Source organism: Rheinheimera metallidurans, from assembly GCF_036983985.1.
GTDB lineage: Bacteria > Pseudomonadota > Gammaproteobacteria > Enterobacterales > Alteromonadaceae > Alishewanella > Alishewanella metallidurans.
This window is the reverse complement of the sequence record NZ_JALAHQ010000005.1, coordinates 115,343-157,143: the sequence shown is the minus strand read 5'-3', so window position 1 is coordinate 157,143 and position 41,801 is coordinate 115,343. Positions and strand designations below refer to the sequence as shown.

The 41,801-nt window shown below is 44.5% G+C and carries 46 protein-coding genes (1 of these 46 cut by a window edge); 21 read left to right on the top strand and 25 right to left on the bottom strand.

All coding sequences use genetic code 11. From position 1 onward, the window contains the following. The 3 genes from MN199_RS13445 to trmA all read left to right on the top strand — a co-directional run. Window positions 1-212: hypothetical protein (locus MN199_RS13445; RefSeq protein ID WP_335739774.1), on the top strand; the 212-nt coding region annotated here is incomplete at its 5' end. A gap of 105 nt (window positions 213-317) precedes the next feature. Beyond that, window positions 318-809, top strand: a complete 492-nt coding sequence (locus MN199_RS13440) for an RNA recognition motif domain-containing protein (RefSeq protein ID WP_132586059.1) — start codon at window positions 318-320, stop codon at window positions 807-809. Between the two features lie 131 nt (window positions 810-940). After that, entirely contained in the window at window positions 941-2,029 is a 1,089-nt protein-coding gene (gene trmA, locus MN199_RS13435) for a tRNA (uridine(54)-C5)-methyltransferase TrmA (protein ID WP_335739773.1), read from the top strand. Here the strand turns inward: trmA and fabR are convergent. Further along, a complete protein-coding gene (gene fabR / locus MN199_RS13430) occupies window positions 2,026-2,634 on the bottom strand; it encodes an HTH-type transcriptional repressor FabR (RefSeq protein WP_418338098.1) in 609 nt (202 codons plus the stop codon). The genes trmA and fabR overlap by 4 nt on opposite strands. Before the next feature lie 97 nt (window positions 2,635-2,731). Here fabR and MN199_RS13425 point away from each other — a divergent pair, with 97 nt between their 5' ends. The 3 genes from MN199_RS13425 to MN199_RS13415 all read left to right on the top strand — a co-directional run bounded on the left by MN199_RS13425 (window position 2,732) and on the right by MN199_RS13415 (window position 6,844). Continuing rightward, entirely contained in the window at window positions 2,732-3,850 is a 1,119-nt protein-coding gene (locus MN199_RS13425) for an acyl-CoA desaturase (RefSeq protein ID WP_335739772.1), read from the top strand. Window positions 3,851-3,935: 85 nt separating this feature from the next. Next, complete coding sequence (sthA, locus tag MN199_RS13420) at window positions 3,936-5,357, top strand: Si-specific NAD(P)(+) transhydrogenase (RefSeq protein WP_335739771.1); 1,422 nt, start codon at window positions 3,936-3,938, stop codon at window positions 5,355-5,357. Window positions 5,358-5,485: 128 nt separating this feature from the next. Beyond that, the gene (locus MN199_RS13415; RefSeq protein ID WP_335739770.1) at window positions 5,486-6,844 is read left to right on the top strand and encodes an energy transducer TonB; all 1,359 of its coding nucleotides are present in this window, start codon (window positions 5,486-5,488) and stop codon (window positions 6,842-6,844) included. Between the two features lie 53 nt (window positions 6,845-6,897). On the opposite strand, the gene hemE is transcribed toward MN199_RS13415, so the two are convergent. Further along, window positions 6,898-7,980 carry a uroporphyrinogen decarboxylase gene (gene hemE / locus MN199_RS13410; RefSeq protein ID WP_279432818.1) on the bottom strand — a complete coding sequence of 361 codons (1,083 nt, stop codon included), beginning with the start codon at window positions 7,978-7,980 and terminating at the stop codon, window positions 6,898-6,900. 204 nt (window positions 7,981-8,184) lie between these two features. Beyond that, window positions 8,185-8,991, bottom strand: a complete 807-nt coding sequence (gene nudC, locus MN199_RS13405) for an NAD(+) diphosphatase (protein WP_335739769.1) — start codon at window positions 8,989-8,991, stop codon at window positions 8,185-8,187. A 146-nt stretch (window positions 8,992-9,137) separates the two neighbouring features. On the opposite strand from nudC, the gene rsd reads away from it, so the two are divergent. Further along, window positions 9,138-9,623, top strand: coding sequence for a sigma D regulator (rsd, locus tag MN199_RS13400; protein WP_335739768.1), 486 nt, complete (start codon window positions 9,138-9,140; stop codon window positions 9,621-9,623). Between the two features lie 55 nt (window positions 9,624-9,678). Here rsd and fkpA read toward each other — a convergent pair whose 3' ends face one another. Continuing rightward, window positions 9,679-10,413 (bottom strand): FKBP-type peptidyl-prolyl cis-trans isomerase, encoded by a 735-nt coding sequence (gene fkpA, locus MN199_RS13395; protein WP_335739767.1) that lies wholly within the window; start codon window positions 10,411-10,413, stop codon window positions 9,679-9,681. A 105-nt stretch (window positions 10,414-10,518) separates the two neighbouring features. Here fkpA and MN199_RS13390 point away from each other — a divergent pair, with 105 nt between their 5' ends. Both MN199_RS13390 and MN199_RS13385 read left to right on the top strand, forming a co-directional pair. Continuing rightward, window positions 10,519-11,499, top strand: a complete 981-nt coding sequence (locus tag MN199_RS13390; RefSeq protein ID WP_335739766.1) for a WD40 repeat domain-containing protein — start codon at window positions 10,519-10,521, stop codon at window positions 11,497-11,499. Further along, window positions 11,486-11,713, top strand: a complete 228-nt coding sequence (locus tag MN199_RS13385; RefSeq protein ID WP_132586081.1) for a SlyX family protein — start codon at window positions 11,486-11,488, stop codon at window positions 11,711-11,713. Before MN199_RS13390 ends, MN199_RS13385 begins: the two co-directional genes overlap by 14 nt. Window positions 11,714-11,716: 3 nt before the next feature. Here MN199_RS13385 and MN199_RS13380 read toward each other — a convergent pair whose 3' ends face one another. Beyond that, the gene (locus tag MN199_RS13380; RefSeq protein ID WP_132586084.1) at window positions 11,717-11,923 is read right to left on the bottom strand and encodes a YheV family putative zinc ribbon protein; all 207 of its coding nucleotides are present in this window, start codon (window positions 11,921-11,923) and stop codon (window positions 11,717-11,719) included. A 102-nt stretch (window positions 11,924-12,025) separates the two neighbouring features. Here MN199_RS13380 and MN199_RS13375 point away from each other — a divergent pair, with 102 nt between their 5' ends. The 3 genes from MN199_RS13375 to MN199_RS13365 all read left to right on the top strand — a co-directional run bounded on the left by MN199_RS13375 (window position 12,026) and on the right by MN199_RS13365 (window position 14,631). Further along, on the top strand, window positions 12,026-13,933 hold the full coding sequence (locus MN199_RS13375; protein WP_335739765.1) for an ATP-binding cassette domain-containing protein: 1,908 nt from the start codon (window positions 12,026-12,028) through the stop codon (window positions 13,931-13,933). Next, window positions 13,926-14,402 carry a TIGR02444 family protein gene (locus MN199_RS13370; RefSeq protein ID WP_335739764.1) on the top strand — a complete coding sequence of 159 codons (477 nt, stop codon included), beginning with the start codon at window positions 13,926-13,928 and terminating at the stop codon, window positions 14,400-14,402. The genes MN199_RS13375 and MN199_RS13370 overlap by 8 nt, the downstream gene beginning before the upstream one ends. A gap of 88 nt (window positions 14,403-14,490) precedes the next feature. Next, the gene (locus MN199_RS13365; protein WP_132586093.1) at window positions 14,491-14,631 is read left to right on the top strand and encodes a DUF3149 domain-containing protein; all 141 of its coding nucleotides are present in this window, start codon (window positions 14,491-14,493) and stop codon (window positions 14,629-14,631) included. A 15-nt stretch (window positions 14,632-14,646) separates the two neighbouring features. Here the strand turns inward: MN199_RS13365 and fdxA are convergent, their stop codons facing one another. Continuing rightward, a complete protein-coding gene (gene fdxA, locus MN199_RS13360) occupies window positions 14,647-14,973 on the bottom strand; it encodes a ferredoxin FdxA (protein WP_132586853.1) in 327 nt (108 codons plus the stop codon). 175 nt (window positions 14,974-15,148) lie between these two features. Here fdxA and MN199_RS13355 point away from each other — a divergent pair, with 175 nt between their 5' ends. Beyond that, window positions 15,149-16,762 carry an NAD(P)/FAD-dependent oxidoreductase gene (locus tag MN199_RS13355; protein ID WP_335739763.1) on the top strand — a complete coding sequence of 538 codons (1,614 nt, stop codon included), beginning with the start codon at window positions 15,149-15,151 and terminating at the stop codon, window positions 16,760-16,762. Window positions 16,763-16,790: 28 nt separating this feature from the next. Here the strand turns inward: MN199_RS13355 and MN199_RS13350 are convergent, their stop codons facing one another. The 3 genes from MN199_RS13350 to MN199_RS13340 form a co-directional block, all read right to left on the bottom strand. Beyond that, window positions 16,791-18,167, bottom strand: coding sequence for a sensor domain-containing protein (locus MN199_RS13350; protein WP_335739762.1), 1,377 nt, complete (start codon window positions 18,165-18,167; stop codon window positions 16,791-16,793). Between the two features lie 151 nt (window positions 18,168-18,318). Continuing rightward, entirely contained in the window at window positions 18,319-19,869 is a 1,551-nt protein-coding gene (locus tag MN199_RS13345) for a GMC family oxidoreductase (RefSeq protein ID WP_335739761.1), read from the bottom strand. 12 nt (window positions 19,870-19,881) lie between these two features. After that, complete coding sequence (locus MN199_RS13340; RefSeq protein ID WP_335739760.1) at window positions 19,882-20,373, bottom strand: hypothetical protein; 492 nt, start codon at window positions 20,371-20,373, stop codon at window positions 19,882-19,884. A gap of 57 nt (window positions 20,374-20,430) precedes the next feature. On the opposite strand from MN199_RS13340, the gene MN199_RS13335 reads away from it, so the two are divergent. Beyond that, window positions 20,431-21,432 carry a hydrolase gene (locus MN199_RS13335; RefSeq protein ID WP_335739759.1) on the top strand — a complete coding sequence of 334 codons (1,002 nt, stop codon included), beginning with the start codon at window positions 20,431-20,433 and terminating at the stop codon, window positions 21,430-21,432. After that, window positions 21,429-21,671: a YheU family protein gene (locus MN199_RS13330; RefSeq protein WP_335739758.1), complete on the top strand. Its 243-nt coding sequence runs from the start codon at window positions 21,429-21,431 to the stop codon at window positions 21,669-21,671. The genes MN199_RS13335 and MN199_RS13330 overlap by 4 nt, the downstream gene beginning before the upstream one ends. A 64-nt stretch (window positions 21,672-21,735) precedes the next feature. On the opposite strand, the gene MN199_RS13325 is transcribed toward MN199_RS13330, so the two are convergent. The 4 genes from MN199_RS13325 to nudE all read right to left on the bottom strand — a co-directional run bounded on the left by MN199_RS13325 (window position 21,736) and on the right by nudE (window position 26,729). Next, window positions 21,736-23,355, bottom strand: a complete 1,620-nt coding sequence (locus MN199_RS13325) for a methyl-accepting chemotaxis protein (RefSeq protein ID WP_132586111.1) — start codon at window positions 23,353-23,355, stop codon at window positions 21,736-21,738. A gap of 176 nt (window positions 23,356-23,531) precedes the next feature. Continuing rightward, window positions 23,532-25,133: a phosphoenolpyruvate carboxykinase (ATP) gene (gene pckA / locus MN199_RS13320; RefSeq protein ID WP_335739757.1), complete on the bottom strand. Its 1,602-nt coding sequence runs from the start codon at window positions 25,131-25,133 to the stop codon at window positions 23,532-23,534. 188 nt (window positions 25,134-25,321) lie between these two features. Next, window positions 25,322-26,152 carry a 3'(2'),5'-bisphosphate nucleotidase CysQ gene (gene cysQ, locus MN199_RS13315; protein ID WP_335739756.1) on the bottom strand — a complete coding sequence of 277 codons (831 nt, stop codon included), beginning with the start codon at window positions 26,150-26,152 and terminating at the stop codon, window positions 25,322-25,324. Continuing rightward, the gene (gene nudE, locus MN199_RS13310; RefSeq protein ID WP_132586120.1) at window positions 26,130-26,729 is read right to left on the bottom strand and encodes an ADP compounds hydrolase NudE; all 600 of its coding nucleotides are present in this window, start codon (window positions 26,727-26,729) and stop codon (window positions 26,130-26,132) included. The genes cysQ and nudE overlap by 23 nt, the downstream gene beginning before the upstream one ends. Window positions 26,730-26,788: 59 nt before the next feature. Between nudE and yrfG the strand changes: the two genes are divergently transcribed. Next, on the top strand, window positions 26,789-27,469 hold the full coding sequence (gene yrfG / locus MN199_RS13305; RefSeq protein WP_335739755.1) for a GMP/IMP nucleotidase: 681 nt from the start codon (window positions 26,789-26,791) through the stop codon (window positions 27,467-27,469). A 26-nt stretch (window positions 27,470-27,495) separates the two neighbouring features. On the opposite strand, the gene MN199_RS13300 is transcribed toward yrfG, so the two are convergent. Genes MN199_RS13300 through gspC form a run of 12 tightly spaced genes read right to left on the bottom strand, consistent with a single transcriptional unit; the run spans window position 27,496 to window position 38,767 of the window. Beyond that, window positions 27,496-28,239 carry a type II secretion system protein N gene (locus tag MN199_RS13300; protein WP_132586126.1) on the bottom strand — a complete coding sequence of 248 codons (744 nt, stop codon included), beginning with the start codon at window positions 28,237-28,239 and terminating at the stop codon, window positions 27,496-27,498. A 9-nt stretch (window positions 28,240-28,248) separates the two neighbouring features. Then, entirely contained in the window at window positions 28,249-28,719 is a 471-nt protein-coding gene (gene gspM / locus MN199_RS13295; RefSeq protein WP_335739754.1) for a type II secretion system protein GspM, read from the bottom strand. Further along, a complete protein-coding gene (gspL, locus tag MN199_RS13290) occupies window positions 28,716-29,903 on the bottom strand; it encodes a type II secretion system protein GspL (protein ID WP_335739753.1) in 1,188 nt (395 codons plus the stop codon). Before gspL ends, gspM begins: the two co-directional genes overlap by 4 nt. Continuing rightward, window positions 29,900-30,889 carry a type II secretion system minor pseudopilin GspK gene (gene gspK, locus MN199_RS13285; RefSeq protein WP_335739752.1) on the bottom strand — a complete coding sequence of 330 codons (990 nt, stop codon included), beginning with the start codon at window positions 30,887-30,889 and terminating at the stop codon, window positions 29,900-29,902. The genes gspL and gspK overlap by 4 nt, the downstream gene beginning before the upstream one ends. Further along, complete coding sequence (gene gspJ / locus MN199_RS13280) at window positions 30,889-31,509, bottom strand: type II secretion system minor pseudopilin GspJ (RefSeq protein ID WP_335739751.1); 621 nt, start codon at window positions 31,507-31,509, stop codon at window positions 30,889-30,891. The genes gspK and gspJ overlap by 1 nt, the downstream gene beginning before the upstream one ends. After that, on the bottom strand, window positions 31,502-31,870 hold the full coding sequence (gspI, locus tag MN199_RS13275; protein WP_132586141.1) for a type II secretion system minor pseudopilin GspI: 369 nt from the start codon (window positions 31,868-31,870) through the stop codon (window positions 31,502-31,504). The genes gspJ and gspI overlap by 8 nt, the downstream gene beginning before the upstream one ends. Continuing rightward, window positions 31,867-32,463, bottom strand: coding sequence for a type II secretion system minor pseudopilin GspH (gene gspH / locus MN199_RS13270; RefSeq protein ID WP_335739750.1), 597 nt, complete (start codon window positions 32,461-32,463; stop codon window positions 31,867-31,869). The genes gspI and gspH overlap by 4 nt, the downstream gene beginning before the upstream one ends. Then, the gene (gene gspG, locus MN199_RS13265; RefSeq protein ID WP_132586147.1) at window positions 32,463-32,927 is read right to left on the bottom strand and encodes a type II secretion system major pseudopilin GspG; all 465 of its coding nucleotides are present in this window, start codon (window positions 32,925-32,927) and stop codon (window positions 32,463-32,465) included. Before gspG ends, gspH begins: the two co-directional genes overlap by 1 nt. A 1-nt stretch (window position 32,928) precedes the next feature. Further along, window positions 32,929-34,152 carry a type II secretion system inner membrane protein GspF gene (gspF, locus tag MN199_RS13260; protein ID WP_335739749.1) on the bottom strand — a complete coding sequence of 408 codons (1,224 nt, stop codon included), beginning with the start codon at window positions 34,150-34,152 and terminating at the stop codon, window positions 32,929-32,931. Then, window positions 34,152-35,660, bottom strand: a complete 1,509-nt coding sequence (gspE, locus tag MN199_RS13255; protein ID WP_335739748.1) for a type II secretion system ATPase GspE — start codon at window positions 35,658-35,660, stop codon at window positions 34,152-34,154. Before gspE ends, gspF begins: the two co-directional genes overlap by 1 nt. After that, on the bottom strand, window positions 35,660-37,789 hold the full coding sequence (gene gspD / locus MN199_RS13250) for a type II secretion system secretin GspD (protein WP_335739747.1): 2,130 nt from the start codon (window positions 37,787-37,789) through the stop codon (window positions 35,660-35,662). The genes gspE and gspD overlap by 1 nt, the downstream gene beginning before the upstream one ends. Window positions 37,790-37,816: 27 nt before the next feature. Then, a complete protein-coding gene (gspC, locus tag MN199_RS13245; RefSeq protein ID WP_335739746.1) occupies window positions 37,817-38,767 on the bottom strand; it encodes a type II secretion system protein GspC in 951 nt (316 codons plus the stop codon). Window positions 38,768-38,939: 172 nt separating this feature from the next. Between gspC and hslR the strand changes: the two genes are divergently transcribed. The 5 genes from hslR to sbcD all read left to right on the top strand — a co-directional run. Continuing rightward, a complete protein-coding gene (gene hslR / locus MN199_RS13240; RefSeq protein ID WP_132586161.1) occupies window positions 38,940-39,353 on the top strand; it encodes a ribosome-associated heat shock protein Hsp15 in 414 nt (137 codons plus the stop codon). Window positions 39,354-39,362: 9 nt separating this feature from the next. Further along, window positions 39,363-40,211: an Hsp33 family molecular chaperone HslO gene (hslO, locus tag MN199_RS13235; RefSeq protein ID WP_335739745.1), complete on the top strand. Its 849-nt coding sequence runs from the start codon at window positions 39,363-39,365 to the stop codon at window positions 40,209-40,211. Window positions 40,212-40,433: 222 nt separating this feature from the next. Further along, window positions 40,434-40,610, top strand: coding sequence for a DUF1328 family protein (locus tag MN199_RS13230; RefSeq protein WP_132586167.1), 177 nt, complete (start codon window positions 40,434-40,436; stop codon window positions 40,608-40,610). Window positions 40,611-40,903: 293 nt separating this feature from the next. After that, window positions 40,904-41,443 (top strand): BON domain-containing protein, encoded by a 540-nt coding sequence (locus MN199_RS13225; protein WP_335739744.1) that lies wholly within the window; start codon window positions 40,904-40,906, stop codon window positions 41,441-41,443. Window positions 41,444-41,552: 109 nt separating this feature from the next. After that, a protein-coding gene (gene sbcD / locus MN199_RS13220) for an exonuclease subunit SbcD (RefSeq protein ID WP_335739743.1) crosses the window boundary here: on the top strand, window positions 41,553-41,801 show its 5' end (the start). Its footprint extends 969 nt past the window's final position; only the first 249 of its 1,218 coding nucleotides appear in the window; it begins with the start codon at window positions 41,553-41,555; its stop codon lies off the right edge, out of view.

The window sequence follows — 41,801 nt, the reverse complement described above, 5'->3', positions numbered from 1 at the left end:
TAAGCCCTAGTGTCAAGCGTCTTTTTAAAAGATTTTTGACTCTATTTCTAAAACCCCTCGGAGAGTGCGCTAGCGCTGCACCCCGTGGCATGGCGCGCATTATAGGGGGTTTTAATTGTCGTGCAAGCGGTTATTTGACAAAAATAGACGTTTTAGTATCGTTTGCTTACTTAATCGGCTTTTTGCATATTTTACCAACAAATTTGGTATAAATGTGTTGCGGTTAATAGTTGCGGTTTATTATCCAACCGCTAATATAAGGCTGCTTTATATTGTTAAAGCATTCCGATAAATAGAATAAGTGTTTAGGATATTATATGTTGCCCACTTTACGTGTTTCTTTGCCATATACTTTGGCGTTAGCCGTGCTGGCTTATCTTGGCTTTGCGTTTGCTCTTCCATCCTTAGGGCTTGATCAGGAAATTCTTGTAGTAATTGGTGTGGTACTAGCGGGGATCCTAGTGCCAGTATTAGTAGATGTTAAAGCTAATCGCTCTGACTCAGTGCCAACCATTAAAGCACCAATAGACTATAAAGGTGAAACCACCACTTTATATGTTGGCAATTTGCCGTATCGGGCAAATGAAGATGTAGTAAAGGAACTGTTCCAACGTTTTGGCGTAGTCGTAAATGTACGTTTGATGAAAGATCGCCAGACGGGTCGCCGTAGAGGTTTTGGTTTTGTTGAAGTAGCGGAAAAAGACGGCGCTAAGATGATTCAAAAGTTAAACGACTTCAGCTTTCAAGAACGCACATTAAAAGTGCGCGAAGCTAAAGAGCGTCAAGAGAACGATGACTCTGATGAGTAGTAGTGATTTTCTATAGAAAAAAGGGAAGCTGCGGCTTCCTTTTTTATTTTTATTAATCACAGTTGGTATTCAAGGTTGGCGTAGCGAAGTCTGTGCCTTAACATAGTCGTTTTGATTTAGTAGAGTGGCACATGAGCGTAGGTCAGGTTTTTCCCGAGCAGTATTTAACTCAATTAACAGATAAGGTAACTCGTGTACAACAGTTGCTTGCCGACTTTAATGCGCCTAACGCTGAAGTGTTTGCATCTGAGCCTACACATTACCGGCTAAGAGCGGAATTTAGGATTTGGCATGATGGTGATGATATTTATCATGCTATGTTTGATGCAGAAAGCCGTGAGAAAGTACGAATTGATCATTTCCCTGTTGCCTGTCGAGCTATTGCTGATTTTATGCCGGTGTTACTGAAACAGATTCAATTTAATCATGAGCTACGTTACAAGCTATATCAGGTTGACTATTTGGCCACGCTGTCTGGTGAATTACTGGTGTCGCTAATTTATAAGCGGCCATTAACCAATAGCTGGCTTGAGCAGGCTACGGCATTAACCGAAGCACTAGCTAGCGAATACAACGTTAAGTTTATTGGCCGGTCACGCAAACAAAAGCTGATGGTTAGTGATGATTATGTCACTGAACAGTTTGAATTAGATAATACACAACTGAAATATCAACAGGTGGAAGGCAGCTTCACTCAGCCAAACGGCGAGGTTAATCGCCATATGCTCGGTTGGGCAAAAAACATTGCCAATAAACTATCCGGCGATTTACTTGAGCTGTATTGCGGCAATGGCAACTTCTCCATCGCACTAGCACCATGCTTCGACAATGTCGTCGCTACCGAAATTTCTCGCACCTCTATTAAATCAGCACAATACAACATAGCGCTAAACCAGGTTACTAATTTGCAAGTATTGCAGATGTCTGCGGAAGACGTGTCGGCCGCGTTACAGCAAGGTAATACATTAAAACAACTCGATTTAACGAACATGCAGCTTAATACTGTGTTAGTTGACCCGCCACGCGCGGGACTTGATGCAGGTACCGAACAGTTAGTTAGCCGCTTTAACGATATTATTTATATTTCGTGTAATCCCGATACCTTAGCGCAAAACTTACAAGCGTTAAGCAGCACACATGACATTATACAGTTAGCGGTATTCGACCAGTTTCCTTATACCCACCATATTGAAACCGGTGTTTGGCTTAGAAAGCGTTAATCTTTTATCTTGCGCCCATAACTGGCCGCGCCATGGGCTAACCAACGTAGTTGAGTAATAGTACGGCCCGTTAAGTACGGATATTGTTCAGCTGGTGCATCTAATGCATCAGCGCCGGTATGAAAAACTAGCGTAACCATGGCTTCTGCTTGCGCCCTCGCCAGTTCATCAGGGCAGGTTGTTTCTTTGCGTAAATACTCAGCCAATTCTGCAACAAAATGTTGAATTTCACGCGCCACTGCACTTCTAAATGCGGCAGAAGTTCCTGAGCGTTCACGTAACAACAAGCGAAACACGTTACTGTGGCCGGTGACAAATTCCATAAAGGTTTCTATTGATGTACTGATAACGCTACCGTTTTTTTCAATACGTTGCCGAGCTTGACGCATAAGTTGGCGTAACATTAAACCAGCCTCATCAACCAATGTAAGCCCTAACTCATCCATGTCAGCAAAGTGGCGATAAAATGACGTTGGCGCAATGCCCGCTTCGCGAGCTACTTCACGCAAACTTAAGCTAGCAAAGCTTTTATCAGCGCTTAACTGAGAGAAGGCGGCATTAATAATGGCGCGACGGGTGCGCTCTTTTTGCTCTGCTCTTGACACTTTTATCCCTTTATTCACTCAAAGCACTACTTTATACCTTGACCGAGTTATTTCGGCCAGTAGAATGAGCGTACAGTTGTAAGCTAAACGGCACTATATGAAACAACCACCTATTATTTGGACGAATGTCCTACTGTTTTCTATCACGACCTTAGTTGCGGCCATTGGCGTACCTTGGTATGCATTAACTATCGGCTTTGGCTGGTTTGAAATAATAGCTACTATTATAAGCTTAGGCTACTGCGGCATGTCTATAACTGCCGGCTATCATCGTTTATGGGCGCATAAAACGTATGAGGCGCAGCCTATTTTACAATATATTTATGCTATAGGCGGTGCTTTTGCGTTGCAAAATAGTGCGCTGCACTGGGCGGCGGATCATCGCGTGCATCATCGCCACGTCGATAATAATGATAAAGATCCCTACTCAGCAGGCCGAGGTTTTTGGTACAGCCACATTGGCTGGATGTTACGCGACTATGCTGGCGACAATAAGTGCGATTACAACAATGCTCGCGACTTGCAAAAAAACACTGTGGTCATGTGGCAGCACCGTAATTATTTATGGCTAGCTATAGCCACTAACTTTGGCATTCCGTTATTACTTGGCATTGTTAGCGGCAATATTCTTGGTATGCTGCTGTCTGCCGGCGTACTTCGCCTGGTGTTAAGCCACCATTTTACGTTTTTTATTAATTCTCTTGCCCATATTTGGGGGAAACAACCCTATACCGAGCAAAACTCAGCCCGCGATAACGGCCTATTAGCATTTTTAACTTATGGCGAGGGTTATCATAATTTCCACCATATTTTTGAATCGGATTATCGCAACGGTATTAAGTGGTACCAGTTTGATCCAACGAAGTGGTTTATTAAAGCTGCATCTTGGTTGGGTTTAACCCGTAATTTACGCATAGTACCAGAAGAGCTTATTGCACAAGCCAAGGCAAAAATGCAGCTGCAACGTGCGAAAGAGCGAGTGAAACAGCGCCCCAATGCGGAACAATTACTGCAACTGCTTGAGCAGGAATACGAGCTGCTATTAGCAAGAATGCAAGATTACTATCAGTTAAAGAAACAACTACTGTTAGAACGTAAAGAGTTATTAGTTGCCCAATACCACGCGGTAGATTTTAAAATTCGTTATCAAGAGTTTAAACACCACTTACAGCTGCAGCAACAGCATTGGCAAAGGCTTGTTACCGCCTTTAGCTAATAGAAAAAGAGACTTCGGTCTCTTTTTTTGTGCTCGATTCCTGATATGCTCAAACTAACACCATAAAAATAGTGAGATTGATCACGTGACTGAAAAAAAAGCCACCCCGAAAAAAGCCCGTTATGATTTTGATGCCATTGTTATAGGCACTGGCCCAGGTGGCGAAGGTGCAGCAATGTATCTAGCTAAAAGCGGTTTAAAAGTTGCCGCTATTGAACGTTATCAGTCTGTTGGCGGCGGCTGCACCCACTGGGGTACTATTCCGTCAAAAGCGTTGCGCCATTCTGTTAGCCGTTTAATTGAATTTAATGAGAACCCGCTATTTCAGCCAGATGAACAACACACCAAACTTACTTTTTCACAAATTTTAAAGCACGCGGCTGGGGTTATTCGCAAGCAAGTTAGGCTAAGAGGCGGTTTTTACGACCGTAATCAAGTTAAGCTCTATCAAGGTGAAGCCAAATTTATTGACAAGAATACACTCAGCATTACCGGCGAAGATGGTAGTTTTGAGTTAAGCGCAAAAACCATCATTATTGCTACAGGCTCTCGCCCCTATCGCCCTTCAGACGTCGACTTTGACCATAGCCGAATTTACGATTCCGATACCATATTGTCACTACAACATGATCCTAAACACATCATTATTTATGGCGCTGGGGTAATTGGTTGCGAGTATGCCTCTATTTTCCGTGGTTTAGGCGTAAGAGTTGACTTAGTTAATACCCGAGATCGCTTACTTTCATTTATGGATGCAGAGATATCAGACTCTCTTAGTTATCATTTTTGGAACTCGGGTATGACAATCCGCCACGGTGAAGAGTTTGATCGCATTGAAGGCAAAGCAGACGGCGTCGTTTTATATTTAAAATCGGGCAAGAAAATGAAGGCCGATTGCTTTCTATTTGCTAACGGTCGCACCGGCAACACCGAGATGCTAAACCTAGCATCTATTGGCTTAAACGCCGACAGTCGTGGCCTAGTTAGTGTTAATAAGCACTATCAAACCAGTGTCGATAACATTTTTGCTGTTGGTGATGTAATTGGTTATCCAAGCTTAGCAAGCGCTGCTTATGACCAAGGCCGCTTAGCGGGCGAAACTATAATAAAAGGTAACCTAGACGGCCACGTTATCGCTGACATTCCTGCGGGCATTTACACTATTCCGGAAATGAGTTCAGTAGGCAAAACAGAGCAGGAACTAACCGCCGCAAAAATTCCTTATGAAGTTGGTCGCGCCCAATTTAAACATTTGGCACGGGCACAAATCGCCAACACCAATGTCGGTAGTTTAAAACTACTGTTTCATCGCGATACCTTAGAAATACTTGGCATTCACTGCTTTGGTGAACGCGCAGCAGAAATTATCCATATCGGCCAAGCTATTATGATGCAAAAAAATGGTGGCAATACCTTAGAGTATTTTGTCCGTACCACCTTTAACTATCCGACAATGGCTGAAGCTTATCGGGTAGCGGCGCTGAATGGTTTAAACCGTTTATTTTAATTTAACTTATTGAATAACATCAATATAAATGACACTCAATGCGCATAATATTTAGTTTTGTTTTGCCTGATAATTCGTTGTAAACTCAGTTACATAATAATTAAATAAAATAGTTTTGTGGGGTTTTTATGGCACAGCTTAGATATGGGCTAACACTATTATTATGCTTACTATCGTGGCAAGTTTATGCCGACTTTCCAACAGCAAAAGCCTTATTTGAAAAGCAGGAGTATGAACTCGCTAAACCACAATTAGAAAGCCTTGCTGAGCTAGGACATTTGGAAGCGCAATTTTTATTATCGCGAATGTATGCCGAGGGATTAGGTGTCGAGCCAGATATGAATCTTGCTTACGCCTGGACCTTAATTGCCCGCGATAGAAAGCATCCGGAAGCAGATAAACAATATCGTACTTTACGCACCAAGCTAACGTCTCGGTTTGAGGGCAAAGAAGTATATAACAGTTTAAACAGTCAGTTTGGTAAGGCTGCGCTAGAAGGCAACCTATACCCAACAGAGAACCGTTTTACGTTAACCGACGCAAAAATAAAGCCTATTAGCCAGCCTGAGCCTGATTATCCAAGTTATATTGAACAAAGTGGTATTGCAGCGTGGGCATTAGTGCATTACGACATTACTGAGGATGGCAAAACAGATAATGTCAGTATAGCAGCGTCTTATCCGGTTGATGCGATTAGTAAATACGTATTAAACGCGGTCAATAGTTGGCGTTTTGAACCACCAAAAGATTTATACGGTGCACCAAAACGTATAGATATGCGCACCCATACCTTTAAGATAAAGTCGTTAGGCAATGCAAAATCACGTAAATTTGATAAAGATAACCAAGAATACCTTGATGCGATATTAGGAGCGGCTAAAGCTGAAGTCGCTAAGTATCAGTATTTATACGCACTATTAGCCGAAAATGGTGTTGTTAGCGGTGTAAAAGCTATGCCATGGTATTTGCAAGCGGCCATAAATGGCTATGTGCCAGCGCAGTATAGGCTGGCTCAATGTTTAGTTAGCGGCAACGGCTGTGATCGTGATCCAAGTAAAGCCGTAAATTGGCTGGCCACTTCAGCTGATAGCGGTGACGCCAAAGCCGCTTACTTATTAGCGCAAGAGTTACTCGATAGCAATAACGTAAATTATAATCCACGCAAGGCGGCAAGTTATTTAGAAATTGCCGCTTTACAAGATTATATGCCCGCAATAGCCGATTACGCGGCCTTGTTAGCCATGTCGGATGATCCGACATTACGCGACCCCAATAAAGCGATACGGCTGGCCGAACAAGGCCGAGCAATAGATGCCAACAACCCTAATTTACTGTCAACCTTGGGCGTTGCCTTTATCGACCTAGGGCAGCAAAGTCGCGGTGAATCTATGCTACGCCAAGCATTAGCCGAGGCGAAAAGCCGTAACTGGACAATTCAAAATTTTGAAGATTTATTAGCCGACTATCAAACCGCTGCCGCTGATTAATCTATAAAAAACCCGGCTTTTGCCGGGTTTTTTATTAATAACTATATAGCACGCTATTCAGCAATTTCAGTGCTCATATGATAAGTGCGGCTAAACGAATGCACTGCATCAATAAATACACTAACCCGTTCTGGATCAACGTCAGGCGTTATACCATGCCCAAGATTAAATACATGTCCAGGGCCTTGGCCAAAGCTATCTAAAATTAGCTGCACCTCTTGGCGAATACGCTCTGGTGAGCCCAATAAAATTGACGGATCCATATTACCTTGCAAGGCAACTTTATGGCCGACTCGCGCTTTAGCATCGCCAATATTAATGGTCCAATCTAGGCCTACTGCGTCACTACCAATATTAGCAATAGACTCTAACCATAAACCGCCGTTTTTCGTAAAAACCGTAACCGGCACTATACGGCCATCAGCTTCACGCGTTAAGTTACTGACGATCTTTTGCATATAACCTAAAGAAAACTCTTGATAGTCACGAGGGGTTAGTACGCCACCCCAAGTATCAAAAATCATCACAGATTGTGCACCAGCAGCAATTTGCGCATTTAAATATAAAATGACACTATCGGCTAATTTATTTAATAACAAATGTAAGCTTTCTGGCTCGCTAAACATCATCTTCTTTATGATGCCGAACGTTTTGCTGCTGCCGCCTTCAACCATATAGGTTGCCAGCGTCCACGGGCTACCAGAGAAACCAATTAACGGCACACTACCGTTAAGTTCGCGGCGAATAGTGCGCACGGCATTCATTACATAGCGTAATTCTTGTTCTGGATCGGGTATTGGCAGGTTAACAATGTCACGAAAGTCTCGCACTGGCCGCTGAAACTTTGGCCCTTCACCTTCACCAAAATATAAACCTAAACCCATGGCATCAGGAATAGTAAGAATATCGCTAAATAAAATTGCCGCATCTAATGCATAACGACGCAGTGGTTGTAACGTTACCTCACATGCCAGCTCTGCGTTTTTGCACAGCGACATAAAATCACCGGCTTGCGCTCTGGTTGCACGGTACTCAGGTAAGTAACGACCTGCCTGACGCATCATCCATACTGGGGTTCTATCCACAGGTTGTCTTAATAACGCTCTGAGGTATCGATCATTCTTTAATTGCATAATTTACCCACTATCCACAATATCATCGGCCATTTTAGCATTGTGGCGCCAGTAAGCCTACGCCTAAGCGGTAAATGCTACGTTCAGTTTTTTGTTTTAAATGCTTGTCATCGATAAATCGATCTGCTATAACATTGCTGCGCTAGTGAAGAATAACAAGCAAGAAGCCTGTTTTAACAGGACCACGTAAAATTTAGTTAAGCCACATTATGTGGCTTTTTTATTGCCTGAAATTTGCTTTAGCTGAGCAATAATTTGTCCAGATAAGGTTTGTTCTAGCGGTGTTTCGGGTAATTGGTCAAATGAAAACCAATAAGCCTCTTCAATTTCGTGCGGTTGGCACACTATGTCGCCGGCAACATAATCAGCAATAAAACCGGTCATTAATGAATGAGGAAACGGCCAAGGTTGGCTACCGACATAGCGTAGGTTTGCAATATCAATTCCTACCTCTTCTTTTACTTCGCGCACAGCGGCTTGTTCTAGTGTTTCCCCAGATTCAACAAAACCCGCTAAAATTGAAAAGAAGCCAGCTCGGTGTCGGTTTGACCGAGCAAGTAAAATCTGGTTATCTTTAACGATGCCAACCAGTACACAGGGTGCAATGCGGGGGTAGCAGCGGTGACCACATTTATTGCACAGGGCAGCTAGTTCCCAGCTAACTAGGCTCATCGCACTGCCGCATTGGCCACAAAACCGATGCGTTTGTAAAAAGAGTGCAACCTGCACTGCCCTAGCAGCAAGCTGGAAAGTTTCTTCACTTACCGTAAGCAACTCTCGAGGTGTTACCCATTCATCTTCGTTAGCAATGTGGTCATGGTTAACCAGTAAGTACGCATCTTGGTCACCAAGTTGACCAATTAAACAAAATTGTTCAGGCTCTGCCGATAGGATTAATTCATTATATGTACCCTGCGGTAGTTCGCGCTTAGCGCTCAACCAAATTCGGCCACGATTTACAATAAACCAAATACCTTTGCGGTTTGGTGTGACACGGATACTATGTTTGATCATAAGCTACTCTCTGAGGTACTCTGTTATCGTGCTCTATCATAATGCCGTTTACTGAGCAGACCAATAAGAAAACGGTTGATCTTTACTGCAAAACTTATTTAATTAGACACTATCGCAGCACCTTTGCTGCACTTAAGGAGAAGGCAATGTACACCCGTGTGCAGACAGCGCGAAACAAATGGGGTGGCTCACTTGGTGCCATCGATAGCTGGCTGGATGACAGACAGCAGCTTATTGTAAGTTACTGTAAACTGGCAGCACTGCCTCCTTTTGATAACAAACGTACCACTTTGCCAAGCCAAGCTAATGTACAAGAATTTTGTCAGTTAATGGTCGACTACTTATCTGCTGGGCATTTTGAAGTATACGAGCGTATAGTATCCGAATCAGCTACAAACGGCACGGATAGCCGTAAACTGGCTGATAGCCTATATCCGAAAATTGCCGTTTCTACTGATTTAGCGCTCAATTTTAATGACTTATATGCCGACCACTTAAGCACACGACATAGCGGGGCTTTTGACCGTGAGCTATCCGAACTTGGTCAAGCATTAGAGCAACGTTTTGAATACGAAGATCAATTAATTAATACGCTGTACGAAAAGCATAATGACTCAAGTGTTCAAGCGTAATTTATTCGCATAAAAAAGCGGCATAAGCCGCTTTTTTCTTTATTTCACCGCAAACTTATTCAGTTTCTGCTGAAACAATTTCCAATAGCTCAACTTCAAATACTAATACGCTATTAGGCTTGATAACGCCCATATCACGCTCGCCATAGGCAAGTTCTGACGGAATAGTAAATTTGAACTTAGAACCCACATTCATTAACTGAACGCCTTCAGTCCAACCTGGAATAACGCGGTTTAATGGAAACTGCGCCGGCTCGCCACGATCTAACGAACTATCAAACTTAGTGCCATCAACTAAAGTACCCGTGTAGTGCACTTTAACTGTATCGGTGGCGGCTGGTTTAGCACCATCAGCGGCTTGTAGAACTTCGTACTGTAAACCAGACTCTGTTACGGTAACGCCCTCTTTTTTCGCATTTTCAGCTAAATAAGCTTTGCCTGAAGCTATTGCTTGCTCTGCTTCGGCTTCTACCATCGCCGTTTGCTTTTCACGGAATTTTTCTTCCAACGTCGTCATCATTGCCTGAACTTCTTCATCAGACATGGTCGCTTTGTTAGACACCGCGTCTTGAACACCGCGTAAAATTAAAGCACGGTCTACTGTCAGGCCAAGCTTAGTATAATCTTCCAATGTGCTATCTAAGTAACGGCCAACAGAAACACCTAAGCTGTAAGACTGTTTAGCTTCGTCAGTATCCAATACTGCAGGTTTCTGCTCTGCTTCTTTTTGGCATGCAGCAAGTGTCATTACTGCTACTGCGACCAGAGTCATTTTTGTAACTAAGCGCATTTAGTTCTCCAAGATTTACGCAGCAAGGCTGCAAAAGTATGTTTTAATAGTGTGTAACGAACTGACCTATACTAACGGTTTGTGCTCTGGAGGTTAACACCCGACATGAAATATCCTGCGTTTTTTCTACTATTATTGCTCGGCGGTTGCGAAAAACTAAGTTCGCCGTTACCCGCACAGCAATTTACTCATGTTGCCAAAGGTAGTTATGCTGCAGCGCTGTCAGATGATGCGCGCTTTGCTGCGGTATCATCGGTTCAAGACGGCGTCGCATTATGGGATTTGCAAACTAACGCGCTAAAATACCAATGGCGACATCAAGATGCCGCGGATAACTTAGTATTTAGCTTAGCGATTAGCCATGATAACAGCCATGTGCTCACTGCAGATCAGCACACTTATGCGCTGTGGAATACTGAGAATGGTAAAAACATCGGTTACTGGCAGTTAGACGAGGCCACGGTGCGTGACATCGCCGTATCCGATAACGGTGCTCACTTACTCATTGGTAAAAGTAACGGTGGTGTGCAACACATTACTTTAGCTAGCGGCCGTCGGTTAGAGTTTTTAGGCCACACGGAGCGGATTAACAGTGTTGCTATGTCGCCGAATGGTCGCTATGCGCTTACGGGTGGTAACGATTACAAAGCCTATTTATGGGATACGCAAAGTGCGCAAATTATTTATAGCTTTAGCCATCCAAGCCGAGTAACAAAGGTAGCTTTAGACCCGCAAGGCCGCTATGCCTTTACGGCAGACAGCCAAGATTTAGCACAAATCTGGGATATTAAAACCGGCAATCTGATAAGCAAGCTGCAATTTAGCGCGCGCCAGCAAGTGTTTAGTGCTGTAACCTTTAGCCCTGATGGCAAAACCTTGGCTACAGGTGCACCAACCCGTAAGCTCGCGCTGTGGGATGTGCAAACTGGCACGGAGCTACAACGATGGCAGGTTTCAGTACGACCTGATAGCCGTCCGCCTAGCGCAGTAGTGCATGCGGTAGCCTTTTTAGGCGATAATCAACTTATTAGCGAAAGCTCCAGTGGCATAGCCGAAGTATGGGATATAAAACATGATGACAAGTGAGCAAGAGTTACAGCTGCATATTGTAGAGCTAGAAAGTAAGCTGGCATTTCAGGAAGACACGGTAAATAGCTTAAGTAATGAATTACTTGAGCATCACAAAAAAATAGACCGCTTGCAGCAACAAGTTATGTTGCTGGCAGAAAAGCTACGCAACCTACCCGACGACCAAGGCATACTGCGGCCAGAAGAAGAGCCCCTGCCGCCGCATTACTAAGCACTACTCTGGCTTAAATACGCCAATTACCTGCTCAGCAGCGCGGCTCGCTTTAGCGACTTGCGCTTCTGGCTGCACCATTTGGTGGCCGCACTGTACACATTCAACTTTTTCTACATTGTTTTCTAAAAACAACATCATCGTGTCCATTGCCTTGCACTTTGGGCAGCTAGCACCAGCAATAAAACGCTTCTTTTTCCGTGTTGTCATTTTTCGCCTCATTTTTTGTCCAGCAATTTTACGCGCTAAGCCTTGGTTTGTTGCACTTATACGGGTAAATTAGCAGCCCAATTCAGTTACACAGGAAACAACATGATCCAGCTGCAACAGGTTGAACTGCGCCGTGGTATTCAGTGTTTATTTCAAGGCGCCGATCTTACCGTATTTCCGGGGCAAAAGGTGGGAATTGTCGGTGCCAACGGTTGTGGAAAATCCAGCCTATTTGCGCTACTGCAAAACAAACTGCACGCAGATGCCGGGAATGTTAGCATTCCTGCTAGCTGGCATATTGCAACAGTAGCCCAAGAAACCCCAGCGCTTGATTGCAGCGCAATGGACTACGTATTACAAGGTGACGAACAACTATTTCCGCTGTTACTTAAAGTGCGCACGGGCTGCAGCGAATCAGACTTAGCCGCGGTGCATTTACAAATAGAAACACTCGACGGTTATCGCGCCGAAGCTAAAGCCGGCATTTTATTAGATGGCTTAGGCTTTAGCGGCGAAGCACAACAACACGCCGTGAAATCGTTCTCTGGTGGCTGGCGTATGCGCCTTAATTTGGCTCGCGCATTGATGCAGCGTGCTGAACTATTGTTACTAGATGAACCCACCAACCACCTAGATTTAGATGCTGTGTTGTGGCTGGAAAAATACCTGAGCAATTATCAAGGCACGTTACTACTGATCAGTCATGACCGCGATTTTCTGGATGCAGTAACCGACAATATTGTGCACATTGAACGGCAAACTTTAACCTTATACAAAGGTAACTATAGTCAATTTGAGCGCCAGCGCGCCGAGCAACTTTCGCAGCAACAATCAACGTTTGATAAACAGCAACGCCACGTGGCGCATTTACAAAAGTTTATCGACCGCTTTAAAGCCCAAGCCACTAAAGCCCGTCAGGCTCAAAGCCGCATTAAAGCATTAGAGCGTATGACACTAGTAGCGCCAGCACATGTTGACTCACCGTTTAGTTTTAGTTTTTTAGCGCCAAAAGCACTACCAAACCCATTATTAAAAATGGAGAATGTGCAGGCCGGTTACGCTGATAACATCATTTTAAGCCAAATTAAGTTTCAATTATTGCCTGGTAGCCGCATTGGTTTATTAGGCCGTAACGGTGCCGGTAAATCTACGCTAATTAAGCTATTATCCGGTAGCATGCCAGCCCAAAGTGGCGATATCTGGTATGCCAATGGTGTAAGTTTAGGTTACTTTGCCCAGCATCAATTAGAGACCTTACGCCCACAAGACTCGCCGCTACAACACTTAGTACGACTAGACCCACTAGTGCCAGAACAAAAGTTACGTGACTTTTTAGGTGGCTTTGGTTTTCATGGCGATAAAGCGTTAGAAGCCTGCGCGCCATTTTCTGGCGGTGAAAAAGCACGTTTAGTGCTAGCATTAATTGTGTATCAACGGCCAAATTTATTGCTACTTGACGAACCGACCAACCACCTTGATTTAGATATGCGCGAAGCTATTGTTATGGCGCTACAAGAATTTGAGGGTGCCATTGTTATTGTTTCGCACGACAGGCATTTATTAAGCAGCTGTACCGACGAATTTTACCTGGTAGCTAATGGTAAAGTGGCGCCCTTCGACGGCGATTTAGCCGACTATTACCAATGGCTGCAACAAGACGCCCGCAAAACGGCAAATGCCGCAGTAGCCGAAGCGACAATTAGCGTTAACGTGCAACGTAAAGATCAAAAACGCTTAGAAGCTGACTTGCGCAATCTGTTACGCCCGCTGCGACAAAAAGTAGAAAAGTTAGAACAGCAACAACAAAAGCTCACCACTGAACTCAGTGTTATCGAGCAGCAACTAGCCGATGTGGATATTTACTCCGCTGAGCGAAAAGCTGAACTTACTATGCTACTGGCACAACAAGCAGCGGCAAGCTCTAACTTAACTAGTATTGAAGAAGATTGGTTTATCGCGCAAGACGAACTTGAACAGCAAAGCGATAAGTTTTGGCAACAAAATGGCTAAGGCACCTAGCGCTAAGCAGCTGTGGCAATTTAGCTTAGCGCTATACCCAAAAGTTAAGCACACTGCGCTGCAATGGCAGGATGAGCTAGGCGCGAACATAAACTTATTACTACTGCTTTGCTATTTAGAGCATCGGCAGTGCAGCCTTAGCCCAGATGCGCTTGTGCTATTAGCTAACAAGCTGCATACCTTTAGTGTTCAATATACCCAGCCGCTGCGGGCAATAAGGCGCAATAATCATTGCCCGCTATTAAACCCAGCGCAACAAACCTCATTAAAACAGCTATTGCTACAAACCGAGCTCGTACTAGAACAGTTAGAGCAGCAGGTATTAGTCGAACAATGCCCCGTGCCGTTAGCAGCGGCTACACCAATGCTTGAGCAATATCTGGCTTATCTGGCCATTGAGCCAGCTAAACAACAGCAACAATTGCATAACCTACGCCAAGCTCTTACTCAGTTAAGCTAAAGGTCTGACCAATCTTTGATCTGTATCAGCTTAACGCCTAATAGCATCGTCTATACTGGCAGCAATTACACAGCGCGAGGGCTAGACGATGAACTTGTGGCACGAATTTACTAACGATCCAGTAATTTTTATTTCTTTTACAGGGTTAGCAATATTGATTGGTTTAGGTATTTTCTATGCTATTTACTTTATACATAAAGTAAATAATGAGCAGCCAGACGGTAAATAACCATTACACGTTATTCTAGTCTAACTCTAAATGCTGCAATTTATCAGGCACACCATTCCACGCATCGGCATCTGCCGGTGCTGGCTTAATTTCACGAATATTCGGCCATATCTCGGCCAACTCTGCATTTAGCTGCATAAACCCTTGTTGTTCAGCGGGTACTTTTTCTTCTTGCACTATGGCATTTGCTGGACACTCTGGCTCACACAAACCACAATCGATACAAATTGTCGGGCTAATAACTAAAAAATTAGGGCCTTCAAAAAAAGCATCTACTGGACACACAGTCACACAATCGGTGTATTTACATTTAATGCAGTTATCCAGTACGACAAAAGCCATAGTAATGCGGTTCCATCTAGTTGTAGGTTGCAGATCATACTGCAGCACGCTAGAAAAACAAGTTGCAGCATTTAAAACCTTACGGACAACCGTGCCAAGTTGGCGTAACATAGTACGTATCTTGTGAGCGCCTAGGCACCCGGCCTTGTCGCAATGACACCGATATGGAACTTCTATGCTGCGCCTAACCGAAATAAAATTACCGTTAAACCATGATGAAAATGCCATTTCAGCGGCTATTATCGAAAAATTAGCTATTATTCCCGAACAACTACATAACATCACGGTATTTAAACGCGGTTTCGATGCACGCAAGAAAGCAGATATTCAGCTGATTTATACCTTAGATATTGATGTCGATAACGAAGCGCAGCTGCTGCAACGTTTTGCCCACGATCAGCATGTAAAGCCAACTCCTGACACCAGCTATACCTATGTTGGCCAAGCGCCAGACAACTTAGCAGAGCGCCCTATTGTTATTGGTTTTGGCCCTTGTGGCTTATTTGCCGGCTTAATCTTGGCGCAAATGGGTTTTAATCCCATCATTTTAGAACGTGGCAAAGACGTACGCGAACGCACCAAAGACACCTTTGGCTTTTGGCGGGGTAAAGCATTAAATAGCGAGTCTAACGTACAATTTGGCGAAGGCGGTGCCGGTACGTTTTCTGATGGAAAATTATATAGCCAAGTAAAAGATCCCAAGCATTATGGCCGTAAAGTGATGAGCGAGTTTGTTGCTGCCGGCGCACCAGAAGAAATTATGTATGTAAGCAAACCGCACATAGGCACCTTTAAATTGGTTGCCATGATGGAGAAAATGCGCGCTAATATTATTGCCTTAGGTGGTGAGATCCGCTTTAACACTAGAGTTGAGGAGATTCATACTGAAGATGGGCAGCTAACCGGCTTAACCTTAGCGAGTGGCGAACGCTTGCCCAGCAAGCATGTGGTATTAGCCATAGGCCATAGCGCTCGTGACACCTTTCAAATGCTATATGATAAAGGCGTTTACATTGAAGCCAAGCCATTCTCTATTGGTTTTAGAATTGAGCACGAACAATCCATGATCGACGAGTGCCGCTTTGGTCGTAATGCCGGCAACCCTATTTTAGGCGCCGCTGACTATAAGCTGGTACACCATTGCAGTAATGGCCGCAGTGTATACAGTTTTTGTATGTGCCCAGGCGGCACGGTAGTTGCGTCGTCGTCCGAGCAAGGCGGTGTAGTCACCAATGGCATGAGCCAATATTCGCGCCACGAACGGAACGCCAATAGTGCGATTGTGGTAGGAATCGACCCCGAGCGTGACTACCCGGGGCACCCACTAGCGGGTATTGCGCTGCAGCGCCAGTTAGAACAAAAGGCCTTTAGACTCGGTGGTGAGAACTACCATGCGCCAGCCCAATTAATTGGCGATTTTCTTTTAGGTAAGGCCTCAACAGAGTTGGGTGAAGTAAAGCCATCGTACACTCCTGGCATTACACTAACCGACTTAGCACAAGTACTGCCTGAATTTGCTATCACCGCGATTCGCGAGGCAATACCCGCCTTTGACCGGAAAATTAAAGGCTTTGCTAAAGCAGACGGTATGTTAACGGGGGTTGAAACCCGCACCTCGTCACCTATTTGCATTAAACGTGGCGACGATATGCAAAGCATTAATTTAAAAGGCTTATACCCTGCTGGAGAAGGCGCAGGCTATGCGGGCGGTATTTTATCTGCTGGTATAGACGGGATTAAAGTAGCAGAAGCTTTAGCGCTGGCGATGCTTGCGCAGGTAAAAAGCTAATAATAAGCGTTGATTTTTCTACAAGAACTTAAACTTGTTCGTGCTGCGGTAGCTTAGTTGGCATAACTAGATTGCCGCCAGCTTTTTTGGCCAGATACATTGCATTATCCGCACACATTATCAGTGTCTTAGCCGCCTTAGCGTGCTGCGGATATAACGCCAAGCCAATACTTGGTAATACCGTAACGTGTTGGTTTGATAAACTAAACGGCTGACTTAACACATTACGAATTTTTTCTGCTTGCTGCAAGGCTACGGCTTCGTTGTCAGAATTCGGCAGTAAAATAACAAACTCGTCACCACCAAAGCGCGCCACAGTATCAGTTTGGCGCAAGCATTGCTGAATACGCTGCGCGGTTTGTTGTAATAACTCATCACCAACATGATGGCCAAAGCTGTCATTTACTTGCTTAAACTTGTCTAAATCTAAATACAGTAACGCAAAAGATTGCTGCTCTCGCTCTGCTTGCAACATAGTAAGGTGTAAACGGTCGTAAAACAGCTCTCGGTTAGGCAACTGGGTTAGCTGATCATACAAGGCGCTACGCTGCAGTCGCGCTATCATCTGCTTACGCTCAATCGCTACCGCTATCTGTACCGAGACAAACTCAAGCAGTTCTACCTCGCTATTAACATAATCATTAGCCGAAGCCGCATTTTGTACCATTAACACGCCAATAACCGCAGTATGCGATTTAAGTGGCACACCAAGCCAATTAACAAACTTGTCTTGTACTCGCTGCTGAAACGCAGTTGATAGCTCAGTTTTATTATCACCTGAAAGTATAATCGTTTCAGAGCGCCGGATAACTTCCTGGCACAGCGTTAACACATCAACGTTATCCGTTTCATCATGCTGCAATTGCAACGTCGCATTATAGGCAAAGCTTAATTGGCCAGAGTCGGCGTTTTTAAGCACTATGGCAAAACGCCTCATGGGTATTAACCGAGCCACAATTTGCTGAATACTCTGATATAGGCTAGGGAGGTCATCGGTAGCAAACGCTGCTTCAGAAATGGCATATACTGCGGCTTGGCGGGCTTCTATCTGCTTACTGCGGCTTATATCACGGGCTACTGCTACCCTGCGCTTATCACTTTGTGACCAACGCGCCGACCAAAGTAAATGAATAACTTGGCCATCTTTACGAAGATAGCGGTTTTCAAAATCAACTTTTACCGCACCGGCATTTATTTCATCTGCTACTTGTAAGGTGCGCGCACGATCATCTGGGTGTACCAAATCAATCATTGGCTTGCCAATGAGTTCGGCTGGCGTATAACCAAACATGCGCTCAGCACCGGCACTGACAAATTCAAACCGGCCGTGACGGTCTACTACGCAAATAGCATCTAGCAACAAGTCGATATAATTGCTCAGAGACTTATAACTCTCAGTGTTCATAATACGCTAAACACTCACCACCCAGTAATGCCTTAAACCTTAGCATGATTTACTCACTATACCAGTGTTGAATTAACAAAAGCGCCGCAGAAAAATAGCCGTTTAGCGGGTCTAATTAAACACCGTTCTAAAAGCACGCAAATACTTAACATTACATCAGTTCTTTTATCAACAGTTGGCAATTTCGCCATATCAACGCAAAAATAGTCAGTTGCGGATTAGCGCCTAAACTCGTGGGTAAAATAGAGCCATCGAACACCGATAAATTCTGTAATTGATGATGACGCCCATTTTGTTTTACCACACCATTATTGGCGTTAACGCTCATATTACAGCCACCCATGACATGTGCGGATACTACGGTTTGTCGCAGTTTCACCATTGGCAATTGTTCAATGGCTGCTTTTGCTTCGGGCCAGCTACTATAAAGTTTGGCATCATGGTGGATAGGTAACACTTGCTTAGCACCGGCAGAAAACTGTAACTCGGCCATCGACAATAGTGCTTGGCGCATGCCTTGCCACATGTAGTCCGTGATTGGGTAGTCTAGAACAGGTTGTTGCTGTGCATCTAACAGCACCGTGCCACCCTGACTTTCTGGATGAAACCCATCACGCTGTAAAGCAATACATACCTGCAGTTTATTAAACTGCGTCATTAAAGCCGCATGCGCCTCGCCGCTGCCAATCAGCTTAGTTGCCATTAATACTGGGTGAATTGGCGGCACCTCTAGCTTATAACCAGCAACATTATTATCGCGAGGCCAAACGAATTGATCTGAATAAATACTCTGCGGTGCACCACTATGGCCATTAATATCATCTGCAAACAACGCACCTGAAATAACAGTAGGATGCAAATAAGTGTGTTTACCCAAGCGACCCGATGGGTTTGGCACCGCTGAGCGCAGTAACAGCGCGGCCGAGCCAATTGCACCACCAGCAACAATATAGTGTGTAGCGGCAATAGTAACTTTAATATCGCTACGCGGCTGAAAATGCGCATCGACAGGTACTGCCTCTAACCCCGTAACTTGATGGTCTTGCCACAGTAACTTACGCACCGACAGCCGAGAAATAAGTCGCGCACCGTTACTTAGTGCGGTAGGAATGGTACTGACTAACATTGACTGCTTAGCATTAATCGGGCAGCCCATACCGCAATAGCCCAAATTAGCACAGCCATTCACATTGCGGTTGATCACCGTGTATTGCCAGCCTAAGGCTTCACAGCCTTGTTGCAGTTTAGCATTATTGGCATTGGGTGGCACGGGCCATGGCTGAATACTCAAGCGCTGTTCGGCATGCTGAAAAAAGGGTGCTAAATCGTTTTCACCAGTAAAGTTAAGGCCAAACTCGCTGTGCCAGTAATCGAGTGTTGACGGAGGTGTGCGAATAGACGTAGTCCAGTTAACTGTAGTTGAACCGCCAACCGTGCGACCTTGCAATATACCAATACTTTTATCCTGGGTTTTTCTGGCAGCGCCTTCTTGATATAAGTTTGGGTACGCCCAACGTTCTTCCATGACAAAATCATTACTGCGGTAATATGCCCCCTCTTCCAGTAAAAGCACGTTAAAACCGGCATTAGTCAGTTGCTCAGCGGCAATACCACCGCCAGCGCCAGAACCAATGATCACAATATCCGCAGTAAAGTGCTGATTAGCCGTAAACTGGCTCGCATCTAAGTGATTAGCTGTCATCGTATGGTCTCGTTAGCGAAATTTAGGCGCGGTATAAGCAATAGGCAACCAGTGTTCTGGTTGACCGTAATATGCGCCATATAGCAGCTCGCGCAAGCCATGGTAGGCCTGCTGCAATACTAGAAGATAACTATCACGCCAGCTGGCCAACAGCGCCAACCGCTGATTTACCGATAACTGTGGCAATGCAGTAATATGCCCGCTCAGCGCCAGCTGGCTAATGCGGTTAGCTAATAAAGCAAATAAGTCTACTAATTCTTGTTGTTGGCTAACGGGTAAATAAGGCATAAAATCTGTAATTGCAGTTTGAGTGCGTGCCAGCTCATGCTGCGCTAAGGTCGTATCTTTTGGCAAAGCACCGTATAATAGTGCAGGCAACAACGCAGACAGCACCCAGTCTCGGTTACTATCAGATTCACTAGCATAGTATTGCCAGCCGGTAATACCCAAACTAGCACTAATGCCTAGCGCAAGACCACGGAAAATAAATTGTCGCCGATCCATCTAGTGGTGCCTATTGTATTAACTAAGTTACTTCATTGTTTATCAGGAAAGCCTAATTTGCAAGCTCAAGTCAGACCAGTTGTTTCATCATCATTTAAACCAGCTTGGTGGCTAAAACATGCGCATCTACAGACTATATTTGCCAAATATTTAAGCCCACGTAAAAAGCAAAAAACGGTAGCCGAAATTTTCATGCTACCTGACGGTGACGAGTTACAACTTAATTGGATGCAGCCTTCTCGCGTTGCGATAGATGCACCTATAGTGGTGCTATTGCATGGTTTAGCTGGCGATATCAACAGCCATTATGTGCAAGCGATGCTAGCACAGTGTCGCCGTTTGCGTTGGCCTGCAGTACTAATGCATTTTCGTGGTTGCAATGGCGCGCCTAACAAACTACCCCGCGCCTACCACAGTGGTGACACCGCCGATTTAGCCGAAGTATTAACTGAGATAAAACAGCGCTTTCCTGCACAAAAGCTCGTTGGCGTAGCGTATTCATTAGGTGCCAACGTATTACTAAAATACTGCGGTGAGCATAACGGTAATAATCCGCTATCTGCTGCAGTAGCTGTGTGCCCACCTCTAGATTTATCAGCTTGTGCTAGCCGTATTAATCAGGGTAGTAGCAAAATTTATCAACGCTACTTACTCAGTCGACTAAAGCAGAGTACGTTATTAAAACTAAAACAGTTTCCACAGTTTCCTATTCCATTAACCTCGGCACAGGTGCGCGGCTTCAATAGTATTGAACAGTTTGACGAGCATTACACTGCGCCTATTCATGGCTTTTTAAACGCACAAGATTATTACCAAAAGGCGAGTAGCAAAGCGTTTTTACAACACATCGATATTCCTACGCTTATTATCCATGCCCAAGACGATCCGTTTTTATCACAGGCTGTTATCCCAACAGCTAACGAGCTAAACCAACATATTCTCTACGAGCTTACTAGCGGCGGAGGCCATGTTGGCTTTGTTGGCGGTAGCGTATTTAAGCCTAGGTTTTGGCTAAACCAACGTATCCCAGAATTTATTCAAGGCCACCTAACCCTATGATTATTCCTTATACCGATATCGCTACCGACACACTGCACAACTTAATTGAATATTACATACTGCGCGAAGGCACCGACTACGGCGATATAGAAGTGTCATTACCACAAAAAGTACTGCAGGTGCAGCAACAGCTAGAAAACGGCGATGTGGTCATTGTTTATTCTGAACTGCATGAAAGTATTAACTTAATGTCAAAGCAGCAGTTCTTACAGCAACCTATTGAACCGCATTTTGACTAAAACCGCGGCATTAAAAAACGGCCACTACTGCGGCCGTTTTTCTATTTTTATAAATTACCACTGACTATAATTTAAACCGGCCTACCAACTCGTTTAGCTTTACTGCCAAACGCGTTAGCTCTGTCGCACTGGCTGTAGTTTGATGCGAGCCCGCCGCCGTTTGTGCGGCTAAGTCGCTAATAGTAACAATATTGCGGTCAATTTCACGCGCCACTTTCGATTGCTCTTCTGCGGCACCGGCAATAACATGATTTTGATCACTAATTGCCATAATGTTTTCAGTAATTAACTCCAACGCATCTGCTGCTGACTTAGCCACATTTTGCGCGTTATCAGCATTACCACTAATTAACTGCATAGCACCAACCGCTTCTTTCGCTGACGCTTGTACTTGTTGAATCATCTGCTCAATTTCACCGGTTGACGTTTGCGTACGGTGTGCCAAACTGCGTACTTCGTCTGCTACAACGGCAAAACCACGCCCTGCTTCACCAGCACGCGCTGCTTCAATCGCCGCGTTTAAGGCCAATAAGTTGGTTTGCTCTGCAACACTGCGAATAACTTCTAATACTTGGTTAATTGATGATACTTTTTCAGCCAACGTATTAATAACGCCGGTACTCTGACGTACATCGGCGTTCATTTTTTCAATTACTTTGCTAGTTTGCGTTACTTTTTGTGTGCCGTCTTTAGCTAAATTAGCCGATTGCGTAGACGCTTCCGAGGTTTTTAATGCCGTACCTGCTACTTCATCTACTGCCGAACTCATTTCAGTAATTGCGGTAGCGGCTTGCTGCACTTCGTCATTCTGTAGCTGCAATGCCTTAGCAGACTCATCCGTTACCACGTTTAGCTCTTCGGCAGCCGACGCTAATTGGCTAGAAGAACTAGAAATATGGCTAATAGCATCACGCAATTTTTGCTGCATTTGCTCAAGCGCGCTGGATAACTCCATTAGCTCGTCATTACCATCAACAACAATGGCTTGGGTTAAATCGCCGTCGGCAATAAAACGGGCGGAAATAACGGCACGAGATAATGGCCGGTTTACGCTTTGCGAAATAAGTATGGCGATAACCAAGGCAATAATAACGGCGACGATAATCAGCGCAATAACCGCCCATTTCGCAGAATTATAGGTTGCTATCGATTCAGCACGAGCCTCATCGGCAGCCTTCTGATTTAAATCTGATAACTGATTCATATAGGCGGTTAATTGATCCGCTACGGGGTTCATTTTATCGAGTAAATCCTGGGCGGCGCCAAGCTCTTCTTTGTGTAAAAATTCTAAGGTTTGCTGTTGCAAGGTAAAATATTGATCTAGCACCGTATTAAATTGCTGATACACGTTACGCACCTGCGGTGTGTCAATGGTCGCGGCAAAGGCTTTATTGGCTTTATGCGCCTCTTCGTTAATCGCCTTTATTTTTTCAAAAGCAGCGCCTTCTTGCGTAATATCAATCGCTAACAACAAACGCAGCGTTACCGCGCGAGAGCGCGTTGCCAGTATTTCTAATTGACCCAGATCACTTACCGCTGGTAATAGCTTTGTTTCAACAATATCAGCCTGAGCTCTCACTTTAGACAAGCTTTGCAAGCCTAAAATGCCAGTTATCGCTAGCAATAACGCTAGCAGACCAAAGGCGGTAATTAGCCGTTTTTGAATTGTAATTTTTCTTAGCATCGGTTACCTCTGTTTGCCACTGTTTTACCTGCCACCTTGCGACTGATATGTTATTACTTTAGCTATAACAATACTAAGTTGCCAGTAACATTAGGGTTTTTATCAGAATTAACTATAGCAACAATTTTGCTGATAATTGTTGTGATAAAAAAGGCCGCTGAAGCGGCCTTTTTAAACTATAGCTGCGGCCCTGCGGCCACTAATGCTTTACCTTCATCGTTATCGGTAAACTTAACAAAGTTATCAACGAAACGCTGTGCCAAATCTTGGGCTTTAACATCCCAGTCTGCGGTTTGGTTATAGGTATTACGTGGGTCTAAAATAGACACGTCATCAACACCTTTAAGCGCTGTTGGCATGGCTAAATTGAAATATGGCAACTGTACAAATTCTGCATCTTCAATGCTGCCATCTAAAATCGCATCAATAATAGCGCGCGTGGCTTTAATAGAAATACGCTTACCAGTACCGTTCCAGCCGGTATTTACTAAATAAGCTTCGGCGCCTGAATCGGCCATACGCTTACCTAATACTTCAGCATATTTAGTTGGGTGTAAGCTTAAAAACGCCGCACCAAAACAGCTAGAGAATGTTGGTGTAGGCGCTGTAATACCACGCTCAGTACCCGCTAATTTAGCAGTAAAGCCCGATAAGAAGTGGTACTTAGCTTGTTCTTTAGTCAGCTTAGACACTGGTGGTAATACGCCAAAAGCATCAGCCGTTAAAAAGATAACCTTTTTCGCATGGCCCGCTTTAGATACTGGCGTTACGATATTATCAATGTGATAAATTGGGTAAGACACGCGGGTATTTTCTGTTTTAGAGCCGTCATTAAAATCAATTTCGCCGTCAGCTAACACTGTAACGTTTTCTAATAAAGCATCTCGACGAATGGCGTTATATATATCTGGCTCGTTTTCTTTCGATAAATTAATGGTTTTAGCATAACAACCACCTTCAAAGTTAAACACGCCATCATCATCCCAACCGTGTTCATCGTCACCAATTAGCTGACGCTTAGGATCGGTTGATAAGGTGGTTTTACCTGTGCCTGACAAACCAAAAAACACTGCAACGTCGCCGTCTTTGCCCACGTTGGCTGAACAGTGCATAGAGGCAATACCTTGCAATGGTAAAAAGTAGTTCATCATTGAGAACATACCTTTTTTCATTTCACCGCCGTACCAAGTGCCGCCAATTAACTGAATGCGTTCAGTTAGGTTAAAGGCGACAAAGTTTTCCGAATTTAAACCATGCTGCTGCCAGTTAGCGTTTATACATTTCGCGCCATTCATCACGATAAAATCTGGCTGATAGGTTTTAAGCTCTTCATCGGTAGGGCGAATAAACATGTTTTTTACGAAATGTGCTTGCCACGCTACTTCGGTAATAAAGCGCGCAGCAAGGCGCGTATCTTTATTGGCACCACAATACGTATCAACAACGAATAAACGTTTACCCGACAACTGTTTAGTTACCGCTGATTTTAATTCAGTCCATACTTCTTGACTAAGAGGTTTATTATCATTTTTACCTTGATCAGACCACCATACCGTATCGCGTGTCGTGTCATCGCGCACAATATACTTATCTTTAGGTGAACGACCGGTAAAGATACCAGTATCAACTGAAACTGCGCCCAATTTGGTCAGTTTGCCTTGTTCATAACCATGTAAATCAGCGCGGGTTTCTTCCGCAAATAACTGATCATACGAAGGGTTATAAATGATTTCCGTGACATCTGTGATGCCGTATTGGCGCAGATCCAGTTCGGACATGATGTAACTCCTAAGGGTACTGTAGGTAAAGGGGCAGTCTCGAGATGACTTAAATTTATAATGATTTTGTCACTCAGCTCTGTTTTGGTGAGCAAAAATCTGGCCGCATAATAGCGTTTTTCTCGGTGAAAAGATAGTTAGCAAACCGCCCGATTTGGCTAAAAGCCGTTCTATAAAGCGACCTGGTGCTAGGTTTTTAGGTTGCGTTGTGTTGGTCGAGATTTTATTAGCTGCTGCCAAGGTATGCTGGCTTGGCCCATTACCATAAAATCAGGATTGCCAAGCGTGTCACGTTGGTTATAGCTTAACGCATTAAACTCACTGTCTAGAATCTTGCCACCGGCTTCTTCTACTATAACGTGCACAGCGCCAGTGTCCCATTCGCCGGTTGGGCCTAAACGCAGGTAACAATCGGCTTTACCTTCAGCTATTAAGCAGCTTTTTAACGAGCAACTACCTAAGGCGATATATTCAACCTGATTATTGTTTTGTAGTAAATTTATAATCGGCTGTAACGGTTGGCGTCGACTAATGGCAATTTTTAGTGTGTCACCCACTTGGTATTCATTTACCCGAATACGGTTAATTAAGTTGCGTTGCTGCTTAAACGCGCCGTTACCTCGGCAGGCATAATACATGACATTTTCTTTCGGCCAGTAGATCACGCCTAAGGCAGGCCAGCCACGTTCTACCAATGCAATACTTACCGCGAAATCGCCACTTCTGGCAACAAACTCCTGTGTACCGTCCATTGGGTCAATTAGCCAGTATCTTGGCCAATCTTGTCGTTGCGCCAACGGCACTAAATAAGATTCTTCAGAAATGATAGGTATGTTAGGGGTTAGCTCAGACAGACGATTAATAATAATATGATTCGCAACAATATCAGCGCTGGTAACGGGGCTTAAATCGGCTTTTTGTTGCTGCTGAAAATTACCGCTTTGATATAACTGCCATAGCTCTGCACCGGCCTCTTGGGCTGCAGATTTTACTGGTTCAAGCAATCTGCTTAAAAACATCTGGGTTCGCTTCCAAATATTGCTGCGCTAAAAACAGGGCGGCGACACTTCTGGCTTCAGTAAAATCAGCCTGCTGCAATAAAGCGTTGCTGTGCTGACGCGGCCATGTAACTAATTCTAATGGTTCTGGCTCATCGCCTTCTAATGTTTCTTTATATAAATCAAAGGCCAGAACTATATGCATTGTAGCATTAAAATAACCTGGTGCTAAGGCTAGTGATTTTAATTGTACAAAGCGACGGGCGCCAAAACCGATCTCTTCTTTTAGTTCCCGATTGGCGGCCATCAGTGCGTCTTCACCTGGGTCAATTAAGCCTTTGGGAAAACCAAGCTGATAGTCATGTGTACCTGCGCAGTATTCACGCACCAAATAGAAGTGTTCGTTATCAGGGCAGGCAATAATCATTACTGCGCCACGCCCGCTGCTACGCATTCGCTCATAGGTGCGCAACACGCCATTACTAAACTGCAATTCTAGCTGCTCTATTTTGAACAAGCGGCTTTGGGCAACAATATCGGCGTTTAAAATTTCAGGTTTTTGTTTGTTACTAACTTTATCATCCTGTCGCTGCGTCATACTGGCACCTCTGGTACAATCTAAGCTTGCTACTATAAAACGATTAACAGGAAAAACCTATGCTGAACTGGGCCGAAATTGATACCGTGCTGCTGGATATGGATGGTACGTTGCTAGACTTGCATTACGACAACTACTTTTGGATGCAACACCTACCTCGGCGCTGGGCAGAAATTAGCGGCATTAGTCTTAGTAGTGCCGAAGCACAGTTAAAAGCAGAATACGTTGAGCTTAACGGTAAATTAAACTGGTACTGCATTGATTATTGGGCCAAGCGTTTGCAATTGCCAATTAACCAGCTAAAGCGTGAGGTGATGCACAAAATTGCTATGCGCGCCGACGTACCAGACTTTTTAACGGCGCTAAAACACAGTGGCCGGCAAATTGTATTAGTTACCAACGCTCACCCTGACAGCCTGTCATTAAAAATAGAGCGCACCGAGCTGGCTAACTATATAGATACACGCATTTCTACGCATGAATTTGGTGTAACCAAAGAAAACCAAGCTTTATGGCAACAATTACAGCAGCGCTTAGACTTTAATCCTAAACGTACCTTATTTGTTGATGACAGCCTGCCAATTTTAAAAGCCGCGCAAGATTATGGTATTCGACACTTACTTGCTGTAGCCAACCCAGATAGCCAGCAGTTAGCTCGAGAAATTACCGAGTTTCCTGCGGTTACCGACTATGCAGTACTACTAAATGACATTCGCGCTAATCGCAAACCCCGGTTTTAGCCAACGTAGTAGTTAAAATTGGCGTATTAAAAGCGCAGCGGATAGCGTCCTTGTGCATCAGGCTTACCCAAAAACTGCATAGCCTGATGCACTTCTTTTGGCATGCTCGCATCTGGCTGCAATGTGCCATTAACCTGCAACTGCTCAGCATTAATTACCGCTTTAACATTAAGTCCTAACAAATTTGCCCCATCGGTAGTTAATACTATAGTGCCATTGCCACAACTTAATTCGGCGAACAGGTTTTGTAAATCTAACCAAGTGCCGGTTGGCGTTTGTAGCTTGGCATCCTGCCAACTAGCACTGCCTGATAACTGCTGACACCAAGGCTGGCCCTGGTTAAATTGCGTTACATCTAACACTAGCTCGCCGGTTGCATCTACCGGCAAGGGTAACGGCAACATAGGGACAATTTGTGCTACTGGTAATTTTACTAACGCATTTTGCACACTTGCCCCGTCAAAACCGTAGCTAGCTGTAGCTTTAATATAAGGTACGCTAATATTTTGTACGCTACCACTTTGCAGCTCAAGCTGTACCTTTGCTGTAAGTAGCTGCCAAGCATTTAACCGCCAACTTAGGGTATCGAATTGCAATTGCTGATAACGTAAGCCCGCTATTTGGCCTTGCCATAAGGTGCCTGAAACCGGGCCCAGTTGCAGCTGTTGCGGCAAGGGAGCTAGCTTTAACCACCATGCTGCGGGGGTAAGCAACAAGGCGAATAGCAGATAACTTACAATACCAATAATAAGAAGTTTTAATTTTGACATACTACCTGCTTACTCCACTACCATGCGTCTAACCTGCACTATGCCCGGCTTATCTGCGGTGGCAATGTCTAAATTTACTAGCTTTACCCCATGCTGATACTGCAACGCGTGCACCCAGCTAACTAGCTGGTCAAAACTGGCGTTGGCTAATACCAGCGTTAAAGTGTCATTTTGTTGCTGCATTCGGTTTACGGTAATACCCGCAACCCGCGCGCTACTGCTAATAATTTGCTGTAAGCTGCCGCCAGTGCGCGCCAAGGTAGTATTTACCGCTTTAAGCTGGGGCAACAGTTGTTGTAATTGGTTTAATTGCTGCTGAGCCGCTTGTACTTTTTTCTGTTGCGTTACACTGGCTTGCTGCAACGGTTGCCATAACAGCCAATAAAACAACCCAACCACAACGACAACTACTGCGCCAGCTACTAAGCGCTGCTCGCGCAGCTGTAACGTTGCCCACCAGCTTAAAAACTGCTGTTTCATACCTTACCTCGCATAGCAACACTACCTTGCACCTTGTCACCATCGTTACTTAATGCGCCCTGCTCAACGCTAAAGCCGACTTGTTCTAATGCCGACTTCAGTTTTTCAAAACTTTGAAAATTATCGCCTTTTGCCTCAAAGCGCAGTTCGGCTCTTTTCCCATCATAACGTAGGTTTTCTAAACTAATGTCTGGCACCTTAGCTATTTGTTGTTGCAAACTATCGAGTAACACCAAAAAACTTTGCTCAGAATTACCCCCTACCGCAGCGAGTTTCTGCTGTAACTGCAAATTAAGATTAACAATGCGCTCTTGCGGAAATGCCTGTAAATAGAGGGTTTGGCTTTGCTGCTGCAACGCCGCGCTTTGCCGTGATAACTGCCAATTACTTATACCCAGTTGCAACAAATAAATGCTTAAACAAGCACCGAATAAAATTGCGCTGCTGCGCCATAGCTGCAATTGCCGATTAACTTGACGCTTAGGCTTATATTCACCCTGCAATAGGTTGAAATCGTTATGCTGTAGCTGGTTGGCCAATAAGGCTAACGGCAGCTCTGGTTCAGCCAGCTGATGGCTCTGCGCTAACTCATCGGGCCAAGGGCTATAGCTAGTAAGCATAGGCAGACCGGCGAGCTGCAGATAATCGCCCCACCAGCTAACGTCGATAGCGGATACCTGCCAAGAGCTTTGCTTTAACAGCCACTGATTTTGTAGTTGAATACACGCTGGCAATTGCTGCTCTGGTAATAGCAACGCATCTGGCAATATGCGACTAACGCTAAAACCTGCCGATTGCAACCAATCTAACCATTGCCGCATCCGCTCGTGCTGGCATACGGCAACTTGCTGACTATATTGGCCGTCGTGGTGCTGCACGGAGCCTAAGGCTAAAAATAGCTTTTCTATATCTTCTGCTTGCTCCTCTTCCAGCATATAAGGCAAGGCTTGCAGTAATTGCCGATTCGGTTTACTCGGCAAATTAACTTGTTTTAGTACCACGTCAGATGCTGGAACTAAGGCGATAACGGGCCTATTACCTAATCGAGTGCATAGCTCGGTTAGCTGAGCTACACCGGCAACCTCGCCGCTAGCTATTACATCCTGATTTTGGCCAGCCCATACCAGCCAGCTGATATTATGCTCTGCTCGGCTACCTAGCCGAATTACCAACTGCTCACTCACCCCTGGCCTCCAAATCGCCGGGCCAATACCTTGACCTGATTATTATTATTTATTTTTAATACCGACGTTAAAACAAAGCCACTTTCTAAATAAGCGGCAGTTGCTGTAAGTTGAAAGCTGTCTGACTTAACATTTAGCATGGTTTTTACGTCGTCAGCAACGGTAATGCCGACTAACTCAGGCGCGGTAAAAACCTCTTCTACGCTAGCAAAACCGGTTTCGGGTCGGTTAGCAATAAGATCTGCCGCTGCTACTTCGGTTAATTCCGGGATCAGCGCAGCCAGCAATACCGCGCTATCTTCAGTTAACGTATTCACATTAAGCAGCAAGCGATTATCTTCTGGCACCACACACACATAGGGGGCGAGAAGTTGGTAATCTGCTGGTGTCATATCTAGCATTACACGCAGCTCTGTCACACTGGCCATTAGGCCATTGCCGGTGTAATACGGGAAGCGTAGCGCGGCGTAATCGTCATCTTCTGCGCTACCGGCCGTGCTAAGTAGGCTATCTGCGTCTAACCAGTCGCCAATACGCGCCAAAAGATACTCAGCCGGCATCGATAATTCGCTGGCCTTCAATTCTAACAAACGTAAAAACGCTTTTTGCGCGGCCGTTTGCTGTATTCGGTTACTATTTGATGCAAATATGTTTTGCAGTGCATTTAGGTTAAAGCAGCTGCGTAGGTCAATAATTTCACCGGCGATTGTGCCGCTATCTACGGGAAAGGTTGCGCCTTGCAACGACCAATCTTGGGATAAATTAACCGTTTGCTGGCCGGCTAAGCTGCGGCTAAGCAACACTTTAGCAAACTGTTCTGCGCCCATCGCATACCAAAATGCTTGCTGTTGTTGCTGTATATTTTGCTGACGTTGTAACTGTAGTTGCAGCCGGCCATTCATATTCACGGCAATAACCACCACAATGGCGATTATCATTAACACGGCAATTAACGCGACGCCGGTTTGCTTGTGCAAAGTTCTCATTAGTGAGTTTTCTCCGCAACTACGGCGTCAGGCAATAAAAATACACGCGCCAAATTACCTAAACTCTCATCGACTAATGTTATGCGCACTGCGGCGGGAAAATTAGCATCTTGCCAGCGCTCTAGCCACTCATCGCCTTGTAAGTACTGCACGGTAAAACCAGTTAGGCCGGTTTGCAATAGCTGCACCTTAGGCTCTGTGCCCGTTACCGCATCAGGATACAATGTAAATAAACGTTGCAGCGTACCTTCTTGCAACCGATAAGCTACTGCCTGAATTTCACTGCGCGGCAATATCATGCCGGGATTGCGCCAACCTTGGCGGGCAAAGCTTACGCCATGATCTTCGCTGTCTAACAGAAACTTTTCACCGTATAGCCGGTACTTTGCTGGCGCCTCGCCAGCGATACGCACATGCCGCACGCTCATTTGCATAAAGTCTCGTTCTAGCATTAGCATAGTACGCTGCAACTGCACTAACCGCTCGCTAGCCAACTTTGATAATTCATCACTTTGCGTAACACTGCTTAGCACCGCTACCGATGCTAAACCAATAAGGGCAAAAATAGCGGCCGCCAATAGCATTTCAATAAAAGTGAAACCGCGACTTAGCTTATACACCGGGTTTACCTTTATAGCTTTGTAACTGATACAAAACTTGCTCTGGCGCTTCAGCTAGGCTAACGCTAATTTGTACTAGGCGTAAATCGTTGTCGGCTAATTGGCCGATTTTTTGTTGCCATAGCCATTGCCGATTGGCCATATTAACTTCGCCTTGGCTTTTTTCCTTACCTGGCCATTGGCTATCTAGCATGGCCAACTGCATTTGATTATCCGCAACATAACTGGCAATAGTTAATTCGTCTAACTGGCTAAGATTCCGAATATGAGCTGCGCTAGACTGCATAATCGCCATACCGGCAGTGGCAAAAATAGCCATAGCCACCAGTAGCTCTAATAACGTAAAGCCTTTTGCTTTCATGGCTGCTCCGTTGATGCCGCGGTTCGGGTTAACGGAATAGCAAAGTCAGTTGATACAGAGCTGTAGAGGGCAGTTAAGTTGGTCGTTTTTTTTAGTATTAACTTGAACGGACTAATTTCGCCTGAGGATAAAATAAACACCTGAGGTAATACCGGTACCTTACTTTTCTCATCAGGTTTGGTTTCGTCATCAAGTTGCCAATCTAGCTGACTTAGCAGATTATCGTCTTCACCAGGTAGGCCTTCTAGTTCTAGCTGCAAACTAATATCGTGCGGCAGTTTATATTGCTGCAGGCTTACTGGCTGATCGGCTTCAAGCCATTTAGCATCTTTATTGTTGTAATATAAAAAGCCATAACGTTCATTTTGTACGTACAAGCCCCACTCTTGCTGCTTTAACATTGCTGTTTCGGCAACAAATTGAAATATTTGCTGAAATCGTTCGGCTTCTTTTTCTAGCTTTTCTTCATTCGACTCGCCGCTAAAACTCATGACTACCGTAGTAGCTAGCAAACCAATTAGCAGCATTACCAGCATCACCTCAACTAAGGTAAAGCCGGTAGTACAACGCTGCTGAATTGGTAAATGCCGCATTAGTTGTTTTTACTCGCGTCGCCATCTAAATTCCAATTACCAATATCATCATCGGTACCGGCGATGCGATCTGGGCCTTTACTTAAAATATCTATGCGCCCAGCTTTGATTTGGCTTGGGCTAATTAAAATATAATCTTCATCCCAAGGATCTTTTGGTAATCGACGGATAAAACCGGCCTCAGGGAATGAGCGCGGCACCGGTTGCGACGTTGGTGCAGTAACGAGTGCCTGCATACCTTGTTCAGTTGTTGGATAAAAGCCATTGCGCAGCTTGTACATATCCAGCGCGCCTTCTAGCTGCTGAATATCAACAATCGCTTTTTGTTTGTCGGCTTGATCTTTATTTTCCATCAAGTTAGGCACGACCATACTGGCAATAATGCCAAGAATAACAATAACTACCATGACTTCTAATAGAGTAAAACCGCGCTGCAGTTTACGTTGTTGTTGTTGCTTTAACATACTAACCACCACCTACCATATTGTTTAACGCTAAAATGGGCTGCAAAATTGCCATGACAATAAATAACACCATACCGGCCATTACGGCGACCAATACTGGCTCAAACACTTTTAATGATACTGTTGCTAAGGTTTCAAACTCTCGATCTTGGGTGTTCGCTGCACGCTCTAACATGGCATCTAACTGCCCGCTTTTTTCGCCACTGGCGATCATATGTAACATCATTGGCGGAAACAATTTAGTTTGCTCTAGGGCATTACGTAACGATGTACCCTCGCGTACCCGAGCCGTGGCATCGGTAACCGCCTGCTTCATATAGGTATTACCTAATACGTCAGCGCTAATACGCATAGCTTCAAGCAACGGTACGGCAGACGCATTAAGTATACTCAAGGTGCGAGCAAAGCGAGCGGTATTTAGCCCCTTAGTTACCTTGCCAATAATACTGCTGCGCAGTAACAAGGCGTCCCAATGAAAACGAAAAGCGGGCTTACGTAGCGCGCGCTTAAATAACACCACGCCAACAATGGCGGCCAACAACACAAACACGCCATAGGCGCGCAAAAAGTCGCTGGCGGCAATTAAAAATAGTGTTGAACCGGGCAAGGTTTGGCCCATGTGTTCAAATTGGCCAACAATTTTTGGCACCACCGCGGCTAATAAAATAGAAATAACCAATACGGCAAAACAGGTCAAAATAATGGGGTACAGTAAGGCTTGTAGAATTTGGCTGCGCATATGTTGGCGCTGCTCGGTATAGTCGGCCAAACGGTTTAATACTTGGTCTAAATGGCCAGACTTTTCACCGGCGGCGACCATCGAACGAAACAAATGGTCAAATACATGCGGGAATTCGGCTAAGCCTTCAGCTAAGCTATAGCCTTCCACCACTTTTGAGCGTACGGTCATCATCATATTGGTTAACCGCGGTTTATCACACTGTTCGGCTACAGCTAATAGTGCGCTTTCTATCGGCAAAGCGGCTTCAACTAAGGTAGCAATTTGCCGTGTAATAAGTGCTAATTCTGACGCAGAAATGTTGCGTTTAAACCATTGCTTACCCGATGCTAATAATTTTTCTTGCTGCGAAGCCAGCGTAACACTAACCGGTGTTAGTTTTTGCTCGCGTAGTAACGACCTAGCGTGGCGAGCATTATCAGCTTCCAATACGCCCTTATTAGTTTTGCCTTTAGCATCTAACGCCTGATATTCAAATGCCGCCACTACACATCCTCACGGGTAACACGTAGCACTTCTTCTAGCGTAGTTTCGCCTTTAAGTACCTTGCTAAAACCATCGGCACGAATACTTGGGCTGTGCTTGCGCACATACTTTTCGATTGCTTGCTCGCCTTTACCATTATGAATAAGCTCACGAATATGCTCATCGACCATTAGTAATTCATGAATACCAGTACGGCCACGATAGCCGCTAAAATTACAATGTTCGCAACCTTTAGCACGATAAATTAGTACGTTTGGCTGTGCGCTAATGCCCAGCAAGTTACACTCTTCGCTATCTGGTTTATGTTCGGCTTTACAATGCTTGCATAACGTACGCACTAAACGCTGCGCCAGCACACCGAGTAAACTAGATGACAGCAAAAACGCTTCTACACCCATATCTTCTAAGCGTGTAATAGCGCCAGCTGCGGTATTGGTGTGTAAAGTAGATAACACTAAGTGGCCGGTTAAGCTGGCCTGCACGGCAATTTGTGCCGTTTCTAAATCGCGTATTTCACCTACCATTACTACGTCAGGGTCTTGGCGCAAAATGGCTCGCAAGCCGCGGGCAAAGGTCATATTTACTTTGGTGTTTACCTGAGTTTGACCAATACCTTCAAGCTCGTATTCAATAGGATCTTCTACCGTAAGAATATTACGATCTTTAGTGTTTATGTCGGTTAAACCGGCATAAAGCGTGGTGCTTTTACCCGATCCGGTTGGCCCGGTTACTAATATAATGCCGTGTGGTTTTAAAATTAGCTGCGAAAACGCCTGCTGCACTGACAAGGTCATACCTAAATCGGCTAAATTTAAGTGTGAGTTGTTTTTATCCAGTAACCGCATTACGACCCGTTCGCCATGGCTTGATGGCATGGTAGATACCCGCACGTCTACCGCACGACCAGCAATGCGCAAACTAATACGACCATCTTGCGGCACACGTTTTTCGGCAATATCGAGTTTAGCCATTACTTTAATACGTGACACTAATAAGCTAGATAAGCGACGGTTGGGCCGCAGTACTTCGCGTAATATACCGTCAACCCGGAACCGCACGACTAAGGCTTTTTCAAAGGTTTCAACGTGTATATCAGATGCACCTAGCTTAATCGCCTCACCTAGCATGGCATTAATTAACTTGATAATTGGCGCGTCATCTTCGTTTTCTAGCAAGTCTTCACTTTCTTGAATATCGTCAGCTAACGAGGCTAAATTTACTTCGTTGCCAATATCTTCCATTAGCTGCTGCGCTTCAGACGAATCACGCTGATAACTGGCTTCAAGCAAGGCTTCAAATTCAACTGCCGATAACCGCTGAATTTGAAATGGTTCAGCCAGCATACGTCGCACCTCTAGTACGGCTGCCGGTGCCGTTGCCGCATGAATATACAGCTGCCAGCCTTGGCTCTGTTGCTGCAGCAATACGCCGTGGCGTTTAGCAAAACCAAAAGACAAGCGAATACGGCTGCTGGCGGGTTTAACCTGTTCTGCATCCAGCGCGTCCATTAGTCCTGATTTCCTTGCATTTCAGTTGTTGGCTGTTGCTCTTTATTCATATAGTCGTCAAAGGTCGGCGGCAAGGTTAACGAGTCATCCCACTTGGGCAATACCACCTGATCGGTCAATGGCATTAAACGAATACCCTCTTCTTGCCGTTTTAGCTGCTCGGCACGAATGTAGTTGTACTTAGTTTTTGAAATACCCGAAATGGCTGAACCTTCACGCACAATAGTGGCTTTAATAAATACCATTAAATTGCGTTTTTTCTTTGATACGCTAGTCGATTTAAACAGATGACCCAAAATAGGAATATCGCCCAAAATAGGCACTTTAGACTCACTTTCCTGCACATCTTCGTCAATTAAGCCGCCAAGTACTACCGTCGCACCATCATCTGCCATAACGGTAGTTTTAATTTCACGCTTGTTAATTGTAATATCAACCGCTGTTGCGCCACCAATGCTAGATACTTCTTGCTCTATAGTTAGCTGCACCGCATCACCTTCGTTAATTTGCGGTGTTACTTTTAGGCGAATACCCACTTCTTTGCGGTCAACTTGCTGAAATGGATTAGTGTTATTGGCACCGGTTGTCGAGCCAGTAATAACCGGCACTTCTTGACCAACAAGGAAGAAGGCTTCTTGGTTATCCATGGTAGTAATGTGCGGCGTGGCCAGTACGTTAGAGTTGGTACTGGTGCGCACCGCTTGTAACACGGCAGCCCAATCACCTTTATAAAACCCTAGCATAGCGCCATTTAGTCCGCTTAATACGTTCGATAAAATTGAATAATCGCGGTTTGAATCAGGCACTTCAGACACGGTTTTTGTGCCATCTGGCGCCACAACTTCAGTGCGGGTGCCTCGTGTGACTTGCGATGCCTGAGCGGCTCCCGCGGCCACACCAATAATGGGAATTGTGTTGCCGTTATTAAAATTAGTACCACCGCCGTTTTTATTTAACCACTGCACACCTAAATCGGTGCCGTCGCCTTCAAATACTTCCACAATAATGGCTTCAACTAACACTTGAGCACGACGAATATCTAGCTGACGTAATACATCTTCTAATGAGCGCATCATATCCGGCTGTGCTGTAATCACTAGTGAATTACTGTCGGCATGAAATTCAATGCTGGTAGAGCGACCTTGGCTAGCAACTGCACCACGCCCGCCTTGCGCGCCAGCCGCCGCTGCCGCCGCACCACCACCTTGCACTTCTGCAACTATTGAGTCACTTACACCTTTTAGCACTGGCACCAGCTCTTCAGCTTTAGCGTATTTTAAATAAAACACTCGGGTATTACCGCTAGTTTGTAACTCTGAGTCTAAGCGTTTAGCTAATTCTATAACACGCTGCCGTGCTTGCAGTTCGCCGCTAACGATAACGCTATTAGTGCGATCATCGGCCACAATTCTGGGCACTAAAAAGTCTGGCTGTTCACCTCGCCCCTGGCTTTTATAAATGCTTTCTAAAATACGCACAATTTCTGGTGCTGATGCATATTGCAGCTTTACAATTTCCAGCTCCTGATCACCGGCTTTATCTACCCGTTGAATAATATCAACTAACCGATTTACCACCGCCGCTGGGCCGGTCATCATAATCACGTTCGATGGGTCGTAGTTCACCACATGGCCACCACCGGCCTGATTACTAAACTGACGCAATAAGGGTGCTAGTTCGCGCACCGAGACGTTACGCACCTGCACTACGCGAGTAACCATTTCATCGCCTTGGCCTGGCGCTTCATCAGTAACTACTGGAATATTACTGGTTTTGGCGTCCTTGTTACGTACTACTTTTAATACGCCGTTATCCATCTCAACTACGGCAAAGCTATACACTTCAAGTACGTTAAGAAAAAACTGATAATACTGCTGTTCGTTAAGCATTTCGTAGCTGCGCACATTAATACGGCCGCGCACTTGTGGGTCAACAATAATGGTTCTTTTCAGGTTCATGCCAACAATATTAATAAATTCATTAATATCAGTACCTTTAAAGTTCGGCGAGTACATTACCTCTTCTTGAGCGGCAACAGAAACACTTGGAATAGCAGTAGTTAGCGCAGCTGCAACTAGCATACTAGCCAGTGAGCGGCGAGAGAGAAAAGAAAATTGCCCTGATTTCATTAATGTATAACCAATTAGTTTTAATAATTATTGTGACAGGCTCACCAGAATATCTCTGATCTCACCATCGCGCTCTATTTTTATTGCAGCTTCTTTAGCTTCGCGTAATTCATTAATCGCGTTCATTGCCTGCTGCATATCATTTAATGCAATACCATTTATTTCTATCGCCAGATCACCTGGTTGCAAGCCAAGCTGAGTAAACAAAGTAGGATCTTTACCCGGCGTTAAGCGATAACCTAGCAGTTGGCCATTGGGCCGATGTGGCGTTACTCGAATGTAGTCAAAAAATTTCATTGGCTCAGCAACCAGCTCATCTCGGCGCAAATCAAGTGGCTGCGCAAGCTGCAACGGTTCCATTTCCATCGGATCAACCGTGGGTGCCATACCGGTTGTTGCGGTTTCAGTATGCTGCTCATCAGAGCGCCCTAACCCAGCGTTAGCCTGAGCAATTTGGGTATATTCAAAGCCATCTAACATCAGCGTTTCATAGCGACCAGCTTGTTGTAATAATACCCGGTCTGACAATACCTGTTTTAAAACCGCGTTAGTGCCTTCTATCTTATCATTCACCGCGTAGGTTGCTTCTGTCCCACGACTTTCAATAATAGCGCTACCCTGATTAGGGTCGGATCCTACCGCAACCAAACCGGTTAATTTAACATTTAATTGGGTTTTTGGTGCTTCCGTTACTACAGGCGCAGTCTCTTTTATCGGTTCAACTGAGGCTTTACCAAATAATGAAAATTGCGTTAATGCGGCTAAACTAACACTGTTTGTTGAGCTTACATTTACCGCCGCAGTATTTTCCAGTACAACATTAGACCCTGAGCCGCTAGGCAATAACTGCCAGCTTAGTTTTGCTAAAAACCACGCTAATACAATGACTAAAATTAGATTAAATATGCCTTGCAGCCAATTTAACGGTATTTTTTGTAATTGCTTAATTAACTGTTGCGTGTCTACTAACTGATTCATTACACACTTCTACTTTTAAAGAGAAAATTATCTTACCCAGTTGTCGCGCAAGCAACAAGCTCAGCAATGAAATTTACAAGGTATTAACCACATTTATTTTCATAAAAGCCGTAATTTCCCCGATTTTGGCACTATAATGTCGCTTTTAGTTCGACAATTGCAGCTATAATTTATGCCATCAATACCAGCCTTAACCCAGCCTGAAAATATCGCCCTACGTTTAGACAAGTGGCTATGGGCATGTCGGTTCTATAAAACCCGCGGTCTGGCAAAACAGATGATAGAGGGCGGTAAAGTACATTATAATGGCCAACGCTGCAAAGCTAGTAAAACCGTGGAGCTTGGTGCAACGGTTCGGCTAACGCAGGGTACAGATGAAAAAATTGTTCTTGTGTTAGGCTTGTCAGAGAAACGTTTAGCCGCGCCTTTAGCGCAAGCACTGTACGAAGAAACGGCCGACAGCCTAGCGCAGCGGGAAAAACGGGCAGAGTTAAGAAAAACTAACAGCCTGTTTGCCCCACACCCGGATACTAAACCAGACAAAAAGGAGCGCCGTAAGCTACTTTTGTTAAAATCGCAGCAGTAAGAGAGCAGCATGAATTTAGATAACTTATATCGATTTATATTTCAAAACAGAAACGTACGCGGCGAGCTTGTCCAGCTATCAACTAGCCTAGACCAAATGTTACTTAGCCATGAATATCCGATGCCGGTAAAGCAGTTATTAGCAGAGCTAGTGGCCGCAACCAGCTTACTTACGGCAACGCTTAAGTTTGAAGGCGATATAGCCGTGCAGGTTCAAGGCGATGGGCCGGTGCGTTTTGCCGCCGTAAACGGCACCGAGCAGCAGCAGTTTCGCGGTGTCGTTCGCATGCAGGCCGATATAACTGGTGATAGTTTTCGCCAGTTAATTGGCGAAGGCTATATGGTAGTAACTATTACGCCCAAGCAAGGTGAGCGCTATCAAGGCATTATTCCGCTTAGCGGCGATAGCCTAGCCAGCACGTTAGAGGCCTATTTTGCTCAATCAGAGCAATTGCCTACACGGTTATACCTATATACCGATATACAAGCACAGCACTGTCGTGCCGCCGGCTTTATGTTGCAAGTATTACCAGTAGACCAGCAAAAAGCTAAAACAGACTTTGATGATTTAGTGATGTTAAGTAACACTCTAACACACGATGAAATGTTCAACCTCGATATAGAGCAGCTGTTATATCGGTTATTTCATCAAGAAGAAGTTGAGTTGTTTCCAGCCCAACCCGTTAGCTTTGTTTGTGGTTGCAGCAAAGAAAAGTGTAGCTCAGCAATAATTAGTTTAGGTGCAGAGGTAATTAACGAGCACATTTTAGAAGGTAAGCTCGACATTAGCTGTGAATATTGTAATAAAATCTATCACTTTGATACCGACGATTTATCAACGCTACTGCAGCAGCTTTAAGCCTTACTTGCACTTAATTACCTCTCGTCTAGCTATGAAACAGTTACCGGCATACCGGTAACTTTTTCTTATCTTTAGCGCACTGCTTTTTTAAAAATAAAAACGCAAAGAAATAAACAAAACAAAATCATAGCCTTACTACAACTTTATCTTTGGCATACATCTGGCAGTTATTACTTTGTCATTTATACATTTGTGCTTAAACGCACCAAGGAGCAAACTATGTTGAGCTGGGCATTAACATTCTTAATTGTTGCACTTATCGCTGGGGTATTAGGTTTTGGTGGTATCGCCGGAGCGGCGGCTGGTATCGCTAAAATAATCTTCTTTATCTTTATTATTTTATTAGTGGTTTCACTACTAATGAATGCATTAAGAGGTAAAGCACCTAGGCTTTAATATCAATAGCGCAGCTTAACTTATAGGCTGTAGCTGTTATTACTAAAAACCACCGAATACTTGAAATAGTGCTCGGTGGTTTTTTGCTATTTAGGCACTTAGTTGCAAAACCACCAGCGCGCTATCAGCCACTTTTACTTATACGGAAAGTTTTACCGATCAATAAGAAAAAACTACAAGCCAAAAATTAACAAAAAATGAACAAAAATAAATAATTAGATATTAAACAATAACTTACACATTGGCACTAAACTGGCATTAGCTAAAGCGTCATATAAAATAGGAGCAACACCATGAAACATACAACTTTAGCAATGATGGTTACCCTAGCATTAACAACTACCGCAGTAGCAGCCAATGATTGGAAAGACACAACCAAAGATGCATGGATTGATGGCAAAGCGGAAACCACTCTGTTGTTAAATGGCAACTTAAATTCGTTTAAAATTAATACTGATGTTAAAGATGGCGTAGTAACGCTTACCGGTTCAGTAGAAAGTAAAGTAGATAAAGCTTTAGCTGAAGAACTGATTGAGAATTTAGATGGCGTTAGCCGTGTAGACAATAAACTCACCGTTATGAATGCTAACGCAGCAGATAAAGATAGCAGCGGTAGCGCTTTTAAAGACGCAAAAATAGCGACTGTAGTTAAAACACGCTTATTATTTGAGTCTGAAGTAAGCGGCACGTCAATTGACGTTGATGCTAAAGATGGCGTAGTAACGCTTAAGGGCGAAGTAGACTCTGACGCTGAGCGTGATTTAGCTGTCGCTATTGCTAAGAACACACACGACGTTAGCCGCGTGGTGAATAAGTTAGACGTTATCAAATAATAGCGGTTACGTTTTAATAGCCGATCTGTGTTTAAGCCAGATCGGCTTTTTGCTGTCTGTCACACTATCCGGTATGCTTTTGCCATTATTTTTCGTGGCTATTTTCTTTATGCGCATTTTACATACCTCCGACTGGCACCTAGGCCAGCATTTTATTGGTCGCAGCCGAGCCGACGAACATCACGCTTTTTTACATTGGTTAGTTACACAGGTAAAAGCAGAGAATATTGATGTGATTATTGTTGCCGGTGATATTTTTGATACCGCAACCCCGCCTAGTTACGCTCGCGCGCTATATAATCAATTTATTGTCGAATTACAAAGCTGTCAGTGCCAACTCATTATCTTAGGTGGCAAC

Coding starts and splice junctions, on each gene's coding strand:
- MN199_RS13390 (WP_335739766.1), top strand. CDS start 10,519: ATGAAATATCCTGCGTTTTTTCTACTATTATTGCTCGGCGGTTGCGAA.
- MN199_RS13415 (WP_335739770.1), top strand. CDS start 5,486: ATGGCACAGCTTAGATATGGGCTAACACTATTATTATGCTTACTATCG.
- MN199_RS13425 (WP_335739772.1), top strand. CDS start 2,732: ATGAAACAACCACCTATTATTTGGACGAATGTCCTACTGTTTTCTATC.
- gspC (WP_335739746.1), bottom strand. CDS start 38,767: ATGAATCAGTTAGTAGACACGCAACAGTTAATTAAGCAATTACAAAAA.
- MN199_RS13355 (WP_335739763.1), top strand. CDS start 15,149: ATGCTGCGCCTAACCGAAATAAAATTACCGTTAAACCATGATGAAAAT.
- gspG (WP_132586147.1), bottom strand. CDS start 32,927: ATGTTAAAGCAACAACAACAACGTAAACTGCAGCGCGGTTTTACTCTA.
- MN199_RS13325 (WP_132586111.1), bottom strand. CDS start 23,355: ATGCTAAGAAAAATTACAATTCAAAAACGGCTAATTACCGCCTTTGGT.
- MN199_RS13365 (WP_132586093.1), top strand. CDS start 14,491: ATGAACTTGTGGCACGAATTTACTAACGATCCAGTAATTTTTATTTCT.
- cysQ (WP_335739756.1), bottom strand. CDS start 26,152: ATGTTTTTAAGCAGATTGCTTGAACCAGTAAAATCTGCAGCCCAAGAG.
- MN199_RS13230 (WP_132586167.1), top strand. CDS start 40,434: ATGTTGAGCTGGGCATTAACATTCTTAATTGTTGCACTTATCGCTGGG.
- hslR (WP_132586161.1), top strand. CDS start 38,940: ATGCCATCAATACCAGCCTTAACCCAGCCTGAAAATATCGCCCTACGT.
- gspE (WP_335739748.1), bottom strand. CDS start 35,660: ATGGACGCGCTGGATGCAGAACAGGTTAAACCCGCCAGCAGCCGTATT.
- MN199_RS13300 (WP_132586126.1), bottom strand. CDS start 28,239: ATGTCAAAATTAAAACTTCTTATTATTGGTATTGTAAGTTATCTGCTA.
- MN199_RS13380 (WP_132586084.1), bottom strand. CDS start 11,923: ATGACAACACGGAAAAAGAAGCGTTTTATTGCTGGTGCTAGCTGCCCA.
- MN199_RS13350 (WP_335739762.1), bottom strand. CDS start 18,167: ATGAACACTGAGAGTTATAAGTCTCTGAGCAATTATATCGACTTGTTG.
- gspM (WP_335739754.1), bottom strand. CDS start 28,719: ATGAAACAGCAGTTTTTAAGCTGGTGGGCAACGTTACAGCTGCGCGAG.
- MN199_RS13340 (WP_335739760.1), bottom strand. CDS start 20,373: ATGGATCGGCGACAATTTATTTTCCGTGGTCTTGCGCTAGGCATTAGT.
- fkpA (WP_335739767.1), bottom strand. CDS start 10,413: ATGCGCTTAGTTACAAAAATGACTCTGGTCGCAGTAGCAGTAATGACA.
- yrfG (WP_335739755.1), top strand. CDS start 26,789: ATGCTGAACTGGGCCGAAATTGATACCGTGCTGCTGGATATGGATGGT.
- hslO (WP_335739745.1), top strand. CDS start 39,363: ATGAATTTAGATAACTTATATCGATTTATATTTCAAAACAGAAACGTA.
- trmA (WP_335739773.1), top strand. CDS start 941: ATGAGCGTAGGTCAGGTTTTTCCCGAGCAGTATTTAACTCAATTAACA.
- MN199_RS13440 (WP_132586059.1), top strand. CDS start 318: ATGTTGCCCACTTTACGTGTTTCTTTGCCATATACTTTGGCGTTAGCC.
- gspD (WP_335739747.1), bottom strand. CDS start 37,789: ATGAAATCAGGGCAATTTTCTTTTCTCTCTCGCCGCTCACTGGCTAGT.
- nudC (WP_335739769.1), bottom strand. CDS start 8,991: ATGATCAAACATAGTATCCGTGTCACACCAAACCGCAAAGGTATTTGG.
- MN199_RS13225 (WP_335739744.1), top strand. CDS start 40,904: ATGAAACATACAACTTTAGCAATGATGGTTACCCTAGCATTAACAACT.
- gspI (WP_132586141.1), bottom strand. CDS start 31,870: ATGAAAGCAAAAGGCTTTACGTTATTAGAGCTACTGGTGGCTATGGCT.
- pckA (WP_335739757.1), bottom strand. CDS start 25,133: ATGTCCGAACTGGATCTGCGCCAATACGGCATCACAGATGTCACGGAA.
- MN199_RS13385 (WP_132586081.1), top strand. CDS start 11,486: ATGATGACAAGTGAGCAAGAGTTACAGCTGCATATTGTAGAGCTAGAA.
- gspK (WP_335739752.1), bottom strand. CDS start 30,889: ATGAGAACTTTGCACAAGCAAACCGGCGTCGCGTTAATTGCCGTGTTA.
- nudE (WP_132586120.1), bottom strand. CDS start 26,729: ATGACGCAGCGACAGGATGATAAAGTTAGTAACAAACAAAAACCTGAA.
- MN199_RS13375 (WP_335739765.1), top strand. CDS start 12,026: ATGATCCAGCTGCAACAGGTTGAACTGCGCCGTGGTATTCAGTGTTTA.
- fdxA (WP_132586853.1), bottom strand. CDS start 14,973: ATGGCTTTTGTCGTACTGGATAACTGCATTAAATGTAAATACACCGAT.
- MN199_RS13330 (WP_335739758.1), top strand. CDS start 21,429: ATGATTATTCCTTATACCGATATCGCTACCGACACACTGCACAACTTA.
- MN199_RS13345 (WP_335739761.1), bottom strand. CDS start 19,869: ATGACAGCTAATCACTTAGATGCGAGCCAGTTTACGGCTAATCAGCAC.
- gspH (WP_335739750.1), bottom strand. CDS start 32,463: ATGCGGCATTTACCAATTCAGCAGCGTTGTACTACCGGCTTTACCTTA.
- rsd (WP_335739768.1), top strand. CDS start 9,138: ATGTACACCCGTGTGCAGACAGCGCGAAACAAATGGGGTGGCTCACTT.
- MN199_RS13370 (WP_335739764.1), top strand. CDS start 13,926: ATGGCTAAGGCACCTAGCGCTAAGCAGCTGTGGCAATTTAGCTTAGCG.